The sequence below is a fragment of the Streptomyces flavochromogenes genome (genome assembly GCF_000717595.1).
Taxonomy (GTDB): Bacteria; Actinomycetota; Actinomycetes; order Streptomycetales; family Streptomycetaceae; genus Streptomyces; species Streptomyces flavochromogenes.
In genome coordinates this window covers 461,373-519,043 of the sequence record NZ_JNZO01000001.1, presented here as the reverse complement: position 1 = coordinate 519,043, position 57,671 = coordinate 461,373, and the positions used below count along the sequence as shown (strand labels likewise).

Sequence of the window (57,671 nt, the reverse complement as noted above, 5' to 3'; positions counted from 1 at the left end):
ACCTGCGCCGGCACCAGCGGCTACAACGGCGACATCGACCTGCGGTTCCTCTGGATGTTCCAGAAGCGGCTCCAGGGCTCGCACGCCGCGAACGTACGCCAGACCGCGGCGATCATCGAGCTCGTCGCGGCCGGCCACATCGACCCCTGCCTCAGCCTCGCCCTGCCGTTCGCCGAGATCGGCCGGGCGCACCAGATGGTCTACGAGAACAAGCAGCCTCCCGGCAATGTGGCGGTTCTCGTGAACGCGCCGGAACCGGGCCTCACGGATATGCGCTGAAATCTTTTCGAAAAGGTTGCCGATCTTTCTCTGATTGGTTAGAAAGAATGGCGACGGAAACAAGCAGTAACCTCGGGAAACAGAAAAGGGAAAAGAAATGACGAACCCGTTCGAGAACGCCGACGGCCGCTACCTCGTCCTCGTCAACGACGAGGGCCAGCATTCCCTGTGGCCGGACTTCGCCGAGGTCCCGGCCGGCTGGGAGGTCGCCTTCGCGGAGAACGACCGCCAGGCCTGCCTCGACCACATCGAGGCCAACTGGACGGACATGCGCCCCAAGAGCCTCGTCCGCGCGATGGCGTCCTGACCCGGTGACCGGCCCCGACGCCGTCACGGTGCTCTGGGGCCCCGTCGCCTCCGGCGAACGGCGCGCGGCGCACACCACGCTGCTGCGCGCCGCCGCGGAGCTCACCGGCAGCCCGCTCCACCGGATCGGGCTCGCCCACGAACCCGGCGGCCGCCCCCGGCTCACCGGAGCCGCCGCCCGGCTCCACGTGAGCGTGAGCCACAGTCCGGGAGCCCGGGCCGTGGCACTGGCCCGGAACCCGGTCGGCGTCGACATCGAGACCGTACGGCCGCTGCCCGCCCTCGCCATGGCCCGGCGCTGGTTCGCCCCCGCCGACGCCGACTGGCTCGGCCGCCTCCCCGCGGCGGACCGGGTCCCCGCCTTCTACTGGCTCTGGACCCAGAAGGAGGCCGTCGGCAAGGCCCGCGGCCACGGACTCGCCCACGGCGGGCTCACCCAGCCGCTGCTCCACCCCCCGCACTGGCCCCCGCCCTCCGCCACGGGCAGGACGCCCGCCCTGAGCGCCCTGCCCGGCGGGACCGGGGCCGCCTGCACGGTCCTGCCGACCGGCACCGGCCCGCACGGCTCGCACGTCCTCGCGGTCGCCGGCCTCGGCGCCCCGGGCGCACCGGTCGACCTGCGCCACTGCGACGCATGACCCCCCACCGCACCCCACCCACCACCCTCACGAGAGGAGGCCCCGGAATGACGCACCCCACCGACGACACCGACCGGGGTTCCTGGACCGGGCGGCTGGCCCGCCGTTGTCTGCGGCACCGGCGCAGCGTGCTGGTCGCGGTCCTCGCCGCGCTCCTCGGGACCGCGACCAGCGCCCTCGTCCCCCTCGTCACGATGGTGATCGTCGACGACGTCGTCCTGCGCCCTGCCCGCTCCGCCGCCCTGTGGACCGGAGCACTGCTCGCCGTCGCCGCCCTCGGCTACCTCGCCGCGTACCTGCGCCGCCTGTACGCCGGACGGCTCGCCGCCGACGTCCAGCACGACCTGCGGGTCGACCTGTTCCGCTCGCTCTCCCGCCTGGACGGCGTACGCCGCGACGAACTGAGCACCGGTCAGCTCCTGGGCCGCGCCTCCGGAGACCTCAACATGGTCTTCGGACTCGTCTCCACCCTGCCCACCGCGATCTCCAGCGCGGCCCTGCTGGCGGTCTCCCTGATCCTCATCGCCACGCTCTCCCCGCTGCTCGCCCTGGTCGCGCTCGCCCTGGTCCCCGCACTGTGGTTCATCGGCCGACGCAGCCGCACCTGGCTCTACCCCGCGACCTGGTACGCCCAGAACCAGGCCGCCGCCGTCGCCGGAGTCGTCGCCAGCTCCACCGCCGGCATCCGTGTCGTCAAGGGATTCGGCCAGGAACAGCGGGAGATGGACCGGCTGGCCCTCGCCGCACGGCGGCTCTTCGCCGGCCGTATGCGCGCCGTACGGCTCAACGCCCGCTACGGGCCCGCGCTCCAGTGTGTGCCCTCCCTCGGACAGGTCGGAGCCCTCGCGGTCGGCGGCTGGCTGGCGGCCCGCGGCCAACTGAGCCTCGGCGCCCTCCTCGCCTTCTCCGCCTACCTCGCCCAGCTCGTCGGCCCCGTCAAGACCCTCGCCGCACTGCTCACCATGGGCCAGCAGGCCGGCGCCGGGATCGAGCGGGTCCTCGAAGTGATCGACACCCGCCCGGTGCTGACCGAAGGCGCGGGCCGACTGCCCGAAGACGGCCCCCTCGGCGTCGAGTTCGACCACGTCACCTTCGCGTACGGCCCCGGCCGGCCCGTCCTCACCGACCTCTCCCTCCGCATCGAACCCGGCGAGACGCTCGCCCTCGTCGGCGCCCCCGGATCGGGCAAGTCCACCCTCGCCCAGCTCCTCTCCCGCTTCCACGACGTCTCCGAGGGAACCGTGCGGATCGGCGGCGCCGACGTCCGCGACCTGACCTACGCCTCCCTGCGCGGCGCCGTCGCCGGCGTCCCCGAGGACACCGCCCTGCTCACCGGAACCGTCCGCGAGGCCATCGCCTACGGCCGTCCCGACGCCGACGACGCCGAGATCCACGCCGCCGCCCGGACCGCCCAGGCCCACGCCTTCGTCGCCGACCTGCCCGACGGCTACGCCACGGTCATCGGCGAACGCGGCGCCCTGTCCGGCGGACAGCGCCAGCGCCTCGCCCTCGCCCGGGCGCTCGCCGCAGCGCCCCGTGTCCTCGTCCTCGACGACGCCACCTCCGCCGTCGACGCCCGCGTCGAACAGCGCATCCACGACGCCCTGCGCGACCGGGCCGGGGGCCGCACCACCCTGATCGTCGCCCGCCGCCGTTCCACCCTCGCGCTAGCCGACCGGATCGCCGTCCTCGACCACGGCCGGATCGTCGACCTCGGCACCCATCACGAACTCACCGCCCGCTGCCCGCTCTACCGCACGATCCTCCAGCACGAGCCCGCCACGGCGCCGGCCGAGGAAGCCGCCCCCCAGCCGCAGGCCCCCGCGGGGCACCGGAAGCGCCCCGCCCCGGCCACCCCGAAGACCGCCGCCGCCCCGCACTCCGCGGCCACGCGCATGCAGGCCCGCGTCGCGGCACTGCCGCCGGCCCTCGATCTCCCTCATGTCGACGAGGCGGAGGCCGCCCGAGACCCCCGGGCCGACGGCACGAGCGAGTTCGGGCTGCGCCACCTGCTGCGCGGCTACCGCCTGCCGCTCGCCCTCGGCCTCGGCCTGGTCGTCGCCGACGCGCTCGCCGGGCTCACCCTGCCCTTCGTCCTGCGGCACGGCATCGAGGGCGGAGCCCACCACCTCGCCCTCACCGCCGTCGCCACGGCCTCCCTCGCCGCACTGGCCCTCGTCCTCGCCCAGTACGCCGTCCAGTGGGCCGCGGTCCGGGTCACCGGACGCACAGGGGAGCGGCTGCTGTACGGGCTGCGGATCCGGGTCTTCGCGCACCTGCACCGCCTGGGGCTCGACCACTTCGAGAACGAGGCGTCCGGCCGCACCCTCACCCGGATGACCACCGACGTCGACTCGCTCTCCTCCTTCCTCCAGACCGGCCTCCTCAGCGTGCTCGTCAGCGCCCTCACCCTGCTCGGCGTGCTCGTCGCGCTCGGCGCCGCCGACGCCGGGATGCTCCTCGTCGTCCTCGCCGTCCTGCCGCCGATCGCCCTCGCCACCGTCGTCTTCCGCCGGGCCTCCGCCCGCAGCTACACCGACGCCCGGGAACGGCTCGCCGTCGTCAACGGCGCACTCCAGGAAGGCGCGGCCGGCATGCGCACCGTCCAGGCGTTCCGCCGCGAGGAGTCCGTCGTCACCGCCTTCGCCCGGCACAGCGACGCCTACCGGCGCGCCCGGGTCCGCGGCCAGCTCCTGTCCGCCCGCTACTTCCCGTTCATCCAGTTCCTCGCCGCCTCCGTCACCGCCGTGGTGCTCGCCGTCGGCGCCCACCGGGTGGCCGCGGGCACCATGACGGTCGGCGCCCTCGTCGCGTACCTCCTCTACCTGGACCTGTTCTTCGTCCCGGTGCAGCAGCTCTCCCAGCTGTTCGACGGATACCAGCAGGCGCGGGTGTCCCTGCTGCGGATCCGGGATCTGCTCCGGCTGCGCAGCACCACCCCGGTCGCCGCCGACGCGCTCCCCGTCCCCTCCCTGCGCGGCGAACTCGTCTTCGACGACGTCGACTTCCACTACCGCGACGGCCGCCCGGCGCTGACCGGGATCCGGCTGCGCATCCCGCAGGGCCAGACCGTCGCCTTCGTCGGCACGACCGGCGCCGGCAAGTCGACCCTCGTCAAGCTCGCCGCCCGGTTCCACGACCCGACCCGCGGAACCGTCCGCGTCGACGGGACCGACCTGCGCGACCTTGACCTCACCGCCTACCGGAAGCGGCTCGGCGTCGTCCCCCAGGAGCCGTACCTCTTCGCCGGAACCGTCCGGGAGGCCATCGCCTACGGCCGGCCCGACGCCACCGACGCAGAGACGGTCGACGCGGCCCGCCGGGTCGGCGCCCACGACACCCTCAGCGACCTCGACGGCGGCTACGACCACCGCGTGACCGAAGGCGGACGCAACCTCTCCGCCGGTCAACGGCAACTGATCTCGCTGGCCCGCGCCGAACTCGTCCGCCCCGACGTCCTCCTGCTCGACGAGGCCACCGCCGCCCTCGACCTCGCCACCGAGGCGCTGGTCAACCGGGCGACCGAACGCCTCGTCAGCGGCCGTACCGCCCTGATCGTCGCCCACCGCCTCAGCGTCGCCTCCCGAGCCGACCGCATCGTCGTCGTCGACGAGGGCCGGATCCGGGAGGACGGCTCCCACGACGAACTCCTCGCCCTGGACGGGACCTACGCCGCACTGTGGCGCGCCTCGCAGGGGCGCCCGCCCGCGGCCACCGTCCCACGGCCCGCAACCCCCACCCACGACTCCTACGAACGGAACGCTTCATGAGCGCCACCATCCAGCCGGCCGGCCCGGACGCCCCGGCCGACGACCGGCCCCCGCGCGTCGTCCTCGCCCAGCCGCGCGGTTTCTGCGCCGGGGTGCGCCGTGCCATCGGCATCGTGGAACGCGCCCTCGACCTCCACGGCGCCCCGGTGTACGTGCGCAAGGAGATCGTGCACAACCACCACGTCGTGGCCGAGCTGGAGAAGCGCGGTGCCCGCTTCGTCGACAGCGAGGAGGAGGTGCCCGAGGGCGCCGTGTGCGTCTTCTCCGCCCACGGCGTCTCGCCCGCCGTGCGCGGCGGCGCCGCGGAGCGCCGGCTCGAAGTCATCGACGCCACCTGCCCGCTGGTCTCCAAGGTCCACCAGGCGGCCGTCCGTTACGCCCGCGACGGCCGGACCATCCTGCTGGTCGGCCACGCCGACCACGAGGAGGTCGAGGGCGTCCGCGGCGAGGCCCCCGAGCGCACCATCGTGGTCGAGAACGAGGACGACGTCGCCGCCCTCGACCTGCCGGACGACGCGCCGGTCGCCTACCTGACCCAGACCACCCTGTCCTTCGACGAGACCCGGCGGGTCGTCGACGCGCTGCGCGCCCGCTTCACCGACCTCGCCGGCCCCGCCGACGGCGACATCTGCTACGCCAGCCAGAACCGCCAGAACGCCGTCAAGGCCCTCGCCCGCCGCAACGACCTCGTCCTGGTCGTCGGCTCCCGCAACTCCAGCAACTCGATCCGCATGGTCGAGGTCGCCCGGGAGCACGGCAGCGCCGCGTACCTCGTCCCGGACGCCGGCCACCTCGACGCGACCTGGCTCGCCGGGGCGTCGAGCATCGGCGTCAGCTCCGGCGCCAGCGCCCCGGAGATCCTCGTCCGCGGACTCCTCGACCGGCTCGCCGCACTCGGCTGGCACGACGTCGAACTGGACGACGGCATCGCCGAGGACGTCGTCTTCTCCATGCCCGCCCGGCTGGCCGACCCCGTCACCGGCCGAGTACCCCGGACCCCCCTGGCCGATGAGGCCCTGTGACCAGAACAGGATCTGCCATGACGTCGATCGCATCGGTCCACGGACCCGACGACCTGCGCGCGCTCACCCTCCCGCAGACCGAGGAGCTCGCCGCGGACATCCGGCGCCTCCTCGTCGAGGAGGTCACCCGCACCGGCGGCCACCTCGGCCCCAGCCTCGGCGTCGTCGAGCTCACCCTCGCCCTGCACCGGGTCTTCGAGTCCCCGCGCGACCAGATCCTGTGGGACACCGGGCACCAGACCTACCCCCACAAGATCATCACCGGCCGGGCGGCCGCCTTCGGCACCCTGCGCCAGCCGGGCGGACTCTCCGGCTACCCCTCGCGCACCGAGTCCGCGCACGACCTCATCGAGAACTCCCACGCCTCCACCGTCCTGTCCTACGCCGACGGCCTCGCCAAGGCCCACCGGCTCACCGGCGCCACCGACCGCGCCGTCGTCGCCGTCATCGGCGACGGCGCCCTCACCGGCGGCATGGCCTGGGAGGCCCTGAACAACCTCGCCGACGGCGCCGACCGCCCGGTCGTCGTCGTCCTCAACGACAACACCCGCTCCTACGCCCCCACAGTCGGCGGCATCCCCGCCCACCTGGCGCACCTGCGCACCGAGGAGCGCCCCCCGCACTCCGTCTTCGAGAACCTCGGCCTCGCGTACGTCGGACCCGTCGACGGACACGACATCGCGGCCCTCGAAGAGGCCCTGCGCCACGCCGCAGGACTCGGCCGACCCGTCGTCGTCCACTGCCTGACCGAGAAGGGCCGCGGCCACGCCCCCGCCGAACAGGACGAGGCCGACCGCTTCCACGCCGTACGCCCCCGCCCCGCCGCCCGCACCGCGCCGCGACCCGCCCCGGAACCCGCCTGGACCGACGTGTTCGGCGAGGAGCTCGCCGCACTCGGCGCCCGGTGCCCCGACGTGGTCGCCCTCACCGCGGCCATGCTCGCCCCCACCGGACTCACCGCCTTCGCCGAGCGCTTCCCCGACCGCACCTTCGACGTCGGCATCGCCGAGCAGCACGCCGTCACCTCCGCCGCCGGCCTCGCCCTCGGCGGACTGCACCCCGTCGTGGCGGTGTACGCGACCTTCCTCAACCGGGCCTTCGACCAGATGCTGCTCGACGTCGCCCTGCACCGCGCCCCGGTCACCTTCGTCCTCGACCGGGCCGGCGTCACCGGCGACGACGGCGCCTCCCACAACGGCATGTGGGACCTGTCGCTGTTCCAGATGGTCCCCGGCCTGCGCGTGGCCGCCCCGCGCGACGCCGCCACCCTGCGCCGCGCCCTGCGCGAGGCCCTCGCGATCCAGGACGGCCCCACCGCGCTCCGCTTCCCCAAGGGCTCCGCGGGCCCCGACATTCCCGCCGTCGCCACCCTCGACGGCATGGACGTCCTGCGCCGCGCGGACTCGGACGCCCGGGACGTCCTGCTCGTCTCCGTCGGCGCCATGGCCGGGGTCTGTCTGGAGGCCGCCGACCGCCTCGCGGAGCACGGCTTCGGCGTCACCGTCGTCGACCCGCGCTGGATCGCCCCCGTCCCCGCCGCCCTCGTGGAGCTCGGCCTCGGCCACTCGCTGGTCGCCACGGTCGAGGACGGCGGCCGCAGCGGCGGCGCCGGAGCGGCGATCGCCCAGGCCCTCGCCGACGCGGGCGCCCGCACCCCCGTCCGTACCTTCGGACTGCCCCAGCGCTTCCTGGACCACGGCCGCCGCGACGACATCCTCGCCGCCCACGGCCTGACCGGCCGCCACATCGCCCGCGCCGTCGTCGAGGCCCTCGCCGGCCGCGACGGCTCCGTCTCGATCGACGACCTGGCACCGCAGCCCGTCGGCGCCGACCAGTGAACCGCCCGGCCCTCACCCTCACCAGAGCAGGAGACACCCCATGACGGTCGCGCTCGGCATCCCGTCGATGCCCGCCCCGGTACTCGGCGCCCGCCGCCCCACCCGCCAGCTCCAGGTCGGCAAGGTCGGCGTCGGCAGCCGGTCCCCGATCTCGGTGCAGTCCATGACGACCACGCTCACCTCGGACGTCAACGCCACCCTCCAGCAGATCGCCGAACTCACCGCCGCGGGCTGCGACATCGTGCGGGTGGCCTGCCCCTCCCAGGACGACGCGGACGCGTTGCCCGCGATCGCCGCCAAGTCGCCGATCCCGGTGATCGCCGACATCCACTTCCAGCCGCGCTACGTCTTCGCCGCCATCGAGGCGGGCTGCGCCGCGGTCCGCGTCAACCCCGGCAACATCAAGAAGTTCGACGACCGGGTCAAGGACATCGCCCGCGCCGCCAAGGACCACGGCACCCCCATCCGCATCGGCGTCAACGCCGGCTCCCTGGACGCCCGGCTGCTGAAGAAGTACGGCAAGGCCACCCCCGAGGCCCTGGTGGAGTCGGCGCTGTGGGAGGCGAGCCTCTTCGCCGAGCACGACTTCCACGACCTCAAGATCTCCGTGAAGCACAACGACCCCGTGGTCATGGTCCGCGCCTACGAACTCCTCGCCGACGCCTGCGACTACCCCCTGCACCTCGGCGTCACCGAGGCCGGTCCGGCCTTCCAGGGCACCGTCAAGTCCGCCGTCGCCTTCGGCGCGCTGCTGCGCCAGGGCATCGGCGACACGGTCCGGGTCTCGCTCTCCGCGCCCCCGGTCGAGGAGGTCAAGGTCGCCGACCAGATCCTTCAGTCGCTCAACCTGCGCCCGCGGAAGCTGGACATCGTCTCCTGCCCGTCCTGCGGCCGCGCCCAGGTCGACGTCTACAAGCTCGCCGCCGAGGTGAGCGCCGGCCTGGAGGGCATGGAGGTCCCGCTGCGCGTCGCCGTGATGGGCTGCGTCGTCAACGGCCCCGGAGAGGCCCGCGAGGCCGACCTCGGCGTCGCCTCCGGCAACGGCAAGGGCCAGATCTTCGTCAAGGGCGAAGTCGTCCGGACCGTACCGGAGTCGAAGATCGTCGAGACGCTGATCGAGGAGGCGCTGCGGCTCGCCGACGCCTTCGACACCTCCGCCCTCGGCACGGGCACGCCCGAGGTGATGGCCGTGGGCTGACGCCGTGCGCGGGGGCCCGGCCGTCCGGCCGGGCCCCCGCGCACGGCGTCGGTCGCCGACGGCGGACAGGATCGAGGAGGACCAGGAGCCGACCGGGTCAATCCGTGACGGGCAGGCACTCGGCGAGCAGGGCGACGATGTCACGCCAGGCTCGCTCTGCGTGCCGTGGGTGATAGCCGACGCCGGGACGCACCTTGTGGTCCACCGAGGGGTGGTGGAAGGCGTGAAGGGCTCCTCCGTAGGTCACGAGGCGCCAGTCGACGCCCGCGGCCTGCATCTCTTCGGTGAACGCTGCCCGTTGCGCGGGCGGCATGATCGGGTCTTCCGACCCGACCCCGGCCCATACCGGGCAGCGAATGCGTGCCGCCTCGCCCGGTCGGCCCGTGGTCAGTGCGTTGACCGTCCCGATCGCGCGCAGGTCGACGCCATCGCGACCGAGCTCCAGTGCGACGGCGCCCCCGGTGCCGTACCCGACGGCGGCGGTCCGGTCGGGGTCGGCCCGTGGTTCGGCACGTAACACGTCGAGCGCCGCGTGACCGATTGCTCGCAGCCGGTCGGGGTCGGCCAGCAGCGGCATGCAACGGGCCAGCATGTCCTCCGGGTCGTCCAAGTACCGTCCGCCGTGGAGGTCGAAGGCCAGCGCCACGTACCCCAGCTCGGCCAGAGCCTCGGCCCGGCGGCGCTCGACATCGCTGAGCCCTGTCCCCTCGGGTCCGATCAGGACTGCGGGCCGGCGCTCGGCACCGGCCGGGAGCGCGAGGTGTCCGATCATCGTCAGGTTGTCGGCCGGGTAGGCGACCGTACGGGTGGTGATCGTCGTCATGCGAACCGACGGTAATCACTGTTCCGCCCGCCCGGCGTGGTGTTCACCGACGGCAGAGCGAACACCGTTGCTGTTCAGCCGCGTTCGGCCTACCTCACCGCCGCGGCCGTGAAGAGGGGCTTCAGTTGATCGACGAACTGTCACCATGAGAGTGTCTTCGCAGATGCATTCAGCGAATGGTGTCTCATGCGGGGGGACTTCGAACTGTGGCTGTAACCGTGCCCGATTGGGCCGACACCCTACTTGACGTCATCGGTGTCAACTGGCCGAACGTCGACGAGGACGCCTATCGGGACATGGCGGACTCGCTGAGGGAGTTCGCCGAGGACATCGAAGACGACGGTCACCTTGCGAACCAGCATGTGCAACGTTTGCTGTCGTCCGGCCACGGCGAGGCCATCGACGCGGTCAGCGGCCACTGGGGCAAGGTCAAGGACAAGCACATCAAGGACATCGCCGGAGCCGCCCGCACCATCGCGGGTGCCCTGGACAACGCCGCGATGGCGATCGAAGCCATGAAGTACGTGGCACTCGGTCACCTGGGCGTGCTGGCCGGCAAGGCAGGCGTCTCGATCGCCCTGATCCCGGTCACCGGCGGGTTGTCCATGCTCATCGGCGGCGTGGCGATCGGGGTCGCCCAGCAGGCCATCCGCAAGGGCATCAAGGAGTGCCTGGAGGAGGTCGTCGCGTACATCGTCTCCGCGATGACGGAACCGGCCGTCGCCGCTCTGGAGAGCATGGCCGCCGATCTGGTGGTCCAGCTCGGGGCGGACGCCCTCGGTCTCCAGGACGGCGTGGACGTGAACCAGGTGGGCCAGGCCGGCAAGGACGGCTTCGACGAGGGCGTGGCGGGGGCCAAGGACGCCCTGCACCTCGCTTCCGCCGGCACCCCCGTCGGCTCTGCGCGCGGGGCGGGAAAGGGTGTGAGCATCGACCACGCCGAACACGACCGCGCCGGCACCAAGCTGAACCTGGTCAGTGCCGGCGTCCACGGCAAGACCGCGGGCAAGCTGACGAAGGCCAGGTCTCAGCACAGCAGGACCCGTGGCAGGGACGACATCGCCGGTGCTCTGGACCCTGTGGTCGACAAGGCGATGGAGGCCCTCGGAAAGGCCACCAAGGAGATGGGCGACCACCTGGGCACGACACTGCCGAAGGCGGTCAAGGCGATATCCGAGAATCAGAAGAAGACCGACCAGGACATCAGGGACCGGTTCGCCCGGCAACGCAAGGACCCGGACGCCGGGCCGGACGGCGGCTCCGCCGGTGCCGGCTCCCGACCCGCCGGGCGGGACTCCTCCCGCACCAAGGCGAACGCCCTCAAGGACGCGAAGGACGATCCCCGCCGCAACAGCATCTCGTTGGAGAAGAAGACCTGCGAGAACGACCCGGTCGACGTCGCCACCGGCGAGATGACGCTCCCGCAGACCGACCTGTCCCTGCCTGGCACCCTGCCGCTCGTCCTGCGCCGGACACACCTTTCGGAGTACCGCTACGGCCACTGGTTCGGGCGCAGTTGGGCCTCGACCCTGGACGAGCGGATCGAGTTCGACCCGCTGGGCGGTGGCGCCGTCTGGGCCCGGGAGGACGGTTCCCTCCTGGTCTACCCCCGACTGCCGCTGCCGGACGACACCGAAGGCGTCCTGCCCCTGGAGGGTGCGCGGCTGCCCCTCGTCCACGGCGGGCACGAGAACGCCGAGACGACGTACCGGATCACGGACCCGCACTCCGGCCTGACGCGCTCCTTCACCGGAGGCCCGTACAGGGCGTCGTCCGCGTACTGGCTCACCGGGATCTCCGACCGCCACCTCAACCGGATCGCCGTCACCCGGATGTCCGACGGCGCCCCGACGGCCGTTGCCCACGACGGCGGCTATCTGGTCACGCTCGCCGTCGAGGACGCCCGTGTACGGGAACTGGCGCTGCGCACGCCCGACGGCCCGGTCACCGTCCTGCGCTACGGCTACGACCCGCAGGGCAACCTCGACGCCCTCACCGACTCCTCCGGGCTGCCGTTCCGCCTCACCTACGACCCGGACGCCCGGATCACCTCCTGGACCGACCGCAACGACTCGACCTTCCGCTACGTCTACGACGGCGCGGGCCGGGTCGTCCGGACGGTCGGCCCCGACGGCTTCCTGTCGTCCACGTTCGCCTACGACGTCCACGCCGAGACGGGCGACCGGATCACCCGCTACACGGACTCGTTCGGCGCCACGAAGACCTACCATCTCAACGGTCGCCTCCTGGTGACCGCCGTGACGGACCCGCTCGGACACACCAGCCACCAGACGTGGGACAGCGATGACCGGTTGCTGTCCCGGACCGACGTGCTCGGCCTGACCACGGACTACACCTACGACGAGCACGGGAATCTGACCCGGGTCGCCCACCCGGACGGCTCCACGGCCGATGTCACCTACAACGAGCGGCACCAGCTCGTCTCCGTCACCGGCCCCGACGGCGCCACGTCCCGGCAGGAGTACGACGAGCACGGCAACCCTACGCTCTTCACCCGCCCGGACGGCTCCACGACCCGGCTCACCCATGACGCCTCGGGCCACCTCACCGGGATCGCCGACTCCCTCGGGGAGCTGGACCGGCTGCGCTGCGATCCGGCCGGTCTCCCGCTGGTCGCCCGTGGCCCGCTCGGAGCGGTCACCCGCTACACCCGCGACGCGTTCGGCCGCGCGGTCCGCATCACCGACCCGCGCGGACGCACCACCGCACTCGAATGGACCGTCGAGGGCAAGCTCGCCCGCCACACGGCCCCGGACGGCTCCCAGCAGTCCTGGATCTACGACGGCGAGGGCAACTGCCTGGTCCACACCGACGCGCTCGGCGGCGAGACACGGTTCGAGTACACCCACTTCGACCTGGTCGCAGCCCGGACCACACCGGACGGCGCGCGGCACGAGTTCGCGCACGACACGGAGCTGCGCCTCGCGGGCGTCACCAGCCCGCAGGGGCTCACGTGGACCTACACGTACGACCGGGCCGGACGTCTCGTGGCGGAGACGGACTTCGACGGCCGCACGCTTGCCTACGCCCATGACGCGCTGGGCCGCCTCGCCGCCCGGACGAACGGTGCCGGACAGACGGTCCGCTACGAGCGCGACGTGGCGGGCCGTGTGGTCGCCAAGGACGCCGAGGGCGCCGTCACCCGCTTCGGCTACGACATCCACGGCCACCTGGCGAGCGCGATCGGTCCCGATGCCGAGCTGTCGTTCGTACGGGACCCGTCCGGCCGCATTCTGCGGGAGGCGTGTGACGGCCGCCAACTGACCCATGTCTACGACGCGTCCGGTCGCAGAATTCGCCGCACGACTCCCTCGGGGGCCGTCAGCACCTGGTCCTTCCCGGCGGACCTGCGCGCCGAACTGAACGCCTCGGGGCACCGGGTGGTCTTCGAGTTCGACGAGGCGGGCCGCGAGATCACCCGCCGGATCGGCGACACCCTGGCCATCGAGCACGCCTACGACGCGCTGGGCCGCCTGACCGACCAGAGGGTGCGCGGCGCGGGAGACCGGCCCGTACAGCAGCGCGCGTACACCTACCGCCCCGACGGCCACCTCACGGCCGTCGACGATCGGCTTGCGGGCCGTCGACAGCTGGAGCTGACCCGGGCGGGCCGGGTCACCGCCGTGACCGCGGAGGACTGGAGCGAGCGGTACGCCTACGACGAGGCCGGCAACCAGACAGAGGCGGACTGGCCGGGCAGCGACGCCGGCACCGGCTCACGCGCGTACACCGGCACCCGCCTCACCCGAGCGGGCCGCGTCCGCTACGAGTACGACGCGCAGGGCCGGGTCGTCCTGCGCCAGAAGACCCGCCTCTCCAGGAAGCCCGAGACCTGGCGCTACGGCTGGGACGCCGAGGACCGCCTCGTGTCGGTCACCACCCCGGACCGCACCTGCTGGCGCTACCTCTACGACGCGATGGGGCGCCGGGTCGCGAAGCAACGCCTGTCGGCAGACGGCACATCGGTGGCCGAGGAGACGCGCTTCACCTGGGACGGCGACCTCCTGTGCGAACAGACGAGCGTGTCACCCGACTCCGCCGAGTCCGTCGCCCTCACCTGGGACCACGACGGAGCGACCCCGGTCACGCAGGTCGAACGGCGGCTCCTGAATCAGTCCGAAGTGGACCGCCGCTTCTTCGCCGTCGTCACCGACCTGATCGGCACCCCGCGCGAGCTCGTCGACGAACAGGGCGAGGTCGCATGGCGCACCCGCGCGACGCTCTGGGGCACCACCACCTGGAAGCGCGGCGCGACGGCGTACACGCCGCTCCGCTTCCCCGGCCAGTACTTCGACCCGGAGTCCGGCCTCCACTACAACCGCCACCGCCACTACGACCCCGACTGCGGCCGTTACGTCTCCCCGGACCCGCTCGGCCTGGTCCCGGCCCCGAACGCAGTCGCGTACGTCGACAACCCGACGACCTGGACCGACCCCCTGGGCCTGGCCGGCTGCCCCCACCGGGGCGCGGACAGGCCCCGGCACAGCGTGGTCCTCGGCGTGGACGTGCCGCCGCACCACCCGTCGGAGTCGCTCGCGAAGTTCCTTCGCAACAACCCGTCGGAGCCGGGCTACCCGGGTGCACACACGTACAACGGGCCCGACTACGCCGGTGAGGAGGCCGGAGGTCCGGTCTGGATGACGAACGTGATGGCCGCCGTCGGGGACCGCAACACCACCCTGTCCATCACCCTGGACGGAATGCCGAACAGCCGCGGTGAGGTGGGTAACTGGAGCACTCCCGAAGACATCGTGGACGCCTTCCAGACAGCGGCGCAGCACGGAGCCCAGTTCAACAGCCGACACGAGAGCCACTATCCTCGGCGCGGTGACGGAACCGCGTGGGAGATGAGCGAAGTGGCCTACGCGGTGCGCAACTACGACGGGGACACCGCGTGGCAGGACCCTGAGGAGCGGCGTTCCGGCCGGTCCTGGGACGACATCCACTGGTACACCCGTGACGAGGAGGACCAAGAGAACGGGGGGTACAGGGAGATCAAGGTACCCAGGCCCGACATTCCCGAGATCATGCCGGACCTGTCCAGACTTCCGGACAACCTGAGGAACGAACTCCCCGACTATCTGAGGAACGCCGACTGATGACCGACGACGACAAGATCCGGAACGCACGGGGCATCGTGGCCGCGGAGTGGGCGACGGTCCTGGCCTACGGCCCGGAACGCATCGATCCGATCGTTCCCCGCACCGCCTACGGCCATCCGGCCCTGCGGACGCTGTTCCCCATGGTCGGCCACGGCGTCCTCTACCTGAGCCGGTGCACCCGGTACCCGTGGACACACGACGTGCCGACCGCCTTCCCCCAGGTCGCCGGCGGCTACCGCGTCCGGCGCGAGTCCGACCGCACGCTCGTCGGCGTGGCAGGGACCGTGGAGGAGGCGTACGCGTTGATCGCGGCCAGCCTTCCCGAGGGCTGCGGCCCGGCCGTGGACGGCACTCCGGACGATCTGTGACGCGTGTCAGGCTCAACAGTGCCTTGGTCGTCGATCTGTCGTGATGCGGTATACGCGTGAGTGGTGAGGGACGCCCACGAACTCTCGGCCGTCAAGGTGGAGGACAACCCGACCCATGTGGCGGCGGCGCTCCTGGTCCTGGACATGGCAGCTGACATCGTGGCGACCCATCCGAACCCGCATCGCGGGGTGGCGGTGCTCGATGCTTCCTGTCGTTCGGGACGGAGGCCGGCCGGGCGGTGCGACGGCCGCGCGACCATGTGCGGGACGCCCGGCGGCAGCCCCCTCCCGGATCCGATCGATCTTCCTGAGATCCTTGCTGTGCGACGCCCCTGTCGGTGCAGTGAGCTACGCCCTTGACCCTGGGCCGGGCCGGCGTCGCCGTCAGACCCCGTCGCGGCCGGCGTAGCGGGAGCGCGCCCAGAAGGGCAGGACGAACCAGCAGCACAGGTACCAGGCCACGACTCCGGCCACCAGCCACGGTACGTAGTGGTCGTGCGTCGCCACGCGCAGGATCAGGAAGAGCGAGGACGTCAGCGTGGCAAGGAGCAGCACGAGGCCGGCGAAGGTCAGCCGCGAGGCCCAGGCGACGCCCTGGGGCTTGAGGTTTCGTCCTGACACGATGCGGTGAAACGCCACCGGTGCGATGAGGGCCCCCGTGGCCAGGGAACCGAGCACGACCGTGATCAGGTAGATCGTCCTGTCGGTCTGTCCCAGGTTCTGGAAGGTCGGGGTGAAGACCACGGTGAGCAGGAAGCCCAGCATGATCTGCACTCCGGTCTGCGCGACCCGTATCTCCTGCATGAGCTCCGTCCACCGGCGATCCGCACGTTCCTCGTGCGTCTCGTCACGCGTGGTTCTCCGACTATCCGTACCGCTCACACTCGTCTCCTCCGTCGCGATCGTGGCGCCCTTATGCCCCGGATCACGACACGCATTCGCAGTCTCGTTCGATGCATGCGCAAGCGTTCGGCTTCGGGACGGCCGGGCCGGAGACGAAGACGGCTGCGACCCGGTCAGTGCGTACGGTCGTCCGGGTCCATGGGCTCCCCCGCGTCCGCACGACCGGCGTCTCGCGGGGCAGGAGTCCTGAGGGACGGCTGGAGTCTCGGGGATGCCGGACGGTGTTCGGTCATTCGGGCGACTGGTGGGCCCTGCTGTCCGTCCCGGTGGTGTTCCGGATGCCGTTCGCACCCTTCCTCATGGCGGGCAGGGGACCTGGTGCGCCCGGCTCGGCTGGAAGCCGCGGCCACGGCGCGGGCGTCACGGTGCCTTCCTGGCTGCTCGGTCACGGCATCACCCGCGCGGTGCCCGCCGTGCGCGCGCCGGAGCCGGACCGCCCCGCCGCCGGCCTGAGCCGGTCCGTCCCGGGTGGTCACGCAGGCCGCCCGGTGGCCGAGGCCGCCGAAGGCGACCACGACCACCGGGCGGAGCCGCCCGGGTCCCGGGCTGCGTCGACGCGCGCCGCTCAGCAGTTCCGGATGGACCACACGGGCGTCCAGTCGTACGTGAAGGGCGTGGGCTCCGGCAGGACGACGTCCAGCACCTGGCCGTTCTGGCCGTAGAAGAACGCGGCGGCGCCGACCTGGTTGTTGACCACCTGGCCCACGCCGTTCCAGTGGGACAGGGAGTACTGCTGGCACCGGTAGAGGAAGAAGACCTTGTACTTGCCCACCACCGGGTCCCAGACCCCGGTGCAGAGATTCCCCGACGCGCACGTGACGGGACTGCCCGACGACGTGTGCACGTAGTCCGCCCAGGGCGAGACCGTCGGCGACACGGCCGCCACGGCACGCGAGGACGGCCCCTCGCCGCGGGGCGCCGGCGGCATGACCATGGTGTGGCCGCCGCCCTCGCGAGGCCCGTCCGAGGCCGCAGCCTGGGCCGGGCCCGCCGCGAAGGCGGACACCAGCACCCACAGGAGGGCACCGACCACACCGAGGGTGGAACGCCAGGTACGCGACATCGTCACTCCTTCTCCGGGAATCCCCGGGTTCACTTCGTACTCGTGCACAGCGGTACGTCCGGCAACTGGTTGTCCGGATGGCTGATGTAGATGTTGGTGACGTAGCCCCCGTACTGCGGCAGATACGCCCACCAGTCGTTGGTGTACGGCGGGACGGAGACGAGCTGCCCCTTCTTCTGACAGCCCACCAGCACCTCCACGCCGGCCGGGAGCCGGGTCAGCAGGTTGTCCCCGACGACCGGTTCCCTCCGGACGGCGACGTCCTGACCCCACGTCCCGTACCACTTCCCCTTCGGCGCCGTTCCGCCGGGAACGTTCAGGGAACGGGTCAGCCGGCCGAGGTCGGTGTACGCCTTCCCGTACGACGTGCCGTCCGGGTGCAGCGTGAGGACGGCCACGATCGAACGGTCACCGGTCCCGACGGTGCCGGTCGTGTGCAGCGCCGGTCGGCTCAGGTCGACGCTCGCGTCACCCGCGCCGACGGACGCGGGAGCCGAGGTGTCGCTCCCACGGGCCGCGGTGGTGCTTCCGGAGCCGCAGTTCCCCTTCGCGTAACTCCCCGACCAGCCCTGCTTCACGGCCCACGGGCGGTCGAACGAGGCGGCGATGCCGAAGTGCTGGTCGAAGGCGTCCGAGGCGCACCGGGTCGACTGGCGCAGACGCTCCATGACGAAGTCACGAACCGGCGCGGGAGCGGACTCCAGGATGTGCCGGTAGGTCTTGACGATGTCGCGGGCCGACATGGCCGTGTAGCCCCAGTACCCCTCGTAACCCGCCGGCGGGGGAGCGGTGTCGGAGAGCCCGAGCCGCGTGACCATGCGCGCGACGATCGCCGGCCCGCCGTAGGCCGACCAGTAGTGGTTGGCGGCGGCGTCCTGACTGCTGCGGAGCATGACGTCCAGCCGCGTGCGGTCGGCGGCCGGGAGGGTGTCGGGGCTGCGGTTCCACAGGAAGTCGAGGGCGAGCAGGAGCTTGACGACCGACGCGGACCGGAACGTGGCGGCCGGGGCGAGCTGTTCGGTGAACGTCCCGGTCTGCCGGTCGAACACGGCCACGCCCGCCGTGACCCCGGCGGGAACCTGGGGGCTCGCGGGCGTGGCCGACACGGTGGCACCCGACGGTTCCGTCGCGGCCGAGGCGGAGTGCGGGAGTGCCGCGCCGGTGAAGGAGAGGGAGAGGAAGGCCGCGGTCGCGGCGAGCAGGCGCCGAGGCGTACGGCGAGCGGTGGTGTGGGAGTGTCGGGCGATGCGGAACATGTCGTGAGGGGTCCTCGCTTGGTGTGAGGGCGCACTGGTCTCGGAACGGGCCGGCCGGACGAGGGCGGCGCGACCGCGGCGCGGAGCCCCTGGCGGGACGCGAGGGGCTCCACGGGAGCGGCCCGGGCGGACGACTTCCGGACGCCTACGGGATGTTGCACTCCGTCATGCCAGGCCAGGGATCGACCGACGTCCACACGTCGACGGCGGGGATGAAGCCCCACCCGTGATTGCCTTCCCGACCGGGAGCGATGCGGTCACCCATGGTGTAGTACCAGATGTTGTTGCCGCCGCTGTGCGGGGGGCCGCTGGCCCAGCACACGAACCAGCTCGGCGAGGTGTCGATCCAGCCGATCACCGGGCACGCGGGGATGAAGCTGCCGCAGCCGCGCAGCGGGGCTCCGGCACGATTGCCGCACACCCAGTCACGCGTCCAGGTCCGCCCCGTGTACGCGTCGTAGTGGCTGACGTTGCGGGCGGTGCACGACGCCTGGGCCGCGAGGGGCGCGGCCTCAGCCGTGGGCGGCGCGCTGCTCACCGCGCGGGTGGTCGTGCCGGCCTGCGGCGACGACGCCTGAACGGCGCCGGCGCCGAACAGCACGGCCAGGAGGGCGGCGAGCATCGCCACCGCTCGTCTCACAGACATGTTTCGGCCCCCGTTGTCGAGAATGCACTGGTCGGACGGCCCTGCGGAACCAAGGAGTCGGCACGGGGCGTCGCTTGAGAGCCGAGCCTTCCACTCGGTCTCCGTCCATGTCATCGCCTGTGGCCATGCGACATGCAAGACGATCGATAAGGGATTCATCATGGTTACTGGCGAAACGGCCGCTGGAGGCGCCGCACCGACGGGCCCCGACCCGCGGACGCCGAGCGCCCATCAACTCCGGCTGTTCGTCGCCCTCGCGGAGGAACTCCACTTCTCGCGCGCCGCCGCCCGGCTGTTCATCACGCAGTCGGCGCTGAGCCAGCAGATCAGAGACCTGGAAAAGCGCCTCGGGGTGCGGCTGTTCGACCGTTCGAGCCGGGCCGTGACCCTCACCCCGCAGGGCCGGGTGCTGTTGGCGGACGCGCGCGGCGTGGTGGCGGCCATGGAGCGGCTGAGCCGCAGCGCCTCGACGCAGGCGCGCAGGCTCTCCGGACGGCTCGTCGTCGGCACCATCGGCGCGGAAGCGGCGATGCCCTATACGCACGCCGTGCTGCGTCTGCTCAACGAACGGCACCCGTTGGTCCAGGTCGACGTGGTCAGCCTCCACTTCGCCGACCACTTCGACGCCTTGTTCCGCCATGACGTCGATGTCGCCTTCCTCCGTCCACCGGTCCCGCCCGGCGTCGAGGTGCAACACCTGGCCACAGAGCCGCGGTTGGCCTGCCTCTCGGCGAGCGACCCGCTCGCGGACCGCGACCGGATCACCCTCGCCGAGCTGGCCCGACACCCGGTGATCGACGTCCCGCCGCAGGTGCCACGGCTCTGGTGGGACTTCTGGGCCGCCGACCCGCGACCCGACGGCACCCCGGTCCGGTACGGACCCGTCGCCTCGGACCTGGAGGGCCTGCTCCACCTCGTCGCCCAGGGCAAGGGCATGTGTTTCCTGCCGGCCGCCGCGCGCGACCTCTTCCCGCGCCCCGGCATCCGCTACGTCGAGGTCACGGACCTGCCCCCGTCCACGGCGGGCCTCGCCTGGCTGAGGGAGAACCGCACGGAACCGCTCGTCGAGGCCGTGGTGGCAGCTGCCGGACACGTGGCCTCGGCGCGGGACCGGGGGGCCGCCCGGGGCAGGAGCCAGGTTGAGGACTGACCCCACGTCACAGGTCGCGGCCACTCCGGGAGCGGGACCCCGGGCCGCTGTCCCTCCCAGCGTCCGGCGGTGGACATCGGGCGGCACGTGCAGGAGGGGCCGGAGCACGTCGGGACCGCGCCCCCGGAGGGCGACGCTGTACGCGCCGGGGGCCGTCTTCGCGGGGATGTTCCCCTGTGCCGTCGACCCGTACGGGGTGACGGTGCCGCGGGTACCGCCGTAGCCGGTCGCCGTCGTCACGGCCGACGAGAGCGGGTGCCCGGTTGCCGGTTCGGTGCGTTCGCGGCGGTGATCCGTCACCTGCTCAGGGTTGTGGCCCTGCAGCTGACGCAGGCGAGACCACTCGACCGGCCGTAACGGTGGATCGGCTCCGCGCAGAGCGCGCATGGCCCGATCTCCCACACCGGACAGCCCAGTTCGTCTGCGATGACCGCGCGCTCGCGGGTGGACAAGCGGCGCATCTGCACCGGCCGTCTGGGGGCTCGGTAGGGGTGATCGGGGGCGGTGTCGAAGGTGTGGAGGCCCGTAGCGGACATCATGTCCCGCCGGGGACGCGGGTCGCTGAAGTACTGGCGGTCCTGGTTGCCGTAGCGGCAGGAGCTGTCGAGTTCCTCTTCGGTGTAGGTGACCGGCTCGTCATCCGCCGGCAGGTCCTCCGGCTCGCCTTCGCCGTCGTCGGTGAGGTCGCGCCACCGCTGCACGTCTTCGGCAAGCGCCCAGAGGTAGGAGGCGCGCCGTGGGTCCTGGGTGTCGCGGACACGCACGGCTACGTGCTCGCCGTCGGCACTGGTGACGACGAGTTCGTCCAGAGCGGTGGCGCGTTCCTGCGGGACGCACAGGGCGGGCAGGAACCAGCCGCTGTGGAACTTATCGCAGTGGGAACCCGTTTCAGGGCCGGATCGCTCGCTGCTCGCGGTGCACTTCCAGATTTGGAGGTGCCGCACACCACCTCGGAGGATCATCGCCAGGGGCGAGACGATGCGTTGCCAGGGCACGTCATCCACCCTCGCCCATGGTGCGCGATCGATGATCTCCGACGACGCGTCGCCGGTCACCCAGAGGGGCGCTATGCCAACCGTACGGCGGCGCTCCGGGCGAGCGGCCGGCGCGGCGCTGCCGACGTACGAACATCCACGGTGTCTTGTCGGCGAGTGCGCACTGGCAATCGCCGCCCTGGTAGTCGGTCAGGCACTGCAGAAGATCACGGTCCCGCTCCCCGACGGGCTGGGTGATTTCCTCCAGCAGTCCAGGGCGGTCCGGGTGGCCCAAATCCTCGAAGGTCAGATTGATCGTGATGCCGTACTTGGTGTGGTACACCCCGTAGGCCATGGAAAAGACGATAAGCGCTCGCGCGACGTGCGGTAAGGGCGCCCGCGGTTGGCGGAGGCGGCAGTCCTGATGGCCGGCCTCCACGCTGCGGATCCCGTGATCCCGGCGCGGGCAAGGGCGTGCCTTCCTGAAGCATGGGGCTGTGGTCACGCTGATCGGCCGGAACTTCCACTCCCGTAGACCACACCACGCCCTAGACTGCGACCGCTCCAAGACCTGGAGATCATCGGGAGGGCGTGCAAGATGAGACGAGCACTGATCAGCGCATTCGCGGCCGTGGCGTTAGTCGTGTCCGGGGGGAGTGTCGCCACCGCTTCCGACAGCGCTCCGCCACGCACCACGCACGGCCCCTGCCAGTACACGCAGACCCCGGACGAGCCGCCGGCGCGGCCTGTTCCGCTGCCGCCCGACCCGCGGCGCACCCCCAGTCGTGGCACGGTGGACCTGGCAGTTCCGACCAGCCAGGGCTCGCTCCTGCTGCACGTGGACCGGGCCAAGGCCCCGTGCACGGTTCAGAGTTTCCTGCACCTGGCACGACACGGGTTCTACGACCGTACGGTGTGCCACCGGCTGACGGCGTATCCGACGCTGAAGGTCCTGCAGTGCGGCGACCCGACCGGCACCGGTGAGGGCGGCCCCGGGTACAAGTACAAGGACGAGCTGCCGGTGGACCTGCCGCCCGCACCCACCGATCCCACCGGCACGCGCCGCCTCTACGGGCGTGGCCTGCTGGCGATGGCCAACGCCGGTCCGAACACGAACGGCTCACAGTTCTTCGTCGTCTACGGCGACTCCGCACTGCGACCGAACTACACGGTGTTCGGCACGGTCGGCCCCGACGGCCTGACGACACTCGACAAGATCGCCGCCGCCGGCATCGAGCCGACCGCGGAGAACCCGGCACCGGTCGACGGCACACCCGTCCTGCGGACCGAGCTGCTCCGCGTCCGGCCGTCTTGCCGGCATTGACGCACCGTGACGTGGCCACGCCCTCGACGAGCTGGCCTGGCGCCGGCGGCCGCCCCAGGCGGACTGTGCCGACCGAGTGAAGCGTCCGGGTGTGGAAGGGAAGGGCTTCGGACCTTGTGCCCAGACTAGGTGAGCGCCCAAGGCCCAACCTCTGCACTCCGTACGGTGCTTCCCCTGGACACCGCACCAGTTGTCCGGTCCCGGCTCCCTGCCGGGGCCGGACTCCGTCCTGGGCGTACGGGCGGCCCGACCCGCGTAGCTCCGAGCGTGTTCAGCCATCGGCCGTCGCCGATGCACCTCCGGCTGTCCGGCTGGCGTCCGGGAGGCCCCGCATCGTCCGCCGCGACGCGCCTCCCGTCAGAAGACACTGGCCAGGAGACCCCGGCCGGCGGCTTCCGCGGTTCAGTCGGGCCCTGGTCAGATCGTGACCGGGCCGTGGGCGGTGGCGAACTCGACCGAGACCAGGCCCGGTTCCTCATCTTCGACCCAGGTGACGTCAACCTGGTCGAGGGGGTGGTCGGCCGGTTCGCCGAGGAATTCGGCGATGGAGGTGGCGTCGCCGGCGATGGAGACTCCGTGGATGGTGGTGGAGGTGCGCGGGTCGGCGCTCGGGCGCTTCTCGCTGGGGACCAACCACTGCAGGAAATAGGGCAGTTGTGGGTCCTCCAGCAGTTCCAGCAGGCCGATCTGCTTCCACCTCAGGTCGAACCCGTCGGGGCGGACACGATGGCCCTCGGTCGAGGTGCGGCCGAGGCGGGCCTCGACCGGGGCGATGTCGTCGACGGAGACCACCCAACCGAGCCAGCCGCCGCCCTCGGCGGCGCGGCGGGCGACCGCCTGGCCGAAGGGTGCGCGGTCGGCGGCGGGGTGGTCGAGTGTGGTGACGACCTCGACGTAGGTGCCGCCGCTCAGCGGGAGGATGAAATTCCGGGTGCCGAATCGCGGGTGCACGCCCCCGTCGACGAACCCGGCGCCTAGAGCCGATCCGATCCGCTGGACGGTCGAGACGAAGCTGTCGCGGGCCACCGCATAGGACACGTGATCAAGTCGCACTTCGGCATCATCACCCGACAACCCGTCCAGATCCCGACGCCACGCCCGCCGCCCAGGCCGCGTCCGCCGTGGATTCAGCCGTGGAGCGGATGGATCATCGCCATCCCGGCTGAGGAGGCCCGGTTGAAGCCGGGCAGCGGCACCGCAGCCTCGTCGAGCCCACGCCCGGCTCGATCAGCCGCTGCCACACGATTTCGATCCGGCGTGCAGGACCATGCGCTAGGCACTTCCGAGAGACGTTCGTCTTGGATCTCGCGTCCGTCCTGCGACTTAACCGGATCCGTTACTCTCTGGACAACGTTGTCATCGCTCGGCAGAGTGGTGCCTCGCACAGTTCTGACAGTTCTGGAGAGGTTGGACGGATGGTGTACGGAGCGCTGGACATCGGTGGCACGAAGATCGCCGGGGCGCTGATCGACGCCGAGGGGCGTGTCGTGGTGAGGGTGCAGCGGCCGACGCCCGCGCGCGAGTCCGCCCAGGCGATGATGGCCGTGGTGACCGCGGTCGTGAACGAGCTGGCAGCCTGCCCCGAGTGGGGCGCGCTGTCGTGCCTGGGGATCGGGAGCGCCGGGCCCGTGGACACCTTCGCGGGCACGGTGAGCCCGGTGAACATTCCGGCCTGGCGTTCTTTCCCCCTGGTGGAGCAGGTGCGGAGCCATCCCGCCGTCCCTGACGGCGTTGAGCCGGTGCTTGTCGGTGACGCGGTCGCGATGGCGGCGGCGGAACACTGGATCGGCGCGGCGAAGGGCGCGGCGAATGCCCTGTGCATGGTCGTGTCGACCGGGGTCGGCGGCGGCCTGATCCTGGGCGGTTCCGTCCATTCCGGGACGACGGGGAACGCCGGTCACATCGGGCACATCACCGTGGACCAGAACGGTCCGGTGTGCCCGTGCGGCGCTCGGGGGTGCGTCGAGCGGTACGCCAGCGGTACGGCGATCGCGGCCCATGCGCTGGAATCGGGCTGGACACCCCCGGCCGGCCTTCCCGCCACGGCCCGCGAGGTCGAGTCGTCGGCCCGTGCGGGCGATGCGAGGGCGCTCGCCGCGTTCGACCGGGCGGGCCGAGCCCTGGCCGCAGCCATCGCGGCCACCGCCGCGCTCGTCGAACTCGACCTGGTCGTCGTCGGAGGCGGCGTCTCCCAGGCGGGCGACGTGCTGTTCGGGCCGCTGCGGCACCACCTGAAGTCGTTCGCCGTCCTGGATTTCACGCGCGACCTTCCGGTCGTGCCCGCCGGACTGGCTCTCGACGCAGGGTTGATCGGCGCAGCTGCCGCCGGCGTCGCAGCCTCCGGACTGTACCGGGCCGGCGCGGGCGCGACCGGGCCGATGACCACCTGACGCGAGGGCCTCCACCGGATACGGGTCGAACCCTCTCAAATGCACCCGTGAGCTCGGACGCCGAGCGCCTTTCGAGGGCCCTGCGGCGTCCCCGCTCTGCCCCCACCTGTTACGCACTCCAGGAAATGAGCATGGATCTCCTCCTCAACACTGTTCAGACCTACGACTGGGGCTCGCGCACCCTGCTGCCGGAGCTCATGGGTGTGCCGCCCACCGGAGCCCCCCAGGCCGAGCTCTGGATGGGTGCCCATCCAGCGGCGCCTTCCAGGGTGTCCCGGGGGGATGCGGTGGTGCCGCTGGACCGGGTCGTGTCCGGGGATCCGGAGGGCGAGCTCGGGGCGGTCACCGTGCGCCGGTTCGGGTCCCGGCTCCCGTTCCTGCTCAAGCTTCTGGCGGCCGATACGCCGCTCTCGGTGCAGGTGCATCCGGACCTCGCCCAGGCCCAGGCCGGATTCGCGCGGGAGAACGCACTCGGTGTGCCCCTGGACGCACCCCACCGCAACTACCGCGACGACCAGCACAAGCCCGAGATGATCGTCGCCCTCACCCAGTTCCGGGGGCTGTGCGGCTTCCGGAACCCGTCGCACACCGCCGACCTGTTCGACTCCCTGGAAGTGCACGCGCTGCAGCCGTACGCCGAGACCCTGCGCGTCGTTCCCGAGAGGCAGGCGCTTGCGGAGGTCTTCCGGGCCTTCCTCCGGCCGCCCGCGGGCCTGCTCGATGCCGTCGCCCAAGCGCTGGCAGCCGCGGCGGCAGGGACCACGGAGGCTCGCCTCGCTGCGTATGCCCGCATTGCCAGGACCCATCCCGGCGACCCGGGACTTCTGTCCGCTCTGATGCTCCGATACGTGGAGCTGAGCCCTGGCGAGGCACTGTTCCTCGGGGCCGGAGTCCCGCATGCGTATCTCTCCGGGCTCGGGGTGGAGATCATGGCGAGCTCCGACAATGTCCTGCGGTGCGGACTGACCTCCAAGCACGTGGACACGGAGGAACTGGCCCGTGTCGTCCGCTTCGACGCGCCCCCGGCCCGCGTCCTGACCCCGAGGGAGGAGGGTGGAGAGGAGGTGTATCCGGCACCGGTGGACGATTTCCGCCTGTCGCGGTGCCGCCTGCACGCCGGTGAACGACGACGCGCGAGGCTGGACGCACCGCAGATCCTTCTCTGCGTCCGTGGCAGCATGACCGTTTCCCTGGCGGGGGAGAGCATCAGCATCGGCCCCGGTCAGGCCGTGTACGTGTCGGCGGGCGCCGAGGCCGTCCTGGGGGGAGCCGGCACGGCCTTCCGTGCCACGACGGGCACTGCTGGATTCCGCTGATGAACGGCAGCGTGTCGCTAAAACTCCCAACTAAACTTAACCGGTTATGTTCCGGCTGTTGTCATCAACCATGACGACCTCTAGCCTCAACTCGGCCGCCAGGAATCGGCAGGAGAACTCGCCGGTCTACGAAGGCGATGACCTGAACCGCACCTGCGGTTAATCCCCACTGCCCGGACCGAGCCGCAGTACCACCGGGCAGTGGGGTCCGGCGGCGATTCGCCCACCACCTGTGGGCCCGCAGGGGCGACCAGCCCCGGACAGCCGCGATCTCACTCCATGTCAGGCACGGTCGTTCCCCGCCCTTTTCCGGGGCGGGCGCGGCACCGAGTTGGGAGCACCACATGAACAGGACACGGGTCCTCTCGGCAGCTACGCTGCTCGCCCTCGCAGCCACGATCACCTCGGTTCCCGTCACCGCCCAGGCCGCCGGGCGGTCCGACGGCTTCCGCGTCGTGGACGGACGCCTCGTCGACGCCACCGGCAAGGACTTCGTCCTGCGCGGCGTGAACCACGCCCACACCTGGTACTCCGGCCGCACCGGGCAGTCCCTCGCCGACATCAAGGCCCTCGGCGCCAACTCCGTGCGGGTGGTGCTCTCCACCGGCACCCGCTGGACGAAGAACGACGCCGCCGATGTCGCGGACGTCGTCGCGCAGTGCAAGGTCAACCGGCTCGTCTGCGTCCTGGAGGCTCACGACACCACCGGATACGGCGAGCAGGGCGGTGCGGCCTCTCTCTCCGAGGCCGTCGACTACTGGCTGGAGGTGGCGAGCGCCCTCAAGGGGCAGGAGAAGTACGTCATCGTCAACCTCGGCAACGAGCCCCACGGCAACGCCGGCTACACCGCCTGGACGCAGGACACCAGGGACGCCATCGGACGGATGCGCACGGCCGGCTTCGACCACACGCTGATGGTCGACGCGCCCAACTGGGGGCAGGACTGGTCAGGCACGATGCGCGAGAACGCCCCCGCTGTCTTCGCGTCCGACCCGGACCGCAACACCGTCTTCTCGATCCACATGTACGGCGTGTACGACACCGCCGCCGAGGTCGAGGACTACCTCGGAAGCTTCGTCGACCGCGGGCTTCCCGTCGTGGTCGGCGAGTTCGGTGACGACCATTCCGACGGTGACCCCGACGAGGACGCCATCATGGCCACCGCCCGCCGACTGGACCTCGGCTACCTGGGCTGGTCCTGGAGCGGCAACGGCGGCGGCGTCGAGTACCTCGACCTCGCCACCGGCTTCGACGCGAGCCGGCTCAGCTCCTGGGGCGAGCGCCTCTTCCACGGCCGCGACGGCATCCGCCAGACCTCGAAGGAGGCCGGCGTGTACCGGCGCGGCTGTTCCATCGCCTACCGCCTGGACGACTGGGGCACCGGCTTCAACGCCGACATCACCGTCCGCAACACCGGCGAACAGCCCCTCAAGGGGTGGAAGCTCGACTTCGACCTCCCGTCCGGTACCACGGTGAACTCCGCCTGGAACGCGTCCGTCACCCAGACCGGCCGGCAGGTACGTGCCACCAGTGAGTCCTGGTCCGAGTCCGTCCCGGCCGGCGGGGCCGTGAGCTTCGGCGTCAACGTCGCGGGTCCCGGTGCGGTGCCCGCCTCCTTCAGCCTCGACGGCCTTCCCTGCGCCAAGAGCTGACCCCCGTACCGACCCCCGTACCGTCCCCGCCGCGCCGGGTGCGAGAGGAGCGGGTTCTGTGGGCACGTCCCTGCCCATGAGCCCGCTCCTCGTCCGTTTCCACCGTCCCCACCGGGACGACGCACGGCGTCGAGGGGCTGCCTCCCGGAGGCAGCCCCTCGACGCCGTGCGCTGGCCTACGTCCGCCGAGGCGGCCCCGTCGAGCCACGCGGCGTCAGAGAGGGAGTGGGCACCTGGTTGGGGCCCGTGTGTGTTCCCTCGATGACTCCGAACAAGGTTCGGGCTACCTGCTCGCCGAACTGGTGCACATCGTGGCTCATCGCCGACAGCGGCGGATGGGTCAGGCGGCACAGCTGGGAGTCGTCCCAGGCGAGCAGCGAGAGGTCATCAGGGACAGCGAGCCCCATCTCGGCCGCCACCGCCGCTCCGGCGACGGCCATGATGTCGTTGTCGTACACGATGGCCGTCGGACGTTCAGGGGCCGTCAGAAGACTGCGCGTCGCGCGTGCCCCCTCCTCCCCGACGAAGCCGGTCGCCACCTGCCGCCGGCCATCGAGGCCCAGCTCGGCCATGGTCGCCTCGAAAGCAGCGGCGCGGATGCCGCTGTGGCCGAGGCCGGCGGGACCGCCGACGCGGGCGATCCGCCGGTGCCCGAGCGCCGCCAGATACCGCACGGCTTCCGCCGCCGCCGAGGCGTCGTCCGTCCAGACCGAGGGGAACCCGCCGGTCAGGGACGGATGTCCGACGGCCACCACGGGCATGCCGAGCGCCCGTAGCCGGCGGATCCGCGGGTCGTCCCGGTGGAAGTCCACCAGGATCGCCCCGCCGACCGTCCGGCTGCGCCACCACTCCTCGTACAGCGCGCACTCCTCCTCCAGGTCGCGCACGAGTCGGAGGAGGAGGGAGCAGGACCGTTCGGCGAGGACGTCCTCGATGCCGGAGATGAACTCCATGTAGAAGGGTTCGAGCCCGAGGAGGCGGGCCGGCCGGCAGAGTGCCAGGCCGACGATCCCCGTCCGTCGGCCGGAGAGGTTGCGTGCGGTCTGGTTCGGGCTCCAGCCGAGCTCCCGGGCCGCCGTGAAGATGCGCTCCCGGGTCGTCGGGGACACCCCCGGCCGGTTGTTGAAGGCGATGGACACCGCACCTTTGGATACCCCCGCCAGGGCGGCCACGTCGTTGATCGTGACACGCCGGCCGGGGATGGGAGAGGCTGGAGCGCTCACGCCGCTCCTATGCTGAACAGGGCGGCCCGTACGGACTCCGGGTCGCCGCCTGCCCAGCCGCGGACCGCGATGCGGACCTCCTCGCCCGGCAGCAAGGTGACCAGGCCGTGGTCGGCGCTCGCCGCGGGGGTCAGCCGGTCGGCCTGGAGCAGGAGGTCCCGCACGAGGGTGCGGGCGGTGACGGTCACGACCGAGTCGCCGTCCCCGGCCGGCTCGATCCGTATGTCGTACGAGGGCGCCGGGTAGGCGAACGCCCTGTCGAACACCGGCAGATGGACCGCCCGCAGACCGTCCGCGTCGGCGACGAGGAGCTCCTTGCCGGAGTCGGCCTCGGGCAGCAGTGAGGCCGGGATCACCATCCGCAGCACGGTCCGGGCGGCGGCCTCCAGGTCGAGCGAGGCCTCCTTCAGCACGGTGCCGTCGGCGGCGAGGCGGCGCAGGAGGACCGTTGTGCGCCAGGTGGTGCCGGACTGGTTGTCGAGGGCGAGCATCGGCCCCTCCTCGGCGGGCACCAGGCTGAGGAGGCGGTCGGCGTAGACCCGGCGCAGCTCGTGGTAGAGCGGCTTGAGGCGTCCGTCGCCGTCGATCGCGGCCCAGGAACTCACCGGCCAGCAGTCGTTGAGCTGCCAGACGACCGTGCCCGCGCAGACCGGCCAGTGGGAGCGCCAGTGCTCGATGCCGGCGGCGACGGCGCGGGCCTGGACGACCTGGGCGAGGTAGTGCCAGCGGTCGAAGTCGTCCTGGGGGAGCCCGAAGTGGCGCTCGATGCCGCGGTTCAGTTTGCCGTTGCCGTCCTCGGCCTTCTGGTGGTGCATCATGCCGGGGGAGTCCGGGGAGAGGTCCTCGCCGGGCAGGGCTCGCCGCAGGGTACTGATCGCGGGCGGGGCCTGCCAGCCGAACTCGGCGCAGAAGCGGGGGACGTCGGTCCGGTACTCGGCGTAGTCCTGCCGGTTCCAGACCTCCCACGAGTGGTGGGTGCCGTGCCTGGGGTCGTTGGGGTGGTGGTCCCAGGAGCCGGACCAGGGGCTCCCGGCCGTGTAGGGGCGGGTCGGGTCGAGTTCGGCGACGATCCGGGGCAGGATCCCGAGGTAGTAGCCCTCGCCCCAGGAGTCGCCGGCGAGGGGGGCCTCCCAGTCCCAGTCGCGGAAGCCCCAGAGGTTCTCGTTGTTGCCGTTCCACAGGACGAGGCTGGCGTGGGACATCAGCCGGACAACGTTGTCACGCGCCTCTGCCTCCACCTCTCCGCGCAGCGGCTGCTCCTCGGGGTAGGCGGCGCAGGCGAAGAGGAAGTCCTGCCAGACCATCAGTCCCAGCTCGTCGCAGACGTCGTAGAAGGCGTCGTCCTCGTAGATCCCGCCACCCCAGATGCGGACCAGGTCGATGTTGGCTGCGGCGGCCTGGGTCAGGCGGGCGCGGTAGCGCTCGGGCGTGACCCGGGAGGGGAGCACGTCGTCCGGGATCCAGTTGACCCCGCGCGCGAAGATCCGCACGCCGTTGACGACGAAGGTGAAGCCGGTGCCGTGCGCGTCGGCGGAGCGGTCGACGGTGACGTCGCGGAAGCCGATCCGCCGCGACCAGGAGTCGAGCGGTGCGCCGTCCTCGTCCAGGAGCTCCACGTCGAGCCCGTACAGCGGCTGGGAGCCGTATCCGCGCGGCCACCACAGCTCCGGCTCGGGCACCTCGAGGCGGAGGACGGTCTCCGTGCCCTCGAAGGAGGTCTCGCCGACCACCCCGGCCACCGTGGCGCGCAGTGTGAGGGGGCGGTCCGTGCCGCTTTCGGTGCGGGCGGCACGGATCCGCAGTTCGAGGTGCCCGGTCGTGTCGTCCACGGTGACGAGCGGGCGGACCTCAGCGAGCCGGGCGGTCGACCAGCGCTCGATCCGCACCGGCCGCCACATGCCGGCCGTCACCACGGTCGGGCCCCAGTCCCAGCCGAAGGAGCAGGCCATCTTGCGGATGTACTGGAACGGTTCGGGGTAGACGTTGGGCCGGTCGCCGGTGAGCGCGCGGACCCGCTCGGCTTCGTCGTACGCCGAGTCGAAGCGCACTTCCAGCGGCCCCGACCGGCCCGTGACGTCGAAGCGGTGGATGCGGTGCATGTTCCGGGCCGTACCGAGGGATGCGCCGGCGAGCAGGACCTCGGCAGCGGTGTCCAGGCCCTCGAAGACCAGTTCGGAGCGCTCGTGCCCGTCGTCGTCGGCGTCGAGGTCGGTCACGTACGACCACGCCTGGCGCCCGACCCAGGCGATCTCCGTCTCGTTCAGCCCCAGGAACGGGTCCGGTATGGCCCCGGCGGCGAGCAGATCGGTATGGACACAACCGGGCACCTGCGCCGGGAGCAGTGCGCCTCCGTGGCACAGGCTCCACCCTTCGTGCAGCTCGGTGACAACCTTCATGGTGTGCGGCTCCAATCGCCTGGCAGTGGGCGGGATGCGTGTACGGGCCGACAAGTTAGCCGTACATTTACTTAACTGTCTATGAACCGGTGAAGCGCGACCAGCACGGTGCGTAGCGCAACGGCCATACGACGTCATCGGACCTTGACAATCGGCGGGTCCCGGTAACGATTGGGCATCACGCTGGAAATCAGCACTTTACCGGTTCACGACTGGCTGACATAGTGCCGTCATCCCACCGATGACCTGAGCCGTGACTTTGAAGGAGTTGGGCCATGGGGAAGAAGACCACAGCGCTCTCGGGAGCGCTGCTGACCGCCGTGATGCTGACCGTGTCGGCGTGCGGAGGCGGAGGCGGCGGTGCCACAGGCGAGACCGCCGCCGCTCCCGCCGACCCGAAGGAGGTGTCGGGCGAGATCAAGGTGCTCACCCAGCGAACCGACCTGGTGCAGAACGGCGCGCTGAAGCAGTACGCCGCCGACTTCAACAAGATCTACCCCAAGGTCAAGGTGTCCTTCGACGGGATCACCGACTACGAGGGCGAGGTGAAGATCCGGATGAGCGCCAAGTCGTACGGCGACGTCCTCTTCATCCCCGGCGCGGTGGCCAAGAACGACTACCCGAAGTTCTTCGCTCCCCTGGGAACGACGGCCGAGTTGTCGTCGAGGTACCGCTTCAGCGACAAGACCGAGGTCGACGGCAAGGTCTACGGCATCGCCCAGTTCGGTACCGCCAACGGCTTCGTGTACAACAAGGCGCTGTGGAGGAAGGCCGGCGTCACCGCCTGGCCTGAGACGCCGCAGGAGTTCCTCGACGGGCTGAAGGCGGTCAAGGCCAAGACCGGGGCGACCCCGTACTACACCAACTTCAAGGACGGCTGGCCGCTGGTGCAGTGGACCGCCAACAACGGCTCGGTCGGCTGTGACGCGCAGGCGGGCAACAAGCTGGCAGGACCGGTCTCACCGTGGAAGGAGGGCAGCGAGCTCCGCACGATCGACGGCCTTCTCCACGACATCGTCGAGCAGGGCCTGTCGGAAAAGGACCCGACGACCACCAACTGGGAGAACTCCAAGTCGCTGCTGGCCGACGGCAAGATCGGCGCGATGATGCTGGGCTCCTGGTCGATCACACAGATGCAGGGCGTGGCGAAGGACTCCGGCTTGAATCCGGCGGACATCGGGTTCATGCCCTTCCCCGTCCAGAAGGCCGGGAAGTTCTGCGCGGCACTGGTCTCCGACTACCAGCAGGCCGTCAGCGTGCACTCGAAGAACAAGACCGCCGCGCGGGCCTGGATCGACTGGTTCACCGAGAAGTCGGGCTTCGCCGAGAAGGAGGGCGTCGTCTCCGCGGTCAAGTCCGCCCCCATGCCCGCCACGCTCAAGGAATTCGTTGACAACGATGTCACCTTCTTCGACCGCTCAGAGGCCAAGACGGCCGCGGTGAACGACATCGACGACGCAGCGGAGATCGGGCTGAACAAGCAGGACTACCGCCAGAAGCTGATCGACACGGCCCGCGGCGCCGAGAAGGGCAGCTTGGAGGACTTCTTCGCCGACCTGAACAAGAGGTGGGACGAGGCGGCGAAGACCGTCGGTAGCTGATTACCGACGGAGTGGGCCCCGGCCGCACGACACGGGCCGGGGCCCCTGGACCTTCCGCGGCAGCGGACACGAAAGGCCGACATGACCCAGACAACCGAGACTGCACCAGAAGGCGCCGCCATGACAGGGCGATCGACCAGCGACAGCACAGGCAGACGGATGCGGCGCGACCCCCAAGGTGGCCCGCCCCCGCGCAGCGGGCGCAGCACCACGACCGGACGGACCCGATCCTGGCGTGACTCCCCGCTTCGCAGGATCACGCCCTGGCTCTTTCTTGCCGCCCCTCTCGCCCTGCTGATCACGTTCACCTACGTGCCCGTGGCGAGCATGATCTCGTACAGCTTCACGGACTGGGACGGGGTGAGCCCGGAGCGGGAGAACGTCGGGTTCGACAACTACGTACAGATCTTCACCCGTCCCGAGCTGTTCCGGGTGTTCTTCGTCAGCGGCTACTACCTTGCCGCGTCCGTGGTCCAGATCGCCGTCGCGCTCTACTTCGCGGTGGTCCTCAGCTTCGACCTGCGGTTCCGAAACCTCTTCAAGGGGATTCTCTTCTTCCCCTATCTGATCAACGGCGTCGCGATCGGCTTCGTGTTCCTGTACTTCTTCCAGGACGGCGGCACGCTCGACGCGGTGCTGTCCTGGTTGGGCGTGGCCACCGACCATCCGTGGCTGGGTGATCCGGCCTCTGCCAACGTGTCCCTCGCCGGCGTCTCCGTCTGGCGCTTCACCGGACTGAACTTCGTCCTCTTCCTCGGTGCGATTCAGTCCATTCCCGGGGAGCTGTACGAGGCGGCCGAACTGGACGGCGCCGGGAAATGGAAGCAGTTCCGGCACATCATCGCGCCCAGTATCAAACCCGTGATCAGTCTCAGCGTCATCCTGGCGATCTCCGGCTCACTCTCGGTCTTCGAGATTCCCTACATCATGACCGGCGGCGCGACCGGCACCCAGACCTTCGTCATCCAGACGGTCAAGCTTGCCTTCCAGTTCAACAAGACCGGCCTGGCCTCGGCCGCGGCCGTGGTGCTCCTCCTGATCATCCTGCTGATCACCTGGATCCAGCGCCGGCTCGTGCCCGACGACAAGGTGGACCTCGTATGACCTCCCCCGACCTCACCGCAGCACCCGCGCCCGCAGGCACACGCGTCTCCAGGCGCCGCCTGCCCGTCGGAAGCGTCCTGACGTACCTGTCGCTCGTCGTGGCGTCCGCGGTCGTCCTGCTCCCGCTCGTCGTGGTCCTCCTCACCTCGCTGAAGACCTCGGACGAGGTCAAGGAGGGCGGCGCCCTCTCCCTGCCGGGGAACTGGCTGAACCTCGAGAACTACGTCACCGCGTTCAACGACGGCCACATGTTGATGGCCTTCGGGAACACCGCGTTCATCCTGTTGTTCTCCATCGGCGGCACCGTGATCATCGGTTCGATGACCGCGTACGCCGTGGACCGATTCGACTTCCAGGGCAAGAAGCTCGTCATGGCGGGATTCCTCATCGCCACACTCGTGCCTGCCGTCACCACGCAGGTGGCCACCTTCCAGGTGATCAGCAGCTTCGGACTCGTCGACACCCGATGGGCCCCGATCCTGCTCTACATGGGTACCGACATCGTGTCCGTGTACATCTTCCTGCAGTTCATCCGGGGAATTCCCACCTCGCTGGACGAGGCGGCCCGGCTCGATGGAGCCAATGCCTTCACGATCTACCGGAAGATAATCTTCCCGCTGCTCAAGCCCGCGATCGCCACGGTCGTCATCATCAAGGGAATCACCACTTACAACGACTTCTACATTCCCTTTCTGTACATGCACTCCGAAGACCTCGGCACGATCTCCACCGCGCTCTTCCGCTTCAAGGGCCCCTTCGGAGCCCATTGGGAGGCCATTTCAGCAGGGGCGATCCTCGTCATCCTGCCGACGCTGATCATCTTCCTGCTGCTCCAGCGCTGGATCTACAACGGCTTCTCACAGGGAGCCACCAAGTAGGGAAGAGCGACGGAACGTGAGGCCGGCCGGACGACGGGACGGTCCGGCCTCCTCGGTCTCCCTGCGGTCGGACGATCAGCCCGCGTCCGACTCCGGAGGCGGAGCGGAGGTGCTGCCCCGGGGGGTGAAGTAGGCGTAGCCCTCGCGGACGCTGCCGATGTCCTCCCCACCGATCAGGGCGAGCAGCGCGGTCGCGGAACGGGCTCCGTACGCCGGGATGTCGCGGGTGACAGCCGACAGCGTCGGGCGTACGACCTGCGTGAGCGGCGACTCGTCCCAGGCCACGATCGACAGGTCCGCCGGGATCGACAGGCCCAGCTCCTGTGCGACCGACAGTGCGGCCACCGCCATGATGTCGTTGTCGAACACCATCGCAGTCGGCCTTCGAGGCGCGATCAGCAGCGCCCGCGCGGCCCGAGCACCTTCGTCGCCGGTGTAGTCGGTGTGCACCACCGTCGCCTCGGGGATTCCGGCCTCCCGGCATGCCTCCGCGAGGGCGGCGTCCCGGATCGCCGTATGCGCGAACGCGGCCGGGCCCGCCACCCGCGCGATCCGCCGGTGGCCCAGGGCCGCCAGGTACCGCACGATCTCGTGGACGCTCTCGCCGTCGTCGGACCAGATGGCCGGCAGGCCCCCGGCCGCTTCCGGTGGGCCGATCGCCACCGCGGGCAGGTCCATGCCGCGGACGGCGCCGACCCTCGCGTCATCGGTCTGCAGGTCCATGAGCAGGACGCCGTCGACTCGCCGCTCTCCCCACCAGCGCCGGCAGACCTCGATCTCCTGCGCCTGGTCCGTCACCATCTGGAGCATCAGCGCGTACGACCGCTCGGCGAGCACCGTCTCCACGCCGCTGATGAACCCCATGAAGAACGGCTCCACCCCCAGCGTCCGCGCCGGCCGCCGCACGACCAGTCCGACCGCCTGTGCCCGCCCGCCGGTCAGCGCCCGGGCGGCGCTGTTGGCGCGCCAGCCCAGTTCCTCGGCGATGCTCTTGATCGAGGCGCGGGTGGCCTCGGAGACTCCGGGCTGGTCGTTGAGCGCGTACGAGACCGCCACCTTCGACACACCCGCCCGACGCGCGATATCCGCCATCGTCGGCCGTTTCACTGCCACCCCAGCTCCATCCTCAATCTCGATACCCCGACTCTACCGCCCGGTCATGGCCCTCAACGGCGGGTTTCTGCGGGCGCACGGGGCGACAGCGCGAAGCGGCGGCCGGGCTTCGGTATCGAGAGCTCCCACTCAACAGGCGTGCAATGCAGGCCAGTTGAATCCATTGACATGCTCTCGGGCCCTCTCTGCGGTTCCCTTCGATTAACCGGTTAATTTGTGATCGGGTGAGCCGCCCCGTAGCCGACCGGTTTCTCCACCAGCTCCCTCCGGACGAAAGGGAACCCCCCCATGAGCACGCCCCCCGTGCTGTTCCACGGGCAAGAAGAGCCACCACGCCGTCCCCGACCCCCACCGACCCGGCCACGCCGCCCACCCCCGGACCGACGGATCCCACGGCCCCGCCCACCACGGAGCCGACCGGGCCCACCACGCCGCCCACGACTCATGCGGCGGCCGGCTGCGCCGTCACCTATACCCTCGCCGACTGGGGCACCACCTTCAACGGCGGCGTGACGATCCGCAACACCGGCGGCACCCCCGTCGCCGGCTGGCAGCTGGCCTTCGACTTCCCGGGTGACCAGCGGATCACTCAGATGTGGAACGCCGTCCCCGAGCAGGACAGGCGGAACGTCACCGCGACCAACCCGTCCGGCTACAACGTCACCATCGTCCCCGGCACGACCGTGAACTTCGGCTTCAACGGCACGTCGTCGGCGGGCACAACGGGGTGCCGACCGCCTTCACCCTCAACGGGAAGCCCTGCACCACCACCTGACCGCACACCTCACAGCACCTGGGGTGTCCGCTTCAGCGGGCACCCCACTTCAGCATTCAGCCCCGGAAGCCCATGGCCGGCCGTTGTCGAGGATGCCCACGCGCGAGTGCTTTCCGGCTTGCTGCCGCAGATCCGCGTGAACGGCGAGGAGGTACGGGCGAATTTAGTCAGAGTTTCGCAAATCTTTGACGGGTCCCCGTCGGTACTGGAATCGGACGGCCCGCGCGCCGCATGCTCTTACGAGAGCACGCCGCCGTCCTCTCCCCAGGGAGCCCCGGCCGTCCTGAGGCCGCGGGACCGGGCTGCCCTCGTACACGGTGAGCCTCAGCCCTGGCCCACACGCCGCTACCGGACGCGTGCCACGGCGAGAGGGGCGACCGGCACCGACGAAGGAAGCCCGCAGAAGACATGAACCACAGCCCGCTCGACCACCGTTACCGGGGCGAACACCCGATCCGCACCGTCCACTATCTCTTTCGGCCCGACCACGCCCGGCTTGCCGGAGCCGTCGCGATCTTCTTCGCGAAACACGCGCCCGTCTGGTTGCTCCCGCCGGTGACAGCCAACGTGATCGACGTCGTTGTCGAGCACCGGGCGATCTCCGAACTGTGGTGGAACTGCGCCGTGATGCTCACGGTCCTCCTCCTGAACCCGCCGCTGCACCTGCTGTACGTCCGCTGGATGCACGGGGCGATCCGGCGGCTCGGCCGCGACCTGCGGTCCGCCCTCGTGACCCGGATGCAGCAGCTGTCCATCGGCTTCCACAGCCGCACCAGCTCGTCCGTGCTGCACGCGAAAGTGGTCCGGGACGTCGAGACGATGGAGACGGGAATCCAGCAGACGGCGGACAACGGACTCACCGCCGTCGCCACGCTGGCGGGCGGCCTGGCCGTCATCGCCGTGGTCACGCCGGTCTTCCTGCCGGTCTTCCTCGTCCTGATCCCCGTCGCGGTGCTGCTGATCGGGGCCCTGCGCGCGCGGCTCGGCGAGGGGAACACCTCCTACCGGCGTTCGGTGGAGCGCATGTCCGCCTCGGTCAGCGATATGACCACCCTCATCCCCATCACCCGGGCCCACGCCCTGGAGCGCACGGCGCTGGGACGGGTCGGGCGCGAGCTCGACCAGGTACAGAGGGAGGGGACGCGACTCGACCTGCTCAACGCCCGCTTCGGCTCACTGTCCTGGGTCGTCTTCAACGGGCTCGGTACCGCCTGCCTCGCCGGCGCGGCCCTCGTTGCCTACTACGGATGGGCGTCGGTCACCGCGGGCGAGGTCGTCATGCTCAGCGCCTACTTCTCCACCCTCACCGGGGCCGTCACCAGCCTGCTCGCTCTCGCCCCCGTCGTGGGCAAGGCAGTGGAGTCCCTCAAATCCGTCGGCGAGGTCCTCCAGGCACCTGACCTGGAGGTCAACGACGGCAAGCGGCAGGTGGAGTCGGTCGCCGGGGCCTTCCGGTTCGAGGGCGCCGGTCTCACGCACGGCGACGGTGGCGAGCCCGCTCTGAGCGACGTCGACCTCGACGTGCCGGTCGGTACCACCCTCGCGATCGTCGGCGGCTCCGGGGCGGGGAAGTCCACGCTGCTCAACCTCGTACTCGGCTTCCACCGTCCCACAGCGGGTCGGGTCCTCCTCGACGGACAGGACATGGCCGACCTCGACCTGCGGAGCTACCGCAGGTTCGTCTCCGTCGTCCCCCAGGAGTCCGTCCTCTTCGAGGGAACCATCAGGGAGAACGTCACCTACGGCCTGGAGGACGTCGACGACGGGACGCTGCGGAGCGCGCTCCGCGACGCCAACGCCGCCGAGTTCGTCGACGCACTGCCGGATGGCCTCGACACCATCGTGGGGGAGCGCGGCACCCGCCTCTCGGGCGGCCAGCGCCAGCGACTCGCGATCGCCCGCGCTCTCATACGCGACCCCAGGGTCCTGGTGCTCGATGAGGCCACCTCGGCGCTCGACGCCCGCTCCGAGGCCCAGGTCCAGGAGGCGCTCGCCCGCCTCGTCGCCGGCCGGACGGTCTTCGTCGTGGCCCACCGCCTCTCCACGATCAGACAGGCCGACCGGATCGTGGTGCTGGAGCGGGGGCGGGTGGTGGAGTCCGGACGCCACCGGGAACTGCTCGAACGGGGCTCCGCGTACGCGCGCCTCCAGGCGACCCAGCTGGCCTGACCCGCAGTACGAAGAGGGGCGCCCTCCCTTCCCGAGGACGGGGAGGGAGGGCACCTCGATCCTCAGTGGTCGGCGGCGCCGCCGCGGACGACGCAGGAGCGGCTGTTCTCCCAGCCCCAGCCGTCGCCGTCGGGGTCGGAGGAGGCGCCGTTCACGCAGTACGGGTAGCCGTTGGGAGCCGTGCCGCCGGTCCCACCGCCTCCGCCTCCGCCGCCGTAGATCGTGGCGCGGGTGGAGGTGGCGGCGATGCCGTCGGCGCCGTGGAAGAAGCGGTTGCCCCAGGCGGTCAGGGAGCCGGCGTCGAACCCGGTGACCATGTCGAGGTACTCGACGCCGCTGCCGTTGCCGCTCCAGGACCAGCCGAGGTAGCCGACGCGCAGCGAGCGGGCGGTGGCCATGATGGCGTTCTCGTCGGGGTTGCCGTCGCTGTGGTTGTCTCCGAACTCTCCTACGACGATGGGGAGTCCGTTGTTCACGAAGTGGTTCAGGTAGCCCTGGACCTCGGCGGCCGTGTCGTACACGCCGTACATGTGGATCGAGAAGATCGTGTTGCGGCGGGGGTCGGAGGCGAAGACCGAGGCCGCGTTGTCGCGCATCGTGTTCGACCAGTCCTGGCCCCAGTTGGGAGCGTCGACCATGAGCGCGTTCTCGATGCCGGCGTTCCGCAGCTTGCTGATGGCAGTCTTTGTGGCGGCGGTCCAGGCGGAGTAACCGCTGTTGCCGAAGGGCTCGTTGCCGATGTTGACGACGACGTAGTCCTCCTGGCCCCTGAGGGCGCTCTTGACGCCCACCCAGTAGTCGGCGGCCTGGCCGAGGGTGGCGGCGGCGCCGTCCTCGCCGTATCCGGTGGTGTCGTGCACTTCCAGGACGCAGATGACCTTGCTGGTCTTGCAGTCGTCGACGATCGACGCCAGCTGCGAAGAGGTCGTCTCCGTCCAGCGGTCGCCGCTGGAGAGGACGACGCGGACGGTGTTTGCACCCTTGGCGGCGATGTCGGCGATGGCGTCGGTCTCGCCCGGGTACCAGGCGTAGGCGTGGTTCACGCCCCGCATCACGAATTCGTTGCCGTTGGCCTCGTAGATCCGGCCGTTGCCGACGTGGATGCCGCTGTCGGCGGCCTGGGCGGCTCCGGCGGTTCCGAAGACGGGCAACAGCAGCCCGACGACGCCGGCGAGGGCACTGCCGGCGGCCGTCAGCCACGTCCTGCGCGATGACTTGGTCATGCCTCTCCTCATAAGGGAAACGGGAAGGAGCCCGTGTGCGCAGCACTCTGACAATGAGACAACGTTGTCAGAGCGCAAAGACCGAGCCGCTGGTCCGCGCGCCGGGGGTGTCCACCATGAGGCACCCGTGGCCGAATCGGTGTCAAGCATGAAGGGCGATTTCATGGCGAAGAGAGGAGGTGGTGAAGTCAGTTCAGTGAACCTGCACTGAACGTGTAGCTGTTCTCATGGCTCTGATATCGCGTGTCACTCATGTGTCTACTGAACCGTGGCTTGCCGAACCGAACCGCCGGGGCAGGCCGCGTTCGAGGCTCCGCCGCACACGGCGTCGCACATCCATCAGCCGCCGGACCGTGCAGTTCGCTGGTCGATCTTCATCGGCATGCCGGCCGGCGTGGTGCTTCGGGGGGACCGTGTCCCATGAGGCAGAGCGAGGCTGATGCCCGACGCGTCGGTGCGTGGACAGTCGTCGTCCGTGTGGGTGGACTGGCCTCCCTCGTATTGATGGCTCATCAGGCAAGTCGGCATCCGGTCGGCATGAGTCGAATACGTGCGGGGAACGGTCGCCATTCCGTCCCTCGACCACGTGACGAAAGCACTGGCCGTAGCCGACGAAGAATTGGTGCTGGAGATCGTCATGATGCGGGGTGCGGTCTGCGCAATGGTGAGGCGCGGGCGGTGATGTCAACAATGTCGTGGCGCAGGACGTGTACCGGGTGCGCGAGCAGATCCACTCCAACACGCTGAAGCCGGCGAAGCTGAAGCACCGCAAGGCGGGGGGCCTGAGGTGCCGCTGCCGCGGTCGGTGCGGGAGGCGATCGAGCGGTACGAGGCCAAGCACGGCGCCACGAGGGACGGGTATCCGCTGCGCGGTCCGGGCGGCTACTTCACCGAGGGCATGGAACGGCGCCGGGTGAAGAAGCTCTTCGCGGACCTCCCACGATTCGGCACAGTCGCCGACGCTATTACATCGAGACCGAGGCCGGTGGCGGCCCGCAGGCGGGCCGTGGTGGTCGCCACGAGGTGGGCCGATTCGGCCTGGTGAGCGGTCGCGAGCCGCAGGGAAGGCCAGCCGGGCCGATCCTCGGAGCTGCTCATGCGGTTGGTGCGACAGTGCGCCGCCCGGCCCTCGGACCGGGCGGCGCCTCCGTACGCGTGGAACCTCCGTACCCCCCACGGGACGTCGGTGCCGACGCGCATTCATCCGGCGACTACACCGCGGGGATCGCCCGAGGGAGTGCCGAGTCCACGGTGCTGCTCGCCGGACCACCCGCCCACCGTCGGCGGGTTCCCGCCGGGGCGTCCGGCCTCACGCTCCGGTCAGGAGACGTGTGACCGGGGCCGCCCCGGGCAGGGCGAGGACCGCGCCCACGGCGTCGATCGCAGCGCCCGGCGCCGGTGGAAAATCCGCGTTCTGGGGCATGGGGCAAGGCGCTTTCGGCAGTGTGTGCCGGTGTGAGCCGAGAAGCTCACCGGCGGGGCGGGAGGCACGTTAGGCAGGCGGTGTTACCCGCGCATTACCAGGGTCGGGGCGGCGGAGTTGTGCCGTGCCGACGGGGCTGCGACCAGGGGGTGCGGCGGCCGCCGGCAGCCATGGGGCCGGTGAGAGGCCGGGGAGGCTCCGGAGTGGACCTCATGCGGTCGGTAATTCCTCTGTAACGCCCTCTCCCTAGCGTCCGGATCCGGCACGTCGCCCGCCCCGGCTCTCCCCCAAGAGCCGAAGGCGGCGGGCCTCCCCCGCACCAGCCCTGGAGGAGCACTCCCATGCACCTGCCCCCGTCCCCCCGGCGTAGATCCGCCGCGTGGGCCGCTGCCGTGGTCACGGCCGCGGCCGCGTTGATCGGCCCCCCGTCCGCGGCGGCCGCCCCCGCCCCCGCGCCGTCTCCCAAGGTGGACTCCGCACTGCTCGACACCCTCGGGGAGGGGGAGGACTCGACCTTCTTCGTGGTGCTGAAGAGCCAGGCGGACCTGTCCGGCGCCAAGCGCAGGGGCAGCCACGCGGCGAAGACGACCGCGGCCTTCACCGCCCTGCGCGACAAGGCCCGCGGCAGCCAGCAGTCGCTGCGCGCCTTCCTCGACAAGGAGAAGGTCGGCTACGAGTCGTTCTGGATCGCCAACGCCCTCAAGGTGACCGGTGACGAGGAGCTCGTGGACGAGCTGGCCCGGCGTTCGGACGTGGAGAGGATCGTCCAGGAGCGCCACTACGCGCTCGACGCGACGGAGAGCGCCGTCACCGGCGACGCGGCCACCGATGCCGACCCGGTCACCCCCGAGTGGGGCGTGAAGGACGTCAAGGCCGACCAGGTGTGGGACCAGTACGAAGACCGGGGTGAAGGCATCGTCATCGCCAACATCGACTCCGGTGTGCAGTACGACCACCCGGCGCTCGTCGGCAACTACCGCGGCAACAACGGCGACGGCTCCTTCACGCACGACTACAACTGGTACGACCCGACCGGCCAGTGCACCACCTCGGCGCCCTGCGACAACAACGGTCACGGCACCCACACCATGGGCACCATGGCCGGTGCGGGCGGTGTCGGCGTCGCGCCCGGCGTGACGTGGATGGCCGCCAAGGGCTGTGAGTCGACGTCCTGCTCGGACTCCTCGTTGCTCGCGGCCGGACAGTGGATCCTCGCCCCGACCGACAGCAACGGGCGGAACCCGCGTCCCGACCTGGCCCCCGACATCGTCAACAACTCCTGGGGCGGCGGCGACACGACGTTCTACCAGGACATCGTCGAGGCCTGGAACGCGGCCGGAATCTTCGAGGCGTTCGCCTCCGGCAACGACGGCGACGGCGTGACCTGCTCGACCGGGCACGCTCCCGGCTCGCAGGCGCCGGCCTACGGCGTCGGCGCGTACGGATCCGACGGCAAGATCGCCAAGTTCTCCGGCTTCGGCCCGTCCCTCGTCGACGGCTCGATGAAGCCGAACATCTCCGCGCCGGGCGTCAACATCCGCTCCACATGGCCGGGTTCGACGTACAAGGCCATCAACGGTACGTCGATGGCGACCCCGCACGTCGCCGGAGCCGTGGCCCTGCTCTGGTCGGCGGCCCCGTCGCTCATCGGCAAGATCGACGAGACCCGTCAGATCCTGAACGACGGCGCGGTCGACGTGGACGACACTCACTGCGGCGGCACCGCCGACGCCAACAACGTCTGGGGCGAGGGCAAGCTCGACGTCCTCGCCTCGGTGAACGCCGCCCCGCGCAGCGCCGCGACCGTGACCGGCACCGTCAGGGACGCGGCCACCGGTACCCCGGTGTCCGGCGCCCTGGTCGACTTCCGTGCCGGCGACGTCAGGCGCCAGGTCACGACGGCCGCCGACGGCACGTACACGCTGCACGTCAACGCCGGCACCTACACCGTCACCACGAGCCGATACGGCTACGCGACCGCCACCGCGGAAGGCCTCGCCCTCACCACCGGTGAGCAGGCCACCCACGACATCGCGCTAGGCGCCGTCCCGACGCGCACCGTCTCCGGCACCGTCCTCGACGTGACGGGCAAGCCGCTCAAGGGCGCCACCGTGCAGTTCACCGACGCCCCCGTGACCCCGGTGACCACCGACGCCACCGGCGCCTTCCGCCTCCCGGCCGTCGCCGAGGGCACCTTCACCCTGCGGACCACCCCCGCCTCACCCGCCCTCTGCAACGGTGTCCACTCCACCTCGGTGACCGTGGACGGCGACGAGACGGTCACGGCCGCGCTGCCCCCGCGCACCGACACCAGCGGCACTTCCTGTGCCCCTGCGGCGTACCGATGGATCAACGGCACCACCAAGACCGGGCTGACCGGCGACGAGAACGCCAAGACGCTCGCGCTGCCGTTCCCCGTGAGCTTCTACGGCACCTCGTACACGTCGGCGAGCGTCACCACCAACGGCCTGGTCAACTTCCTCGCCCCCCGCCTCGGCGACTACACCAACGTCGCGCTGCCGAGCGCCGCGCAGCCCAACGGTGTCGTGGCCGCACTCTGGGACGACCTGATCGTCGACAAGAAGGCCACAGTGATGACGGCCACCACCGGCACCCCGGGCCACCGCACGTTCGCGATCGTCTGGAACAACGCCGCCTTCGCCGAGGACACCACCGCCCGCATCACCTTCGAGGCCGTCTTCGACGAGGCCACGGGCGCGATCACCCTCCAGTACCAGGGCGTCGGCGCCGACTCCCGTACGAAGGGGGGCAGCGCGACCATCGGCATCGAGAACCAGGCCGGCACGGACGCCCTCGGCTACTCCTTCGACCAGACCGTCCTCACGGACCACTCCGCCATCCGCTTCACCCCGAAGGCCACCTCATGACTCCGCACTCCCGGCGGGCCCTCGCTCTCGCCTCCGCCCTCGTCGCGGCCGGCCTCACCCTCGGCACGCTGCCCGGCACCGCCCTCGCCGACGACTACGGCACCGACGGCGCCCGCGTCCTGACCGAGGACCAGGCTCGCAGCCTGGAACAGCGCATCCAGGTCGACCCCTACGCGAACGCCGACACCTCGGCGGCGAGCGTGGGTGTGGAACAGCACGGGGACGCGCCCGACGCTCCGCTCTCGTCGCTCGACGACGCCACCGCCGGATCGGCACTCAGCGCGCGGACCACCACCCTGGAGACCAGCCGCGGCATGGCCGCGACCACCGCCCTCTCCGGCACCAGCGGGGGGTACGCCGTCCTGCACAGCCTCGGCAGCGTCGCCCGGCATTCCGCCGACGGCCAGGAGATCTGGCGCCGGGACAACGCGTCGCTGTACGCGGAGTGGCAGGTCAAGCCGGTGCGACCGTGGCTGGTCGAGCCGGGACCGGCCCGCATCACCATGGGCTACAACGCGGTCAGCCCGTTCACCGATGCCTCCGAGCACGGATTCGCCACCGGCGACCTCACCGGAGACGGTGTCGCCGACATCGCCTTCACCGCCGAGGTCGGCGTCAAGCCGTCGCGGGCCTTCACCGTGCCCGGCTCCACGCTCTCCACCGGGACGTTCGTGACCCTCCTGGACGGCGCCACCGGCAGGACGCTGTGGAGCAGGCTCTTCGCGGACGCCCAGCAGATCGCACTCGTGGACGGCACGCTCGTGGTCGCCGACCAGCCGGTGACCAACAGCAGCGCCCCGGCCACCGCCACCGCCACCCTCCAGGCATTCCGCTTCTCGTACACGGACGGCGCGCTCAGCGCGGAGCGGCTCTGGACGTACGACACCGGCGTGCGGGCCGCCCGCTGGGGCGACCTCCTGCAGCTCGGTTCCGGACGCCTCGCGGTCTCCTGGAACGTGCGGAAGACCACCACCGCCGCCGGCGAGAGCCATACAGCGGTCCTGGACACCGATGCGGGAACGACCCTCTGGAAGGCCGACGGCGCGCTCTACTCGCGGCAGCTCCGTCTCGACTCCACACGCGAGCGCCTCGTCGCCCTGGAGCAGGCCGACGCCACCGACGGTGTCACGTACCAGCTGGCCGCGTACGCCCTCCCCGACGGCTCCCGCAGCACGCTCGACACCCGCGTCAACGCCGTCGCTCTCGGCCTGACCACCGGCGACGTCAGCGGCGACAAGCTGCCTGAGTACGTCGTCAGCGAGGACACCCTCGACCCGAACCTCTGGATCAACGCCACGACCGTGCGCACCCTGGGAGGTGACGACGGTGCCACCCAGCTGTGGTCGGACACGACGAAGCGTGAGGCAGGAAACCACCAGGACGGGCCGTCCGCCTTCGGCCTGAAGGTGGTCGCCGGGCAGATCCTGGCCTCCTACACGGTCACCGAGGGCCATGAGGGTGCCACGAACTACGGCGGCTCGCGCTACGCGCGCATCGTCTCCTTCGCCGGAAGGTCGGGCGCCGTCCGCTGGGAGCACACCGGACCGGTCGCCTCGCAGATGTACGCGGAGCCGTTCCGCAAGGGCGATGCCTGGTACGCGCGGACGGTCGACCCGGACCAGAACATCCACACGTACAAACTGGACAACGGAAGGCGCACCGATCTGACCGCCCTCCAGGGCGATCTGTCGGTGGTGCGGGCCGTGGACGTCAACGGCGACGGCAGGAAGGACCTCGTCGCAGGAGGCGAGTCGCACGGCCTGTGGGCCTACGACGGCCCGTCCCTGGTCGCGGGCAAGCCCAAGCTGCTGTGGAAGAAGGACCTTCCGGGCCGTGTCTACGGCCTCCAGCTCGCCGACACCGACGGCGACGGGAAGCCCGAACTGGTCGTCGCCGACGGCACCTCCGCCCTCGTGCTGCGCGTCCGGGACGGTCGGACCCTCGCCGACATCGACGGCGAGGGACAGCTGGTCCGCTCCGTGACCGCGGGGGACGCCGACGGCGACGGTCGCTCCGAGGTCTTCGTGCCGACGGACCGGGTCCGCGCCTACTCCGGGACCGGCAGGCCCCTGTGGACGTACACGCCCGAGGGGCCCGCCGTGTACGTCTCCGACCTCGCGTTCCAGGACGGCAGGGTCTTCGGCACGTACAACACCCACGGCACCCTGGAGGCCGCCGACATCACGACCGACGGCTTCGCCCTGGAGGCGACCTCCGGCCAGGTGGCCTGGACGGCCGACCCGGCGTACGACGGCAGCCCGATCTACGGTTCGCTGATCGGGAACGGCACCTTCGCCTCGAAGGACATCCCGTACGCCGACGGGCACGCGGTGGTCATGGTCTGGACGGTCGAGGACGCCGTCGGCCCGAAGACCAGGGTGGAGATACGGGACGGCCGTACGGGCGAGGTGCTGCACGCGGCGAACGCGGGCGGCTTCAACACGGTGGGGACCTGGTCCACCGGGCCCGAGGGACTGGTCCTGACCGGCACCGCCTCGTTCACCACATACGGGCCGGGTGGCAAGGACTCCAAGGTGTTCACGCTGCCGCCCGTGCACAGCGGAACGTTCCTCACCGGACCGGGCGGGCAGCGGCTGCTCGCGGCGGGTGGCGAAGGAGGCTGGGACGTGTGGGACCCGTCGATCCTGGCCGGCACCGTGAACTACCCGTCGTCCCTGGTCCGGCAGACCGCCCTCAGCACACGCGGCATCACCGCGGCCGACCTCGACGGCGACGGCGAGGACGAGCTGATCGGCACCCCCCTGGACACGGTAGGCCACGACCAGGCGATGGAGCAGTCGGGTGCCCGCTACCGGCTCTCCGACGACCCGCTGCACGGCCTGATCGTGGTGAAGCTCAGCAGGTCCTGACACGACGGCACAAGGAAGGGGCGTGGGCACGAGGGGCAGGGGCGGCGCGCGCCGCCCCTGCCCCTCGTGCCGACCGGGGCCCCGGACCGGGGCCTCAGCGGAGACGCCCCAGGTCCGGGGGCTACAGTTGCTGCCCTCATGGCACCAGCAGACGCGCGAAAAGCTCCGCCCGACCCCGCCGGCCCGGCCCCCGCCGCACCGCTGCTCCGTGTGCACCTCTTCGATGGTTTCAGGGTGGTGCGCGAGGGGGGACCGCCGCTCGCCGAACGCTGGCCGCGACCCAACTCCCGCACGCTCGTCAAACTGCTCGCCCTCGCCCCGGGCCACAGCATGCACCGCGAGCAGCTCATGGACCTCTGCTGGCCGGACGCGGACCCCACCGCCGCTGTCGGATCCCTGCGCGTCGCCCTGCACGCGGCCCGGCACGCCCTGGAACCGGAGCTCCGCCCGCGTGCCACGTCCTCCTACCTCCTCGGTGAAGGCACGCTGCTGCGGCTCGCGCCCGACACCGTGTGGATCGACACCGACCACGCCGAATCCCTGGCCGAGCAGGCTCTGGCCTCCGGTGACCGGTACGAGCTCTCCACCGCCCTGGCCGCGTTCGCGGGAGAGCCCCTGCCGGAGGACCGGTACGAGACGTGGGTCGGGCCGCTGAGGGAACGGATACGCGTCCTGCGCGAGCGCGTGCTGCTCGCCCTCGCCGAGGCCCAGCTCGCCGACGGTGCCCCCGACGACGCCGCCACCACCGCCCGGCTCGCGGTCGCCGAGTCGCCGACGGAGGAGCGTGCCCACCGCGCCCTGATGAGCGCCTACCTGGCCCAGGGGCTGCGCCGACAGGCCCTGCGGCAGTACCACCGGTGCCGCGAGCTCCTCGACGCCGAGCTGGGCGTCCGGCCGGGCGCCGAGACCGACCGCCTGCATCTGGCGGCCCTGGACACCGATGCCGCCCCGGCGCTCGCTGCCTCTCCAGCGCCCGTCCCGGTCCTGCCTGCCCAGCTGCGCACACCGGCCGCCACTCCGCTGTGCGGGCGCACCGAGGAACTGGCCCTGCTGCTTGCGCCCGACGCACCGCCGGTGCAGCTGCTCGGCGGCGAGGCCGGCCTCGGCAAGACACGCCTGGTGACGGAAGCCGCGAGGCAGGCTGCGGACGCGGGGGCCCAGGTCCTGTGGGGCGCGGGGCACGACGCGGAGGGACGGACGCCGTTCGGTGCGTTCGTCGAGGCGCTGGACGCGTGGCTCGCCGACCGGCCGCCGTCCGAACGGGCGCGCGTCGGCGGCGAGTACCCGGAGCTCGCCTCGCTCCTGCCGTCGCTGGGCCGGACGGGAGGCGGTGCCGGCCGCAGCCCGGAGGAGGAACGGGACCGGCTCTTCCGCGCCACGGCCGGATTCCTCGGCGACGTGGCCGTCCGCGCGCCCGTCCTCGTCGTCCTCGACGACCTGCACGCCGCCGACGCCGGCTCCTTCCAGCTGCTGAACCATTTGGCCCGGCGCGCCTCCGTCGGCCCGGTCGGGACCCTGCGGTTCCTCGTCACCTACCGTCCGGAAGAGCTCGCCGAGACCGATCCGCGCCGAGCCGGCCTGCGCTCCCTGGTACGGCTACGCCTCGCCCGCCACGTGGAGGTGAACCGTCTCACGCGCGCGGAGTGCCTCGCCCTCGCGGCGGACGCGCTCGGCCTGCCGTCCGGCGCCGACGCGCACCAGCGGGTGTGGGAGTTGTCCCTCGGCAATCCGCTGTTCGCCCTGGAGGTGGCCCGCGCCCTCGGTGACGGCCCGCCGGGCGAGCTCAGAGCGCCGAAGGGCGTACGGGAACTTGTGGCGGCCCGGCTCGCCCGGCTTGACCCGCCGGCCCGCCGAGTCGTGGAGGTGGCGGCCGTCGCGGGAGGTGACGCCGCACTTGCCGAAGTGCTCGACGTCGCCGTGGGAGGGCTGCACCCTCACCTCACCGCGCAGGAGGCGACCGCCGGGGTGGACGCCGCCATCGCCGCCTCGGTTCTGGCGGAGCGGGAGGTGGTCGCCGACGGGCGCACGGTGTCCGGCCTCGCCTTCCGTCACCCGCTGGTTCGGCTCACCTGCTATGACCAGCTGTCGCAGGCCCGCCGCGGACAACTGCACGCCGCGTACGCCGAAGCGGTGCTGCGCCGCCGCCCTGATTCGGTGGACACCCTCGCCGCCCATCTGACGCGGGCCGACGACCCGCGCGCCAACGGCTATCTGCGGCAGGCGGCCGAACGGGCCGCCGCGCTGTGTGCCAACGACACCGCCGACCACTACTACGCCCAGCTGACCGAACGCCTTGACGCGTCCGCCCTGGAGGCGGCCCGGGCCCGGGTCGACCGGGCGGCGGTGCTCCAGCGGATGGCGCGCTACGACGACGCGGCGCGTGTGCTCCGTGAGGCGCTGGCGGAACTGCGTCGGCGCGGCTCTTACGACGGCGAGGTCCTGGCGGCGGCGCGACTCGCCGAGGTCCTGGCCAAGTCCCGCTCCACCGCGGAGGGTTTCGCACTGCTCGACGCGGCCTCGCCGCGTGAGGACACGGCTCCGGAGACGGCCGCCGCGCATCACGCGGCGCGGGCCGTGCTGTGCTTCGTGACCGGGCGCTACCAGGAGTCCGTCGAGGCGGCCGGCGCGGCACACGAGGCGGCGCTCCTGGTCGCGGGTCCGGCGCGCCGCAGGCTCCTCGCCCGCGCTCTCGGGGCGCAGGCGACGGCCCTCGCCCTGGCCGGGCGGTTCGCCGAGGCGCGTCCGGTCGCGGACGCGGCGCTGCCGCACGCCGAGGCGTACGGAGATCCGCAACTGCTCGGCCAGGTGCTCTCCGTGCTGCGCGAGCACCAGCGGCGCTCGGGGCTGCTGCGTGAGGCCGTCGCGACGGGTGAACGGGCCCTCGCCCTCGCCGAACACTCCGGCGATCCGACGGCCGCCTCCTTCGAGCGGGCGAACCTCGCCGAGATCCACCTGCACCTGGCGGATCCGGTGGCCGCCGCAGACCTGGCCGAGCGGGCGGTGCGAGGGGCCCCGTCGGCCACGGAGTGGTGCGTGCCGTACGCGCTGGCCGCGCTCGCCCGGGTCAGGATGCGCGACACGGCCCGCCGGGATGAGTGCGACGACCTTCTGGAGCGTGCCGGGCACATCGCGCGAGCCCAGGGCGACCAACAGGCGCAACGTGAAGTGCGCACGGCCGAAGCCGAGTTGCTGATCCGCCGGGGCAGCCCGGACGAGGCGATACGCCTCCTCGACGGCACGCACGGCACCGGGTGTCTGGTCGCCTGGGCCCATCTGGTGGCAGGGCGGGTGGCGGAGGCGATCGCCGCGGCCGAGGCGGAGGCGGCCCGGGCGGCGGGAGCGGGCGAGTTCCTGGCGCGGGACCTGGCGCACATGGTGTTGCGTCGGGCCGTGACGCCGGGGGAGTGAAGCAGCCCCGGCGCGACGGCAGACTTCGCGGTGCCCGGGGCGCATGAGCTCCGTGCAGGGCGGGGGAGCCGCGGTGTCCGGGGGCGGTCGAGCCCCGTGCGCACCGACGGAACCGCAGCCAGTTACAGGGCCGTTACTCCGTGGCGGCCGTGGAGGACGCGCCGTTGAGGCGGCGTCCTTGCCACGTGAGGCTTGGGGCTCACCCTGACGAGAGACAGGAGGCACCATGCTGGAAGCCCTCGGACTCACCGACGACGAGGCAGAACTGTATGTCGCCTTGGTGCGCTCCGGCCCTTCCCCGACCGATGAGTTCGACCGACTTCCGGGTCTGCCCGACCTACCCGGGGGCGGGGTGAGCGGGGCGCTGGAGGGGCTGGTCGCGAAGGGGCTGCTCACCCGGACCGCCGGAGAGCCCGCCCAGCTCATCGCATCGCCGCCGGACATCGCCGGGGAGGTCCTGTTGCTGCGCCGCATGCAGGAACTCCAGCAGGCCCGGGCTGCCATGGGACGCCTGTCGGCCGAGTACCACAGCAGCCCGAGGGACGGTCTGGGGCGCGCGTCGGTGGAGTTCACGGACCGGGCGGCCGTCGCCCAGCGCGCCGACCAGATGCAGCGGGGGGCACGCGAAGAGGTGCTCATCTTCGACATGCCGCCCTACGTGTCCTCCGCGGAGGACGGCACCGCATTGGGCAACGACTGCGAGATGGACCAACTGGCCGCAGGGGTCCGCTACCGGACCGTCTACGACCAGATGTCCATCGAGCAGCTCGGCGGACTCGACCGGATCAGGCGATACATCGACGCGGGCGAGGACGCCCGCGCGATGCCGCGTCTGCCCCTGAAGATGCTCATCGTTGACCGCAGGCTCGGCATCGTGCCCGCCCTCCCCATGAACACGGAACACGCCGAGGGGTCCGCGCTCATCCACCCCAGCCCGCTCCTCGACGGACTCATCGGCCTGTTCGAGCAGACCTGGAGCAGCGCGCTGCCGCTCGATCTCGTGCACGACGGCCACCGGGCCGGACACGAGCTCGACGAGACCGAGGCCCGGCTGCTCACCTTGCTGCTCAGTGGTCTGACGGACGAGGTGATCGCCCGTCAGATGGGGGTGGGGCGACGCACGGTACTGCGCCGGGCGCGTCATCTCATGGACCGGGCCGGCGTCGTCACCCGGATGCAGCTGGGGTGGTACGCCGCGCAGCACGGCTGGATCGGGTCGAGCCGCGCAGCCGTCGGCGCAGTGCGTATGACCGCTGGTCAGAATGGTTGCGGCGCATAGGTGCCGTTGTCGCCAAAGCGCACCGGACACGTCTTCTGCCCCCTTCCTCCACGCCGGTAGCGTCCGGCACACGCACTGAATCCGGCGCAGCGCGTGCCGTCCGTGACCTGTGTTCCCGGACGGACTCACGCGCCCCGCCGCCCCCGATCGAGGAGGAGCACGTGCAGCACCCCCACCGCGGGAGAACCATACGAAGGCTGATCGCGACGGCCGTAGTCATCGCCGTCGGCGCCTCGCCTTCCGCCGTCACCACCGCACAGGCCGAGCCGAGGATCACCGGGCTGGTCCAGCCGGCCGCCAAGGGCGCCACGAAGGCCACGGAGTCCACGGTCACCCTCGTCACCGGTGACACCGTGACGGTGTCCACCGCCCCGGACGGCAAGCAGTCCGTCACCGCCACGGCGGCCGAAGGCACGTCCAAGACCTTCCAGACGTTCTCGGGCCCCGACGAGGACCTCTACGTGTACCCGTCCGACGCGATGGACGGCATAGCCTCCGGAGCCCTGGACACCAAGCTGTTCAACGTCACCCGGTTGATCGAGGACGGGCACGGGGACGCCCGGGCGGACGAACTGCCGGTCATCCTGGCCTACGGCGACAAGCCCGGCGCGTCCACGCTCAGGAAGCGGGCCGACGCACTGCCCGCGAGCCGCGGGGGAGCGGTCCTCGACCGTCTCGACATGGCGGGCGCCGAGGTCGAGAAGGCGGGCGCCGGCGCCTTCTGGCAGCAGGTGAAGCCGGTCACCAAGGGGTCCATGGCGGGCAGGAGTGTCACCGAGCCGGGCGCCGCCGGGGTCACCAAGCTCTGGTACGACGGCAAGGCGAAGGCCGCCCTCGACACGAGCGTGCCGCAGATCGGCGCGCCCGAGGCCTGGGCCAAGGGGTACGACGGCAGGGGCGCCAAGGTCGCCGTCCTGGATACCGGGATCGACCTGACCAACGCGGACGTCAAGGACAACCTCACGGTCAGCAAGAGCTTCGTACCCGGGCTGACCGCGTCCGACGGCCAGGGCCACGGCACGCACGTCGCCTCTACCATCGCGGGCAGCGGCGCCAACTCCGGCGGGAAGTACAGGGGCGTCGCCCCCGGCGCCGACCTGCTCGTCGGCAAGGTGCTCGACAACGGGGGCAGCGGCCAGTTCTCCTGGATCCTGGAGGGGATGGAGTGGGCCGCCGCCCAGGGCGCCGACGTCATCAACATGAGCCTGGGCGGCCCCGCCGCGACACCCGACGACGTCATGACCGAGGCGGTCGACCGGCTCAGCGCCTCCACCGGCGCCCTCTTCGTCATCGCCGCCGGTAACGCGGGCCCCGGTGCGACCACCATCGGCAGCCCTGGCACCGCCGACTCGGCGCTGACCGTCGGCGCGGTCGACAAGTCCGACGTCCTCGCCGGCTTCTCCAGCCGTGGCCCGCGCGTCGGAGACAGTGCGATCAAGCCGGAGATCACCGCACCAGGTGTCGGGATCGTCGCGGCACGCGCGGCGGGCACCGCGATGGGCACGCCGGTCGACGCGTTCTACACCTCCGCCAACGGCACGTCGATGGCCACGCCGCACGTCGCGGGCGCCGCCGCCATCCTCGCCCAGCGGCACCCCGACTGGACCGGCCAGCGCATCAAGGCGGCCCTCACCGGGCATGCCGAGGTCATCGCCGGACAGACGGTCTACCAGCAGGGCAACGGACGCGTGGACATCCCCGCCGCCCTCGACCCCGCGCTGGAGACGAGCGGCACCGCCGACTTCGGTCTGATCGAGTGGCAGGAGTCGGGCTACGAGAAGGAGACCCGCAAGGTCACTCTCTCCAACACCGCCGACGTCGCCACCACGGTGAAGCTCTCCACCGATATCAGCGGCGATCTGCCCTCGGGAGTGCTGGTCACCTCCGCGCCGGAGGTCACGCTTCCCGCGGGTGGCACCGCCGAGGTCACCCTCACCCTCGACCCGGCCGCCGTCCCCGAAGGCCAGTACAGCGGCCACCTCACGGCGACCGCCGCCGACGGTGCGACGGTGCACACCGCGATCGGCTTCATCAAGGAGCCCAAGCGGCTCGGTCTGACGATCGACCTGAAGGACCGCAAGGGCAAGGGCGGGAAGGCCGGCTTCACGGTGATGGGGCTGGACAACGACTACTTCCAGAGCATGACCGTCACCTCGGGCCGTACCGAACTGCGGCTGCCGGCCGGTACCTACACAGTGAACGGGCTGCTCACCACCACGGCCGAGGGCACCGCCGGGACGGACTTCGCGACCGACCTGTTCAGTCTGCCGGACATCGACCTCACCGAGCACGACGCGTCGGTGACGGTCGACGGCACCAAGGCCACCGACTTCGACATGCGCCTTCCCGACGAGAGCCGCGCGGTCGAGGACTCCGACATGTCGTTCCAGCTCACGCGGTACAACGACGGGCGTGTGAGGCGCAGTTCCATGGGGATCGCCGGGCTCACCAACTGGAGCCAGGAGCGCTACGGGGCCGTCCCCGCACCGGGCGCCACGACCGGCGAGCTGTTCACCTCGTTCTACCAGAGCAAGCGCGAGCCACTGATCCGGGCGACCGTGACGCGGCCCGAGGCGTTCCCGCTGGCGGCGCGTACCTCCAGCTATCTCAAGCGTTTCGAAGGCACTCGGAAGTACGACGTCGTCGACGCGGGCGCCGGCACCGCGGCGGAGATCGCGGCGGCGGGCGTCAGCGGCAAGACCGCTCTGATCCACGTGGACCGTGTCAACGGCGGCTCGGGCCCGTACAAAGCGGCCGAGGCCGCGGGCGCCGAGGCGATCGTCATCGTCCCCAACAGCGCCGCCCCGCAGGCCACGGTGGTCACCGGACTCAACGTGCCCTACTTCTCGACCACGTACGCCGACGGGAAGAAGCTCACGTCGGCCGTAGCCCAGGGACGTACCAGCATCTCCCTCAAGGGAGTCGAAGAGGCCGGATACCACTACGCCGGCCAGTGGGACTTCGTGAACGGCATCCCGGAGAGCCTGCGGGTCACCGCACGCGCCGGGGACCTCGCCACGGTCAGGAACTCCTTCCACTCCGACGGCGCCGAGCGGATGGGCTACCACACGACCCACGCCTGGGGCACCTACCCCATGACGTCGGTACGGTCCAGCCAGTTCCTCCAGCAGGGCCACGAGCGGACCGGCTACCTGCGCGCCGGTAACGGCCTCACCTACGCCCAGCACGTCATGGCCCGTACCGACCACCCCGCCAGGATGGTCGAACTCCCCAAGAGCTACACCGCAGGTGCGACGACGGCCGAGGACTGGTTCGGCCCGGTCATGCACCCGGGCAACACGACCGAGCACTACTGCAACTTCTGCCGCACCGACGCGGGCACGCTCTTCCTCCCGCAACTCGGCGGAGACAACGACCCGGGGCACTGGCTCGCCAGCAACCGGTCGCGGGCCTGGACGTACTACCGCAACGGCGAGAACATCCCCACCGGCACACCGCTGATGGTTCCCGAGAAGGCGACGTACCGTTTCGTCGACGACACCGCCCGCACCAATGACTACGAGGGCGTTCAGCTCGGCAAGAAGACCCACACCGAGTACACGTTCACCTCGGCCGCGCCGACCGGCATGAGCGTCCCGAACTGCCGGCTGAACGTGCCCAAGGCGACCAAGTGCGAGGCCCTGCCCGTGGTCCTGGTCGACTACGGCATGAAGGCCGACATCCTGAACAGGGTCGACGCCGACGCGGACCACACGATCACGATCGACGGCTCCCGCGCCAAGGCCTCTCCCGCCTCCACCGAGATGGCCGGCGCGAAGCTCTCCGTCAGCTACGACGACGGCGCGACCTGGCAGCCCCTCAGCGTCAAGCGGAAGGACGGCAACACGTTCAAGGCGACCTTCCGGCACCCTGAACTCGCCGCCACGAGCGGGTTCGTGAGTCTGCGGTCCGAGGTCTGGGACAGCGAGGGCAATCGCACCACCCAGGAAGTCACCAAGGCGTACGCGCTGAAGTAGTCCGCACCACACATGCCGTCGGTCGCAGCCCCAGCGCGACCGGCGGCATGTCACCAATGCGCCACTGGCCTTCCCTTCTTTCGGCCTTGATGGCCGGTTAGCGTCGCGGACATCCCACTCAACCCGAACGAGGAGAAGTCCGTGCACCACCCTCCGAGAGGCCCGAGGACGCGGCGATTCGCAGCCGTGGCTATCCTCACGGCCGCCGTCACCATCGGCGGCAGCGGCGCACAGGCGACACCATCGCCCACTGCCGGCGCCCCCACCGCCTCCGTCTCCGGGATCGTACGAACCGGAACCCAGTCGGACGACGCGGGCAAGCACCTCACCCTCATCACCGGCGACACCGTCGCCGTCCGTACGGACGAGGACGGCACCCCGTCCGTGACCGTCCTGAGCGACGGCGGTGGACCCTTCCAGACCTCGACCGGCGACGACGGCGATCTGTACGTCTACCCGCAGGACGCCCTGGACGCCCTGGACCGAGGCTTCCTGGACAAGGAGCTGTTCAACGTCACCCGGCTGCTCGCCGACGGTCGCGGCGACGCGGCCACCGGCGAGATACCCGCGATCGTCGACTACCGGGGCCAGCCCTCGGCGAAGACCATCGAGACCGTCGCCGACAGCCTCCCCGGCAGCGAGCCCACGACCGTCCTGCCCGAACTGGGCATGGCGGGCGTCGACATCGACAAGGCCGACGCCGCCGACTTCACGTCGGCCGCCACCCGGTCCACCGGCATCACCAAGATCTGGTACGACGGAAAGGTCGAGGCCGCCCTCGACCGGAGCGTCCCGCAGATCGGCGCTCCCGACGCCTGGGCGAAGGGCTATGACGGGAAGGGCGCCAAGGTCGCCGTCCTCGACAGCGGCGTCGACCTCACCCACGCCGACCTCGCCCCCCGCGTCACGCTGACCAAGAGCTTCGTCACCGGCGAGGACATCGGCGACGGCTACGGCCACGGCACCCACGTCGCCTCCACCATCGCCGGTACGGGCGCGGCCTCGGGCGGCAGGTACAAAGGCGTCGCCCCCGGCGCCGACCTGCTCATCGGGAAGGTCCTCAACAACAAGGGCGGCGGCGACTTCGCCGATGTCCTGGCCGGCATGGAGTGGGCAGCCGCGCAGGGCGCGGACGTCATCAACATGAGCCTCGGAGCCACCGCCACCCACAGCACCGACGCCCTCACCGAGGCCGTCGACTCGCTCAGCGCCTCCACCGGCACCCTCTTCGTCGTCGCGGCCGGCAACGACGGCCCGGACGAGATCACCGTCGCCTCCCCGGCCACCGCCGCGTCCGCCCTGACG

At 71.1% G+C, this 57,671-nt stretch carries 37 protein-coding genes (2 of these 37 cut by a window edge); 25 read left to right on the top strand and 12 right to left on the bottom strand.

Translation table 11 applies throughout. The annotated features are described in order from the left end of the window. The 7 genes from ccrA to ispG all read left to right on the top strand — a co-directional run. Positions 1-279, top strand: partial view of a crotonyl-CoA carboxylase/reductase gene (gene ccrA / locus IF00_RS0102030; RefSeq protein ID WP_030313502.1) — the end only. It extends 966 nt beyond the left edge of the window; only the last 279 of its 1,245 coding nucleotides appear in the window; its start codon lies off the left edge, out of view; the stop codon is at positions 277-279. Between the two features lie 97 nt (positions 280-376). Further along, the gene (locus IF00_RS0102025; RefSeq protein WP_030313500.1) at positions 377-586 is read left to right on the top strand and encodes an MbtH family protein; all 210 of its coding nucleotides are present in this window, start codon (positions 377-379) and stop codon (positions 584-586) included. Positions 587-590: 4 nt separating this feature from the next. After that, a complete protein-coding gene (locus IF00_RS40870) occupies positions 591-1,223 on the top strand; it encodes a 4'-phosphopantetheinyl transferase family protein (RefSeq protein WP_051819629.1) in 633 nt (210 codons plus the stop codon). 47 nt (positions 1,224-1,270) lie between these two features. Beyond that, positions 1,271-4,993: an ABC transporter ATP-binding protein gene (locus IF00_RS0102015; RefSeq protein ID WP_051819628.1), complete on the top strand. Its 3,723-nt coding sequence runs from the start codon at positions 1,271-1,273 to the stop codon at positions 4,991-4,993. Continuing rightward, the gene (gene ispH / locus IF00_RS0102010; protein ID WP_051819627.1) at positions 4,990-6,015 is read left to right on the top strand and encodes a 4-hydroxy-3-methylbut-2-enyl diphosphate reductase; all 1,026 of its coding nucleotides are present in this window, start codon (positions 4,990-4,992) and stop codon (positions 6,013-6,015) included. Before IF00_RS0102015 ends, ispH begins: the two co-directional genes overlap by 4 nt. Positions 6,016-6,032: 17 nt before the next feature. After that, entirely contained in the window at positions 6,033-7,853 is a 1,821-nt protein-coding gene (locus IF00_RS0102005; RefSeq protein WP_030313490.1) for a 1-deoxy-D-xylulose-5-phosphate synthase, read from the top strand. A 40-nt stretch (positions 7,854-7,893) separates the two neighbouring features. Then, positions 7,894-9,051 (top strand): flavodoxin-dependent (E)-4-hydroxy-3-methylbut-2-enyl-diphosphate synthase, encoded by a 1,158-nt coding sequence (ispG, locus tag IF00_RS0102000; RefSeq protein ID WP_030313488.1) that lies wholly within the window; start codon positions 7,894-7,896, stop codon positions 9,049-9,051. 97 nt (positions 9,052-9,148) lie between these two features. Here ispG and IF00_RS0101995 read toward each other — a convergent pair whose 3' ends face one another. Further along, the gene (locus tag IF00_RS0101995; protein WP_030313486.1) at positions 9,149-9,874 is read right to left on the bottom strand and encodes a dienelactone hydrolase family protein; all 726 of its coding nucleotides are present in this window, start codon (positions 9,872-9,874) and stop codon (positions 9,149-9,151) included. Positions 9,875-10,092: 218 nt separating this feature from the next. Between IF00_RS0101995 and IF00_RS0101990 the strand changes: the two genes are divergently transcribed. Further along, the gene (locus IF00_RS0101990) at positions 10,093-14,994 is read left to right on the top strand and encodes an RHS repeat-associated core domain-containing protein (protein ID WP_245234394.1); all 4,902 of its coding nucleotides are present in this window, start codon (positions 10,093-10,095) and stop codon (positions 14,992-14,994) included. Continuing rightward, complete coding sequence (locus IF00_RS43340) at positions 14,994-15,365, top strand: DUF6193 family natural product biosynthesis protein (RefSeq protein ID WP_030313482.1); 372 nt, start codon at positions 14,994-14,996, stop codon at positions 15,363-15,365. The genes IF00_RS0101990 and IF00_RS43340 overlap by 1 nt, the downstream gene beginning before the upstream one ends. Before the next feature lie 384 nt (positions 15,366-15,749). Here IF00_RS43340 and IF00_RS0101980 read toward each other — a convergent pair whose 3' ends face one another. From IF00_RS0101980 to IF00_RS42505, 4 genes are all read right to left on the bottom strand, one after another. Continuing rightward, positions 15,750-16,247, bottom strand: a complete 498-nt coding sequence (locus tag IF00_RS0101980; protein WP_030313479.1) for a DUF6328 family protein — start codon at positions 16,245-16,247, stop codon at positions 15,750-15,752. Positions 16,248-16,833: 586 nt separating this feature from the next. Then, positions 16,834-17,331, bottom strand: a complete 498-nt coding sequence (locus IF00_RS0101975; protein WP_030313477.1) for a hypothetical protein — start codon at positions 17,329-17,331, stop codon at positions 16,834-16,836. A gap of 29 nt (positions 17,332-17,360) precedes the next feature. Then, the gene (locus IF00_RS0101970; RefSeq protein WP_030313474.1) at positions 17,361-18,587 is read right to left on the bottom strand and encodes a serine hydrolase family protein; all 1,227 of its coding nucleotides are present in this window, start codon (positions 18,585-18,587) and stop codon (positions 17,361-17,363) included. 145 nt (positions 18,588-18,732) lie between these two features. Beyond that, the gene (locus tag IF00_RS42505) at positions 18,733-19,233 is read right to left on the bottom strand and encodes a hypothetical protein (protein WP_158710422.1); all 501 of its coding nucleotides are present in this window, start codon (positions 19,231-19,233) and stop codon (positions 18,733-18,735) included. Between the two features lie 160 nt (positions 19,234-19,393). On the opposite strand from IF00_RS42505, the gene IF00_RS0101960 reads away from it, so the two are divergent. Next, a complete protein-coding gene (locus tag IF00_RS0101960) occupies positions 19,394-20,383 on the top strand; it encodes a LysR family transcriptional regulator (RefSeq protein WP_051819622.1) in 990 nt (329 codons plus the stop codon). 296 nt (positions 20,384-20,679) lie between these two features. On the opposite strand, the gene IF00_RS0101955 is transcribed toward IF00_RS0101960, so the two are convergent. After that, a complete protein-coding gene (locus IF00_RS0101955; RefSeq protein ID WP_158710421.1) occupies positions 20,680-21,438 on the bottom strand; it encodes a hypothetical protein in 759 nt (252 codons plus the stop codon). Then, the gene (locus IF00_RS42500) at positions 21,380-21,712 is read right to left on the bottom strand and encodes a hypothetical protein (protein ID WP_158710420.1); all 333 of its coding nucleotides are present in this window, start codon (positions 21,710-21,712) and stop codon (positions 21,380-21,382) included. Before IF00_RS42500 ends, IF00_RS0101955 begins: the two co-directional genes overlap by 59 nt. A 438-nt stretch (positions 21,713-22,150) precedes the next feature. Between IF00_RS42500 and IF00_RS0101950 the strand changes: the two genes are divergently transcribed. Then, entirely contained in the window at positions 22,151-22,681 is a 531-nt protein-coding gene (locus IF00_RS0101950) for a peptidylprolyl isomerase (protein ID WP_245234393.1), read from the top strand. A gap of 417 nt (positions 22,682-23,098) precedes the next feature. On the opposite strand, the gene IF00_RS0101945 is transcribed toward IF00_RS0101950, so the two are convergent. After that, positions 23,099-23,734 (bottom strand): VOC family protein, encoded by a 636-nt coding sequence (locus tag IF00_RS0101945; protein ID WP_030313464.1) that lies wholly within the window; start codon positions 23,732-23,734, stop codon positions 23,099-23,101. 362 nt (positions 23,735-24,096) lie between these two features. Here IF00_RS0101945 and IF00_RS0101940 point away from each other — a divergent pair, with 362 nt between their 5' ends. The 3 genes from IF00_RS0101940 to IF00_RS0101930 all read left to right on the top strand — a co-directional run bounded on the left by IF00_RS0101940 (position 24,097) and on the right by IF00_RS0101930 (position 28,039). Beyond that, positions 24,097-25,071: an ROK family protein gene (locus IF00_RS0101940; protein ID WP_030313462.1), complete on the top strand. Its 975-nt coding sequence runs from the start codon at positions 24,097-24,099 to the stop codon at positions 25,069-25,071. A gap of 131 nt (positions 25,072-25,202) precedes the next feature. Continuing rightward, positions 25,203-26,387, top strand: coding sequence for a mannose-6-phosphate isomerase, class I (gene manA, locus IF00_RS0101935; RefSeq protein ID WP_030313460.1), 1,185 nt, complete (start codon positions 25,203-25,205; stop codon positions 26,385-26,387). Between the two features lie 344 nt (positions 26,388-26,731). Next, positions 26,732-28,039, top strand: coding sequence for a cellulase family glycosylhydrolase (locus tag IF00_RS0101930; protein WP_030313458.1), 1,308 nt, complete (start codon positions 26,732-26,734; stop codon positions 28,037-28,039). 176 nt (positions 28,040-28,215) lie between these two features. On the opposite strand, the gene IF00_RS0101925 is transcribed toward IF00_RS0101930, so the two are convergent. Next, positions 28,216-29,262, bottom strand: coding sequence for a LacI family DNA-binding transcriptional regulator (locus tag IF00_RS0101925; protein ID WP_030313455.1), 1,047 nt, complete (start codon positions 29,260-29,262; stop codon positions 28,216-28,218). Then, positions 29,259-31,658: a glycoside hydrolase family 2 protein gene (locus tag IF00_RS0101920; protein ID WP_030313452.1), complete on the bottom strand. Its 2,400-nt coding sequence runs from the start codon at positions 31,656-31,658 to the stop codon at positions 29,259-29,261. Before IF00_RS0101920 ends, IF00_RS0101925 begins: the two co-directional genes overlap by 4 nt. A gap of 275 nt (positions 31,659-31,933) precedes the next feature. Between IF00_RS0101920 and IF00_RS0101915 the strand changes: the two genes are divergently transcribed. The 3 genes from IF00_RS0101915 (at position 31,934) to IF00_RS0101905 (ending at position 35,241) form a co-directional block, all read left to right on the top strand. Beyond that, positions 31,934-33,259 carry an ABC transporter substrate-binding protein gene (locus IF00_RS0101915; RefSeq protein WP_030313446.1) on the top strand — a complete coding sequence of 442 codons (1,326 nt, stop codon included), beginning with the start codon at positions 31,934-31,936 and terminating at the stop codon, positions 33,257-33,259. An 81-nt stretch (positions 33,260-33,340) separates the two neighbouring features. After that, positions 33,341-34,363 (top strand): carbohydrate ABC transporter permease, encoded by a 1,023-nt coding sequence (locus tag IF00_RS0101910; RefSeq protein WP_425338246.1) that lies wholly within the window; start codon positions 33,341-33,343, stop codon positions 34,361-34,363. Beyond that, positions 34,360-35,241, top strand: coding sequence for a carbohydrate ABC transporter permease (locus IF00_RS0101905; protein WP_030313442.1), 882 nt, complete (start codon positions 34,360-34,362; stop codon positions 35,239-35,241). Before IF00_RS0101910 ends, IF00_RS0101905 begins: the two co-directional genes overlap by 4 nt. Positions 35,242-35,316: 75 nt before the next feature. Here IF00_RS0101905 and IF00_RS0101900 read toward each other — a convergent pair whose 3' ends face one another. Beyond that, on the bottom strand, positions 35,317-36,333 hold the full coding sequence (locus IF00_RS0101900; protein ID WP_245234392.1) for a LacI family DNA-binding transcriptional regulator: 1,017 nt from the start codon (positions 36,331-36,333) through the stop codon (positions 35,317-35,319). Positions 36,334-36,578: 245 nt separating this feature from the next. On the opposite strand from IF00_RS0101900, the gene IF00_RS47970 reads away from it, so the two are divergent. Together IF00_RS47970 and IF00_RS0101895 are read left to right on the top strand one after the other, a co-directional pair. Next, on the top strand, positions 36,579-37,541 hold the full coding sequence (locus IF00_RS47970; RefSeq protein WP_078944495.1) for a cellulose binding domain-containing protein: 963 nt from the start codon (positions 36,579-36,581) through the stop codon (positions 37,539-37,541). Next, positions 37,538-39,298, top strand: coding sequence for an ABC transporter ATP-binding protein (locus IF00_RS0101895; protein WP_030313438.1), 1,761 nt, complete (start codon positions 37,538-37,540; stop codon positions 39,296-39,298). The genes IF00_RS47970 and IF00_RS0101895 overlap by 4 nt, the downstream gene beginning before the upstream one ends. Before the next feature lie 62 nt (positions 39,299-39,360). Here IF00_RS0101895 and IF00_RS0101890 read toward each other — a convergent pair whose 3' ends face one another. Next, on the bottom strand, positions 39,361-40,521 hold the full coding sequence (locus tag IF00_RS0101890; RefSeq protein ID WP_030313435.1) for a cellulase family glycosylhydrolase: 1,161 nt from the start codon (positions 40,519-40,521) through the stop codon (positions 39,361-39,363). A gap of 1,764 nt (positions 40,522-42,285) precedes the next feature. Between IF00_RS0101890 and IF00_RS0101875 the strand changes: the two genes are divergently transcribed. The 6 genes from IF00_RS0101875 to IF00_RS47565 form a co-directional block, all read left to right on the top strand. After that, positions 42,286-44,832 (top strand): S8 family serine peptidase, encoded by a 2,547-nt coding sequence (locus IF00_RS0101875; RefSeq protein ID WP_030313432.1) that lies wholly within the window; start codon positions 42,286-42,288, stop codon positions 44,830-44,832. Beyond that, positions 44,829-47,702: an FG-GAP repeat domain-containing protein gene (locus IF00_RS0101870; protein ID WP_030313426.1), complete on the top strand. Its 2,874-nt coding sequence runs from the start codon at positions 44,829-44,831 to the stop codon at positions 47,700-47,702. The genes IF00_RS0101875 and IF00_RS0101870 overlap by 4 nt, the downstream gene beginning before the upstream one ends. Positions 47,703-47,840: 138 nt before the next feature. Then, entirely contained in the window at positions 47,841-51,110 is a 3,270-nt protein-coding gene (locus tag IF00_RS47570; protein ID WP_078944494.1) for an ATP-binding protein, read from the top strand. Between the two features lie 226 nt (positions 51,111-51,336). Then, the gene (locus tag IF00_RS0101860) at positions 51,337-52,389 is read left to right on the top strand and encodes a helix-turn-helix domain-containing protein (RefSeq protein WP_051819616.1); all 1,053 of its coding nucleotides are present in this window, start codon (positions 51,337-51,339) and stop codon (positions 52,387-52,389) included. Positions 52,390-52,550: 161 nt separating this feature from the next. Beyond that, positions 52,551-56,366: a S8 family peptidase gene (locus tag IF00_RS0101855; protein WP_030313420.1), complete on the top strand. Its 3,816-nt coding sequence runs from the start codon at positions 52,551-52,553 to the stop codon at positions 56,364-56,366. Between the two features lie 186 nt (positions 56,367-56,552). Then, positions 56,553-57,671: the 5' end (the start) of a S8 family peptidase gene (locus tag IF00_RS47565; RefSeq protein WP_030313417.1), read on the top strand. The gene runs 2,634 nt beyond the window's last position; the window shows 1,119 of its 3,753 coding nt (coding positions 1-1,119); it begins with the start codon at positions 56,553-56,555; its stop codon lies beyond the right edge, outside the window.

Coding starts and splice junctions, on each gene's coding strand:
- IF00_RS0102025 (WP_030313500.1), top strand. CDS start 377: ATGACGAACCCGTTCGAGAACGCCGACGGCCGCTACCTCGTCCTCGTC.
- IF00_RS0102015 (WP_051819628.1), top strand. CDS start 1,271: ATGACGCACCCCACCGACGACACCGACCGGGGTTCCTGGACCGGGCGG.
- ispH (WP_051819627.1), top strand. CDS start 4,990: ATGAGCGCCACCATCCAGCCGGCCGGCCCGGACGCCCCGGCCGACGAC.
- IF00_RS0102005 (WP_030313490.1), top strand. CDS start 6,033: ATGACGTCGATCGCATCGGTCCACGGACCCGACGACCTGCGCGCGCTC.
- ispG (WP_030313488.1), top strand. CDS start 7,894: ATGACGGTCGCGCTCGGCATCCCGTCGATGCCCGCCCCGGTACTCGGC.
- IF00_RS0101995 (WP_030313486.1), bottom strand. CDS start 9,874: ATGACGACGATCACCACCCGTACGGTCGCCTACCCGGCCGACAACCTG.
- IF00_RS43340 (WP_030313482.1), top strand. CDS start 14,994: ATGACCGACGACGACAAGATCCGGAACGCACGGGGCATCGTGGCCGCG.
- IF00_RS0101975 (WP_030313477.1), bottom strand. CDS start 17,331: ATGTCGCGTACCTGGCGTTCCACCCTCGGTGTGGTCGGTGCCCTCCTG.
- IF00_RS0101970 (WP_030313474.1), bottom strand. CDS start 18,587: ATGTTCCGCATCGCCCGACACTCCCACACCACCGCTCGCCGTACGCCT.
- IF00_RS42505 (WP_158710422.1), bottom strand. CDS start 19,233: ATGTCTGTGAGACGAGCGGTGGCGATGCTCGCCGCCCTCCTGGCCGTG.
- IF00_RS0101960 (WP_051819622.1), top strand. CDS start 19,394: ATGGTTACTGGCGAAACGGCCGCTGGAGGCGCCGCACCGACGGGCCCC.
- IF00_RS42500 (WP_158710420.1), bottom strand. CDS start 21,712: ATGGCCTACGGGGTGTACCACACCAAGTACGGCATCACGATCAATCTG.
- IF00_RS0101940 (WP_030313462.1), top strand. CDS start 24,097: ATGGTGTACGGAGCGCTGGACATCGGTGGCACGAAGATCGCCGGGGCG.
- manA (WP_030313460.1), top strand. CDS start 25,203: ATGGATCTCCTCCTCAACACTGTTCAGACCTACGACTGGGGCTCGCGC.
- IF00_RS0101930 (WP_030313458.1), top strand. CDS start 26,732: ATGAACAGGACACGGGTCCTCTCGGCAGCTACGCTGCTCGCCCTCGCA.
- IF00_RS0101920 (WP_030313452.1), bottom strand. CDS start 31,658: ATGAAGGTTGTCACCGAGCTGCACGAAGGGTGGAGCCTGTGCCACGGA.
- IF00_RS0101915 (WP_030313446.1), top strand. CDS start 31,934: ATGGGGAAGAAGACCACAGCGCTCTCGGGAGCGCTGCTGACCGCCGTG.
- IF00_RS0101910 (WP_425338246.1), top strand. CDS start 33,341: ATGACCCAGACAACCGAGACTGCACCAGAAGGCGCCGCCATGACAGGG.
- IF00_RS0101905 (WP_030313442.1), top strand. CDS start 34,360: ATGACCTCCCCCGACCTCACCGCAGCACCCGCGCCCGCAGGCACACGC.
- IF00_RS0101900 (WP_245234392.1), bottom strand. CDS start 36,333: ATGGCGGATATCGCGCGTCGGGCGGGTGTGTCGAAGGTGGCGGTCTCG.
- IF00_RS0101895 (WP_030313438.1), top strand. CDS start 37,538: ATGAACCACAGCCCGCTCGACCACCGTTACCGGGGCGAACACCCGATC.
- IF00_RS0101890 (WP_030313435.1), bottom strand. CDS start 40,521: ATGACCAAGTCATCGCGCAGGACGTGGCTGACGGCCGCCGGCAGTGCC.
- IF00_RS0101875 (WP_030313432.1), top strand. CDS start 42,286: ATGCACCTGCCCCCGTCCCCCCGGCGTAGATCCGCCGCGTGGGCCGCT.
- IF00_RS0101870 (WP_030313426.1), top strand. CDS start 44,829: ATGACTCCGCACTCCCGGCGGGCCCTCGCTCTCGCCTCCGCCCTCGTC.
- IF00_RS47570 (WP_078944494.1), top strand. CDS start 47,841: ATGGCACCAGCAGACGCGCGAAAAGCTCCGCCCGACCCCGCCGGCCCG.
- IF00_RS0101860 (WP_051819616.1), top strand. CDS start 51,337: ATGCTGGAAGCCCTCGGACTCACCGACGACGAGGCAGAACTGTATGTC.